Raw genomic sequence first — 57,671 nt, forward strand, 5'->3', positions numbered from 1 at the left:
TGTAAATGTCACATTATTGTCACATTTTGAGCTAAGCTCAGTATAGTGTTTAGCGGAATCCTTTTTAACTTTTTCACTATTTAAAAATTGAATAGTCGCATTATTGTCACATTTCATTCCTCAACATTGAAAAAACAATATCCAATATTTTATTTTTAAAATTTTGATGGGTTTTTGACGGATTTTATTTTAGTTATGAGTTATGAGTTACGAGTTATGGGATGTCCTTAGACTTATCGAATAACATTTAACTTTTCCCTATTTAAAATTTGAAACTTCACTATTTGAGCTGTACAAATATAATTATAAATGAAAAAGATTAAAAGAAATTCATCCCTATTAGCAGGTATAGGGAAAATTTTATAATTATATCCTAATTCTTTTCTTGTTATGTTTGCTATATGCTCAATATCGAAAACAAGCTCACTCTTGCCGCGGAAGAGGTAGCTCTTAAAAATTTCGAAAGCGCGATTGAATATATCGACGAAATTCTTGAAATTCATCCTGCCAATAAAGATACTCTATGGCAGAGAATCCTAATTCCTTACAGGTATTACCTTGATATAATTTGTCACGATTTTAAGATAGAAGAGCAAATAGCTTCAAGTGAAGGCTACGATATTGATTATGATCTCACTCCAAACGCAAAAAAAATTGCAGACCTGCGAAATCAAAGTCTCTACTACGCAAAAACATATTTTCAGATATCGAATGAAAAAGAACGCAACGAGCTATTCATAAAAATTGATAAAGTTAGAATGATGCGTTTGTTTAGAAATGACCTGAACTATCTGCTTGAACTTGACGGAATTGCATTCGGCGCAAATGCTTATGTGAGCAAGTTAATCGTTGAGTATTGTAATAAAGTTTATCTGAATGACCTTAAGCATAAGTACGAAATTCCGCAGGGGATTATTGATATGAAAGCAGCTGCTGAGGCAAATCTTAAACAGGCAAATGCAGCAATGTTTCTGGAAGTGAATGAAAACTTTATGGATACGAAAATCTGGATGGAAAAAATTTTAGCTGAAGACGAAGAAGAGAAGAAAAAAAAGAAAAAAGCTGAGGATAAGAAATTAAATAAGCCTAGATTAAATCCCATTTATGTTTTTTCATTTCTGATTATTCTTGTAATTGTAATGTTCATAATCTTATATAAAATTCTTCAGAACTATACATGATATTCCGTAAAGCAATACGTGAAGACCTTCCCTCAATTATTGAAATGCTTGCAAATGATTTTCTCGGAGCAACCAGAGAAAAATTTGAACTGCCACTGCCACAATCTTATTACGATTTTTTTGAACTTATAAATTCAGATTCATATCAGGAACTGACTGTTGCTGAAATCGATGGTGAAGTTATCGGTACAATGCAATTAACATTTCTGCCAAACTTAAACTTCGGCGGAAGTATGCGGCTTCAGATTGAAAGTGTGAGAGTAAGAGATTCTTTAACAGGGAAGGGAATAGGAACGAAGATGATGGAGTACGCAATTGAAAAAGCTAAAGAAAAAAAATGCAGAATTGTTCAGCTCACAACAGATAAACGCCGGAAAGACGCTCACCGCTTTTATGAAAAGCTTGGCTTTACAGCTTCACATGAAGGAATGAAACTGCATTTATATTAATTTACAGATCGTACTTCACACCTGCCAAAACTGAAAATGCATTGAAGCCTTCAGGATGGTCACTCCAATCTCTATCATCTTTTGATAATGATTTTTGCAAATCATATTTCATATCGAAGTTTAATCTTTTTCCAAGTTTTATATTAAATCCTACTCCGATGTTAAGACCAAATCTGATTGTATAATATTTATGATAATTTGAAGTATAGACAATCCCGCCGGAGTAAGTGGTTGTAGCGGAATAATTATCTACAAAACTTCCTTCCTGATTTAAACCTGCCTGAAGATAAGGATTTACTTTGCTGTGTTTGCTTCCGGCATAATATCTCCCTCCGAATGAAAAAACAATTCTGTTTGTATATGGTTCATTAAAAGTCTGGTTGGATGAAGGATAATAGCCCATTAAATCATAGAAAGAAGTCTGAGTAAATTCATACAATCCTTTTATATAAATGGATAAATCACTGAACTTAAAATATTCAATTTCAGTGGCAACAGAATTTATAAAATAATTTTTTTCATACACGGGCTTTTTACCGATATATGTGCCGGTATAAAATCCTATAGTGAAATAGTTCTTATCATATCTTTTATGCCGATGAGTATATTCACCGGAATCTTCATTCCGGTCCTGTGCAAATAAGCTAAAGTTTGTTAATATTAAAACAAATAAAAATAATTTTTTCATATGGGTTTTATAAATTATATTTTAAACCAATTAGTGCTGAATATCCGGGTTTATGGTAGTTGTCTTTTCCAACGTATTGATAAACATCAGCCTGCATATCAACGGAGATTTTTTTATTTAGTTTTATTTTTCCTCCCACTCCAAAATCGAGTGAAAGATATTCATCAAAATAAGCTTTGCTTTTGTAAATTGAGTAACTTCCTATGCCGTCATTTAATTTGTACGAATAATCTCCCATATAAGAAGTTTCATGACTAAGGCCGCCTTGAAAATAAGGTGAAACATTGCCATCAGTTAAATAATACCTTGCACCAAAATTAAATAAAAAAGAAAATGTATTAGGTTCCTTTACGTCAGTAAAGGTAAAATACTCTGCCTCCTGGTAGTAAAAAAGTTGTTTAATATCATGGGAGACAAATTCATATAGACCTTTTATATAAAATCCCCAGTTTTTTGTTTTCCGATATTCAATTTCACCTGAGATTGAGTTAACCGGTCCCAGAGTTACATTAAAAGAATTGCTGACATGGCCTCCGCCATATAACCCTATTGAAAAATAGTCTCTTGAATGGTTTATTTCCTTTGTATCATTAACGTCCCGGTCCTGGGCAAATAAAGTGAAACTTACTATAGAAAATAATAATAAGAATAGGGGTTTCATAGATTTATTTTAGTTTTCTTCAAGATAATCAATATATTATATAAAATCTATTTTGAATAATTCATCTTTGAATAGTATTAATTTTATAAATTAATTATTTTAAAATATGCCGGATACTTTTATATATGGATTGATAGGAGCAGGGATTGCATTCCTTTTCTTAGTGCTTGTAAAATTATTTTCAGGAAGAGAAAAAAAATCAAAAGTATACTCTATCCCCAGAGATCAGCAGATATTTGCTCAGTCAACGGAGATATACGACTCTTCACTTGAAACAAAAAAGCATATCCGCTCAGCCGCTAAAAATATTAAGATGGTGGGGGAGATAGTTCCAATGATAGAATCAGGTAATAAAATTGATGCGATAAAATATGTTCAGCAGAAAGAACAACTGAGCCTGCATGATGCAAAAGCATTTGTAGATGAAGCTGAAGAAATAATGCACAGAATGCCGAGCTTGTTTAAATTCTCTTCCAATGGAGAAGAGAAAAAAGAAGTATTTGAAAACAATCTCTCTCAGCTTGAAACAAAAATGAAAGTACTTATTGAAAATGGCAATCTCATTACTGCAATCAAGTTATACAGGGAATCGTCAGGTGTCGGACTTGCAGAAGCAAAAGAGTACTGCGAAGAATTTGCCCGAAGAAACAATATTAAGATTTAATCCTCTCTGAATATTTAATCAAACATTTACCGTTTTAAATTGAAACTCCGCCTTGTAATTGATAACTTGCAAGACTTCAAATTTATTTTTTCCAGTCAATACCGGATTAATTAATTGTCAAAAGAAAATACATATAAATCAGTTCTTGAAGTTGATAAAGAGATATTAGAGAATATCACCGGACTTATACATGATAAGTCAGATGGTGCGCTTCGTAATATCGTCGCCGACTTATATGATTTTGACATTGCAGTTATCATTGAAAATCTGGAAGAAGATGATGACGCATTCTATCTCTTCTCTTTGCTGGACCATGAAACTGCAAGTAATGTTCTGCTTGAGCTATCCGATGAAAGAAAAGATGAGATTGTAGAGCGGCTTGAAGGCAAAAAGCTTAGCTCCATCGTAAGCGAGATGTATTCCGATGATGCTGCTGACTTTGTAAGCGAGCTTGATGATAAAGAGAAGCATGAAGTTCTTCAGAACTTAGACTCGATTGATAAAGAAGATTCACAGGAAGTACGTGAGCTGCTTCAGTATGATGAGAATACTGCCGGCGGTATTATGGCTAAGGAGTTTGTTGTCATTCACTGCAACAGAACAGTAGCCGAGGCAATAGAAGAGATACAGCAGCAGGCTGATGAAGTTGACCAGCTTTATAACGTTTGGGTTGTTGAAGATGATAATAAACTTGTGGGAATAATTTCTCTCAAGAGAATTATTATCCTGATGAAAGAACCGGATAAAATTATTAACGATGTAATGAATCCCGATGTTATATCTGTCCGCGCCGATGTTGACCAGCAGGAAGTTGCGAATATTTTCAGAAGCTATGATCTTGTGTCATTGCCCGTAGTTGATTTGCACGGAAGAGTAATTGGTAAAATTAGCTCTGACGATATCATGGACGTTATGGAAGAAGAATACTCTGAAGACGTTGCAAAGATGGTTGGTTCCGATTCTGAAGAGCTTGAAAAAAAATCTCCGTTCCAGATTGCGAAGTTAAGGCTGCCGTGGGTATTGATTACACTCGGTATAGAATTCATAGGCGGATTTGTAATCGCTTCTTACGATGAAACACTTCGCAAAGTAATATTACTCGCATCATTTATGCCCGTTATCTCAGCAATAGCAGGGAACACCGGACTGCAATCCGCGGCTATAGTTGTGCGCGCACTTGATACAGGCTTGATAAGTTTAGACAGATGGTTTGAACCGGTTAAAAGACAATTGCAGACTACTACCATAATAGGATTTGTTGTCGGAATAATTGTTGCATGCATCGGTTATATGTGGGAAGATACGAATAAATTTCTGTTCGGTCTTACTGTCGGGATTTCAATGTTTATATCAATTAATCTATCCGGAGTAGTCGGAACAATTTTTCCTTTCTTATCTAAAAAAATGGGATTCGATCCCGCAATAACTTCAGGTCCGTTTGAAACAGCATTTCAGGATGTGATTGGTGTTTCAATATTTCTTACACTTGCTACATATCTTTTAACCCATTTATAACTCTGATTAATTTTAATATCAATTATTGATTGAAGATTTTAAAAATAGGTTACGATATTTAGAAGCCCCCGATAAAGCAAATCAGATCTTCCTTCTTATACTCAGCATTTTAAGTTTGTTCATTCTTCCTATCATGGGAAAATTTATAATGATTGCTGTAAATTTTCTGCTGGGAATCGTTATAGTATATTGCGTAAGCATTTACGAAAAGAAGGATGACTTCGCAAAGAAGAAGCCCGGAGTTGCCCGCTTTATAAGATTTTTTTATCCGATATTGATGGTGCTGTTCTGTTTTAAACAGGTTTATTATCTGATGTTGTACTCAAGTCCCGTGCTGTATGATAGCTACCTTGCAAATATTGACAGAGCGATTTTCGGAGTTGATCCGACTACAATGTCTCTCCACTTTAATCACCCGTGGTTCACTGAGTTCATACAAATAATATACGGTATTTTTTATCTGATGCCTGTAATTTTCGCAATGGAGTTATACCTGTGGCACAGATATGAAGAGTTGAAGTATGCTATGTTCGTAGTATTCGTTGGCTTTTATCTTTCGTTCCTGGGTTACTTGCTAGTGCCTGCAATTGGACCAAGATTTACAATTCATGATTTTAATTCTATTAACACTGAGCTTCCGGGAATATTTTTTGCAAAGCTGCTAAGGCAGGTGATTGATTTCGGTGAGTCGATTCCGGTGGGAGTATCGAATCCTGAGGCTTTTGCTCAGCGTGATGCGTTTCCTTCGGGACATACAATTATGATTGTGCTAATTACTTATCTCTCAAGAAAAATCCGTTCAAATACTTTTTATTTTTATCTGCCTTATGCATGTCTCATGATTTTTTCAACTGTATATCTCCGTTATCATTACGTTGCAGATTTGCTCGGAGCAGTACCCTTCATTCTTGTAACAATTCTCATCGCCCACTTTGTTTATAAAAATAAAAATATAAACTTTAGAAGTATTTAGCCATAATTTCATCAGTAAGTTTGTATCCGCTTTCAGTCAGTTTAAATTCTTTTTCTAATATAATTCCTAATCGGTTTCTTTGTAAATCATTTATTGAATGCTCATAGTCTTCGTAAAAATTTGTATTGAAGAATTTTTTATACCGTTCAAAATTTACTCCCGTGCTTCTTAAAGCCAGCATAATAAATTCCATCTTCATCATTTTTTCATCAAGATTAATTTCATTTTCAATCGGGAGCTTTCCATCCTGTAAATATATATTGTATTTTATTATATCGCGGAAATTATTCCATCTCTTGCCATTATGAAGTGAGTGCGCAGAGGGACCGAAGCCAATGTAATTTTCATAGTTCCAGTATTTCAGATTATGTTTAGATTCATAACCCGGTTTTGCATAGTTAGATACTTCGTAATGATTGAAGCCATGCTTTATCAGAAATTCCGATACATATGAATATAAATCTGATTCAACGGAATCTTCATTCTGCTTCACTAAATTTTTCTGAAGCAAAGTAAATAGCTTAGTTTGCTCTTCGAAGATTAAAGTATATGCAGATACGTGCGGAATATTCAGCTCAATAACTTTATTAAGCGAGTATTCAAGGTTTTCTTTTGTCTGATTAGGCAGGGAATATATTATATCGCAGCTGACATTATCAAAAACTTTTCTGCATTCACGAATTACGCTCTCAGCCTGCTCAGCCGTATGCATTCTTGTTAAGAACTTTAACTCTTCATCTATAAATGACTGCACTCCGAAGCTGAAACGGTTTATTCCTGCTTCTTTATATTTCTGAAAATCTGCTTCAAAAAAATCTTCGGGATTTGCCTCAATTGTAACTTCGGAATTTTCCGATACAATGAAATTATATTTTAACGTATCAATTATTTCTTTTAACCTTTCCGGCGGGAGCAGGGAAGGCGTACCTCCTCCGAAAAAAATAGTATCGTATTTTTCTTCTTTATATAATTGCGCAGTGAGTTCAATTTCTTTTAACAAATTTGTAACAAATTTATCAACGATGTTTAAATTCGTTACAAGATAAAAGTCACAGTAAGTGCATTTGCGTCTGCAGAAGGGAATATGTATATAAAGTCCTGACAATTTTATTTTAAAGTTTAATCATAATATTTATTTTAAAATGCAAAGGATATAAAAAAAGCTATGCGCATTTCTACGAATAGCTTTATAGGGTACCTTTATTAAACAAGAACCTGTTATTGTTTTTCAGTCAGTCCATTCAATTGCACTCTTGGTTTTTTCTTCGGAAATATCAACGAGAAAATTACAGATAAAGCTAAAATTCCTGCGATAACTATAAGTGAAATCTCTGTTGCGATAACACCTTTATCCAATAACATTTTAGTGCCGACAAATGAAAGAATAACTGCCAGTCCGTAATTCAAGTAATGGAATAAGTGCATTATTCCGGCTAATGCAAAATATAAAGCGCGCAAACCTAATATTGCAAACACGTTTGAAGTATATACAATAAAAGGGTCATTTGAAATTGAAAGAATAGCAGGGATAGAGTCAACCGCAAAAATCAAATCAGTTGTTTCAATAAGAACTAATACAGCGAATAAAGGTGTCGCATATTTCACCTTATCTTTCTTTACGAAAAATTTATCGCCTACAAATCCCGGAGTCATTCTAAAAAATTTTTTAGTCAGCTTCAGAACAGGATTATCTTCAGGGTGCATTTCCTTATCTTTCTGAACCGCAATTTTTATCCCTGTAAAAATTAAGAATGCGCCGAAGACATAGACTATCCATTCAAATTTATTAATCAAAGCAACGCCGGCAAAAATAAATACAACACGCATAATTAATGCTCCAAGAATTCCCCAGAACAATACTTTGTGCTGATACTCGCTTGGAACTTTGAAGTATCCGAAAAGCAAAACAAACACAAATACATTATCAACGCTAAGTGATTTTTCAATAAGATAACCCGTCAGAAATTTCATAGTTACATCTGTGTGGTCATAAGCTCCCTGATAAATCCAGCCCATCCAGAGCATTAAAGCAAAAATTAATGCAAATGCTATCCATACACCGCTCCATATAAGTGCTTCTTTTATCTCAACTTTATGTGATTTTTTGTGAAATACTCCTAAATCCAATGCGAGCATTCCAACTACAAATATATTAAAAAGAATCCAGTGAAAACCTGTATCCAATATATCTCCATTTAATTTTGGTATTATTTAAAGCAACAAAGAAGAGGAAGGATTGGTTCAAATTTATGAAGAAAAATTTTCGCGGGTTTTTATAAAAAAAACTCTGATTTCATTAAATAATAAAATCAGAGTTTTCGAAAAATTAAAATTCTAAAATCTTACCTTATAAGATTTCCGATTCTGCCCCATCTTATTGAACCGAGCAGATCAAAGAAATGTGAGAACGGTATATTTGCATCCCATGACCAGTATAGCATAAACGCCTGTCCTACGATATTCTGTTCAGGCATAAATCCCCAGAAGCGGCTATCGAGAGAGTTGTTTCTGTTATCACCCATCATGAACAAATAATTTCTTTCAACTGTGTATTCGTTGTTAGGAAGATTTACTCCGTCAGAAGAAATCACTCCGCCCGGATTCAGTTGTATTCTATGTCCTTCTTTCAAAGCAAACATTCTCCACTGGTCGAAATTTTTATCGTTAAGAGCAATCTTATCGCCTTTCTTAGGTACACGAATCGGTCCATAGTTGTCTTCAGTCCATGGAGCGCCTTTAGGAAAAATTCTTGCATTCCTTGTATCAAGTCCGCGCTGGACTTTATCAAATTGCGAGTTAGGCGGATTCGGGAAAATAGCTCCGTTTACATAAAGCTGCTTATCAACAACATGAATTGTATCGCCGGGTAAGCCGACACATCTTTTGATGTAATTTACAACCTCTTTTGATTCGAGTTCATCTTTGTCTCCTGGGAAATCAAATACAATTATATCACCTCTTTCAGGATCTTTAAAGCCGGGGAGTTTCCAGTAGGGAATTCTTATATCTGTGAAAGGAACATTTCGCGGAGTCGTTGCTCCGTAAGTAAACTTTGTTACAAGAAGAAAATCGCCGACAAGCAGTGTGTTTTCCATAGAGCCTGTGGGGATCCGGTATGCTTCGAACAAAAATATTTTTATGATGAATGCTACAATTGCTGCGTAAACTAATGCATCAAAAAACTCTTTTGGTTTATTCTTCTTTACTTTATTTTTATCTGTTTTTGTGGTCTTTTTTATTAATGCCATTAAGCGTGTTTTTCGAATTATGAGTTAAGAATTATGAATTATGAGTTCCACGTGAAGTGAGAATGATGGATGAAATAATTTTTCTTAATTCGAGAGTATCAAAAATTAAACTCTCGTACTGTTCATTTGTAATAAACTCTGTTTTATATAACAATTCCAACCAGTAAGATGTTTCATCAACTTCTTTTAAAGCTACAGATAGCTTATGGATGAAATCAGGTTTGGATTCAGCGCTTTGAGATTCACGTACATTTGCACCAATTGAGGTTACACATCTTAAAATCTGCTTTGACATCACATATTCTCTTTTCATTTCCAATAAAAATTTATATAAATTGACAATTCTTATCGCGAAATCAAAACTCTTAGTTACTACGATACTTTCTTTCATACGGTTTCATTCATAATTCATAATTTATAATTCATAATTCCCTTAGTCATCCAGAGATAGCACTGCATGGAATGCTTCCTGCGGGATTTCCACTGAGCCAACCTGCTTCATTCTCTTCTTTCCTTCTTTTTGTTTTTCAAGAAGCTTTCTTTTTCTTGAAATATCACCGCCGTAACATTTTGCAATAACGTTTTTTCTCATTGCAGAAATTGTTTCTCTTGCAACAATCTTTGCGCCGATGGCTGCCTGAATGGCAACTTCATACATCTGTCTCGGAATAAGCTTTCTCAGTTTTGAACATAATCTCTTACCCCAGTCATGAGCTTTGGAACGGTGAACAACGGTTGATAGAGCATCAACGGGGTCTCCGTTTAATAAAATATCAAGCTTTACTAAGTCAGATTTTCTGTAATCTTTTAATTCATAATCGAACGATGCGTAACCGCGTGAGTATGATTTTAATTTATCGTAGAAATCATAAACAATTTCACTCAGAGGTAATTCAAAATGCAGATCAACTCTTTTTGCATCTACATAATGGCTGTTCACAAATACACCGCGTCTCTCATTTGCAAGCTTCATTAAGTTGCCCATGTATTCAGTAGGAGTAATAATGTTTGCAGAAATATACGGCTCTTCTATGTAATCAATTAACTGCGGCTCGGGCATTGAAGAAGGATTATCAACAATGAGAACGTCTCCGTTTGTTTTGTAAATTTTATATTCTACGTTAGGAACGGTTGTAACAATGTTCAAATTATATTCGCGTTCAAGGCGTTCCTGAACAATCTCCATATGGAGCATTCCGAGAAATCCGCATCTGAAACCAAAGCCGAGCGCCAACGAACTTTCGGGGACGAAGGATAAAGCTGCGTCATTCAGTTTCAGTTTTGATAGCGAATCTCTCAATACTTCAAAATCATCTGCAGCAGAAGGATAAATTCCGCTGAATACCATAGGGAGAACTTCTTTATATCCCGGTAATGGTTCTGTTATAGGGTCTTCGGCATTAAAAATTGTATCACCGACTTTCGATTCGTTCACGTCTTTAATACCGGCAATTAAATATCCAACCTGTCCTGATTCCAGTTCTTTAGTCCGTACCTTATCCATCTTTAATATCCCTACTTCTTCAGCAACGAACTCTTTATTATTAAAGTAAAATCTTATTTTCTGTCCTTCTCTAAGTACTCCGTCAAAAACTCTTAAATAAATAATTACGCCTCTGTAGATATCAAACTTCGAATCAAATATAAGCGCTCGTAACGGCTTTTCGTTATTGATTGGAGCAGGAGGAATTCTTGATACGATTGCTTCAAGAATATCTTCAGTTCCAATATCTGCTTTGGCAGATGCTAAAATTATGTCTTCCTTTTTGCAGCCGATTAAATCAACAATCTGTTCCGAAACAACATCAGGCATTGCGTTTGGAAGGTCGATTTTATTGATGACGGGGATAATCTCAAGACCGTTATCTATTGCAAGATAAAGATTGCTGATTGTCTGTGCTTCAATGCCCTGAGTAGAATCCACAACAAGCAATGCGCCTTCGCATGCGGCAAGAGAGCGGGAGACTTCATAAGAGAAGTCAACGTGTCCCGGAGTATCAATTAAATTAAAAATGAAATCTTCGCCTGATTTTGATTTATACTTCATCTGAATTGCATGAAGTTTAATCGTAATACCGCGCTCCTGTTCAAGTTCCATATCGTCAAGTATCTGCTTGACCATATCGCGCTCGGCAACAGTTTTGGTTTTTTCAAGTAAGCGGTCAGCTAAAGTGGATTTGCCGTGGTCTATGTGGGCAATAATGCAAAAATTTCTTATTCGTGATGTGCTCAATTATGGCAATAGTTAAAATTTTGTGAATATATGTTCTTCTATTCTATGTCCCAAACCCCTGTTTGGGACAATAATCTCTATACCACTTTCCGAAACAGGGGTTTCGAAAAGAGAAGTAAAAGTATATGTTAATTTCCCTGATGTTTGGCAAAAGGGTTGTATAAAAAAAAAGTGGATTCTAAATTAAGGTCCTACAAATGTAAATGCATTAACCCTTATTTAGATTCCACTCCGGAAGTAAAGAACAAGAAAAAATTAACCTTCGGTTTTTCTTGATGCTCTTGTATCCTGAATTTCTTTACGGATATCGGAAGCAACCTTCTTTAATTCGTTTAAACTCTTTCTTAATCTGGTTCCTGCGGCATTTTGACCTTTAGAATAGAACTTCTCTATGTCAGTCTTCATGTCGTCAAGCTTTTTTTGCAGATCACTGAATTTTTCCATGTGGAGGTTTCCTTGTTTAGATTTTTGGTTAATTTAGCAAAAATTATAAAATTACGTTAAAAAGTCAATTGTAAATTAATTGGAATCAATGAATACTTGTAGTTCTGATGTAGGGGATTGAAAATATTATGTTCACGCCCCATGCGATAAAAGCTAATCCGAAAATCATTAAAAGCGCAATAATTGTGTAATTTTGCCATGTTTTTAGCTTGAAATCTCTGAAGATTCCCCATACTCCGTTGAGCCCGTGATACATACCTAATATCAGAAAACTGATATCAATAATTCTGTACCATGAGTAAGACATTCTGTTAAGTACTGCCTGATATGTGTGCCCGGAATCAGGATTGTAGTGCATTAAGATATAGTGGCCAATCATAAGTATTACAAGCGCAACGCCTGTTACCCTCTGGATTACCCAGCTTTTAGAACCTGATGTTTTTGAACTTTGATACTTGAACATTTAAAATTTTTTTTCGAGTTATTTAGTTAATAAGCCGATTTCGTAAGAAAACATTAATACACCCATCATGACAAATAATAATACACCTACAATCCATGACCATACATATAATGATTTCTGATATTTTGCGCCGTCAGCCCAGTCTACTAAAACTATTCTTATTCCGTTAAGCGAGTGGAATAATACAAATGCAAATAAAAGCCACTCTAAGAACATAAAGAATGGAGTTGTAAAATTTTTCATCTTATCCGTGAATGCAGCTTCTCCCTGTGTTAGCGGGCTAAGCGAGTATATGTGCAGAAATAAGTATCCGATTAATGCTATTCCTGTGATTCTGTGTAAAATCCAGGCCCAGCTTCCGGAATCTTTTTTATATGAAAGATTTTCCTTTACCCATCCTCTTTGATCAAAAGTTTTGATTTTAGAGTAATTATTTTGAGACATTAAATGAAGGTAGGTTTGAAATAATATTTAAAATTAGTGATTTTGTTCGTTATTTACAATTAAGTTTGATAGTATTTTGAAAATTTAATAAATAGAATTATTTGATTTTAGTGTTTTATATTATCCTCAATTTTACCAAATTTCAACTTTTATAACCCCAAGCTCAATGCATAAACATAAAGCGATTGAAGCGCTGAAGACTTTCACACCTGATGAATTCAAAAGGTTTGAAAAATTTATTAAGTCTCCATATTTCAACACTGCAAAAGATACGGTAAAACTGTTTGATATAATTAAAACGTTTTATCCTGCATTCGATAGTCCCGCTTTGAAAATAGAGAGAGTCTCAAAAAAATTAAAAACTAAGGGCAGGGCAACAAAAGAGGCGCGAATAAGAAATATTCTGACTGCTCTATTCCAACTGACAAAAAAATTCCTTTCAACTGAGTACTATACTACTTCCGAGCACCATATGAAATTCGCAGAGGTTCACAAGCTGTATCACAAAAAACTTACCAATGCTTATAAAAAGGAAGTAACAAATTATTTTGAAAAGTACAAAGATATTCAGAGTCCTTCAGATTCCAATATGTTTGAAATTTTCCAAACTGCCAATCTTTACCTTATGGATTTAATGAATAAGGCGCTTCCATATAAAGATTCTGCTATGTTCAGCTTCCAATCGGAAGTGGCAGCCTTGATTGCATTGGATATAATAATCTCTAATGCAAAAGTTGCTCCAATGGCAAAATTTTCATCCAATCTTCAGTATGCTGATATATGCGGGGAGATATTCAAGCTGTTCGATTTTGAAAAATTTATTGAAAGGAGTAAAAAGATTTCTCCTAAGGTTTATGATATAATAAATCCCGAATATTACCTGATGAAAATTTCTATGAACAAAGATTTTGAGGACAGCTATAAAAAAATAACTGACAATTTCTTTAAAAGAAAAAATCATAGATTTACTTCTTATACAACAATTTTTACAATTAACAGTATAAACACAATTGTAAATCTAGCGAGGTATAATACACCTTACGATAAAGCTCCTGCCATTGCAAAAAAAGCAATTCCTTTAATGGAATTTTTTCTGAAGAATAAACTCTATAAGCCAATATCGCCTGATTTACCTTTAATAAATTTTATCGGATTTTTAAATAATGCTTCTCTGGCAAAGGATTATGACTGGATGAAGCAATTCATTGAAAATCATTCCGGTGAGTTAAATATACAGGATAAAGATTTTACTATAGGTCTTGGCTTAGGAATGTATAACACCTATACAGGAAATTTCAGAGAAGCACTTTCTCTTCTATCAAAGTTAAGCGGCGGCTCGACGTTTCTTGTAAACTTTGCAAAATTTCATATGATATTATGCCACTATGGACTGGGTAATTATGAAACAGCTTTATCAATGGCAGATGCCTATGTAAAATTTCTTGAACGCAAATACGAAACAAGCGAAAGACCTGATATAATTGAAATGAAATTTTTCAAAAAATTTTTGAAAATAGTGCAGGGAAATTCTTTATCGGGATTAAGGGATCTTGAAGGCGAAGTGAAAAGAACTTTAAAAGGCAGCTCATACATATTAAATTACATCAGCAAGCTTAAGAAAAACAATAAAACTAATTAAATTTTATGCAGCAAAATTTCCGCAAAGGCAGCATTGGAGCAATTCTTGATGAATATGAAATTGCATTGGCAGATTTAAAGAAAACAATAAGAAAAATTTCAGATGCAGATCTGATTAAAATTGTCGATTCTAAAACAAGAAATCCTGCTTGCAAATCAATTCAGACAATTTTATCTCATGTTGTAATCTGTGGATATTTTTATCCAACGAGAATATTGCAGCATAAATTTCCTGACAAAAAGTTTGACCTTCCTGAAATAGTTTACCTGAACAAAGTTTCAGAATATATAAAAGCTCTTGATGAAATGTTTAAGTTTAATGTAGAAGCATTATCTAAAATAAAAGAAAGGGAAATGCTTCAGGCAGATGCTGATAAACATATAAAAACTAACTGGGGAAGTTATGATTATGAACAGATAATGGAGCATGCTATAGTTCATATCTACAGACATAGAAGGCAGATTAGACAATTTTTATTAAAACTACATCAAGGCTAAATATTTTTTTCCCGTGAGCATGCACAAAAATAAATCATCAAAAGCTTAAAATAAATCTATCCGAGTTATACAATGATATATTAGTTTATCATATTTGTTATATCGCATACCGCAGGATTTCTATCTTCAAACACTGTTATCGTATTTCTTATTTCATCGACTATATCTAAATCAATTTCTGTGGTTAATAAAGTCTCGTCTTTGTCGTTTCCCTGTACAAGAACTTTTCCCCATGGATCTATAATCATAGAGTTTCCAAAGTAAGTTACTGAGCCGTTTGAGCCGAAGTCTTCATCTCCCACCTGGTTAATCGCTGCGACAAACATTTGATTTTCAATTGCTCTTGCTTTGGTAAGAGTTTGCCAGTGTTCCAGTCGTGGATATGGCCAGGCGGCAGGATGAATCTGAAGTTTTACTCCATTGATTGCATAAGTCTGAAACATTCCGGGAAATCGTAAATCGTAACAGACAGAAAGTCCTGTTTTACCCCAGGGAGTATTTGTTACTGCAAGTTTATTTCCCGCTGCAAGATGTTCATTTTCTTTCATGTAACTGAAGAGGTGTATTTTTCTGTATGTAGCTGCACGTTCACCGTTTGAATCAAATAAAATTGAAGTGTTACAGATTTTTCCTTCTTCGTTTAATTCAGGAACAGAACCGTTAATCCAGATTTTATATTTTTTAGCGTAACATGATAATGTGTTTATGTAGCTTTCAAAATTATTTTTATCTGAGTTGAGAAAATCCCAGTTGAATCCCGTGATGAACATTTCAGGAAAGCATATTAGCTCAATATTTTGTGATGAAGCATCTGACATAAATTTTTCTGCTTTTTGTAAGTTTTCTAATGATTTGGAATTAATGACTTTGAACTGTGCCAGTGCTATTTTTAGTTTCATATTTTATATTTGAAATCAATTTAAAGAAATTTGTAAAATGTAACAGCAGAGAAAATTAAGAAACTATTAAGAATTTATAGCTGTAAATATTACATTTTCACTTAAAATTAATAAAGCTATTTTGCTTAAAATAAAAAGAAAAATGTCCCTTATACCTTCACATATAAAAAGTTTAAGACCTTACGTTCCGGGCAGAACTATTGAAGAAATACAGAAAGAATTTAATCTCGAAAAAGTTTATAAGCTTGCGTCCAATGAAAATCCTTTGGGACCATCACCAAATGCAGTTGCTGCAATGATAAAGTGTATGGAAGATGTGCACCGATATCAGGATGTCGGAGCAATTGAACTGCGAACACTCATTGCTAAAAAATATGATTTGCATATTGATAACGTTGCAGTCGGCAGCGGAAGTGAGGGGATTATCTCTTACATTTTAAGATGTTTCCTTCAGGATGATGACGAGCTGTTAACATCGGCCGGGACGTTCATAGGATTTCAGGTACTGGCAAAATCAAGCGGCAAGAAGTTTACCGAAGTTCCTATGAAGAAAGGATATAAATTTGATCTTGATACGATACTAAATGCAATAAATGAAAAGACAAAAATAATTTATTTATGTAATCCTAATAATCCTACAGGTACAATATTCACGAGAAAAGAATTTGAAAGTTTTGTTGATAAAGTCCCTGATGATATAATTGTAATTTTAGATGAAGCGTATTTTGAATTCGCTCAGGATAAACCTGAATATCCTGATTCACTTCATTACAGACACGATAATGTAATCACACTCAGAACATTTTCAAAAGTTTACGGTATTGCTGCAGTCCGCATAGGTTACGGCTTTGGACAAAAGGATTTTATTGAAAGCATAATGAAAGTAAAGATGCCGTTTGAGCCTTCACTTCCTGCGCAAGTAGGTGCAGTGGCATCAATCGAAGATGAAAATTTTCTTGCGAAGTCGCTTTCAGTAAATAAAGAAGGATATAAATTAATTACGGAAGAGTTTACAAAAATGGGACTGAACTGGATTCCTTCATATGCAAATTTTGTAATGATAGATTTCGGTGACGAAAATAAAGTTGCGCAAATAAATGAGAGCATGCTCAGAGAAGGGATTATTATACGCCCGCTTAAACCGTTTGGTTTAGGTCATTGTCTTAGAATTACTGTAGGACTTGAAGAAGAAAATCTTGCAATGCTTAAAGCATTAAAAAAATATATTTAGCCATGAAAACACTTATCCAGTTTTTTTTCCTTCTTTTTTTATTTATCAATTCATTAGCATTTGGACAAGAGCTTCAGGTAGATTCTGCCTTTTATAAAGAGCAAGGGATTATAAATAAATATGCTTATATGCTGGATTTGAAATATCCCAAATTCAATTTTGGTCCTGATGCTTTAATGGGAGTCCGCGGAATTGCAAGTGATATGAATACTTACATTGATACTCTGGAAAAAAGCTGGGTGAAAGGATTTAAAGAGAATCTGAATTTATTTACATATGATACTGCGTTCAATGATATGACTTCGGAACTGGTAACTGATTACAAAACCTCCTATGCTATGAATTCGTTTGTGAGCATTGAATTATCCTGTTATGAATTTATTGCAGGCACTGCTCATCCGAATTATTTTACTCAGACATATAATTTTGATTTTAATGCATGTGTATTAAGTTTTGCAGATCTATTTAAAGAGAATTCTGTGAATAAAGACGGATACTTAAAATTTGTTTCTGAATATTGTAAAAAGAGTTTGATTGAACAGCAGGAGAAAAACGGAATGACAGGAATGGAAGATATGATAAGTGACGGTACTGCTCCCAAGCCGGATAACTATAAAAATTTTGTTGTCGATGAAAAGGGGATTACCATTATTTTCAATCCATATCAGGCAGGACCTTATGCAGTTGGTGAACAGAGAGTTTTTATTCCCAAAATTGATATATCAGGATATGTAAATTCCGGCGGTCCATTATCATTCTGGTGGAAATAAGGTGAGTGTGGTTATTCATATAAGTTCAGTCATTACCAATGGAAGTAAAGTTCTCATGGTTAAGGAAGGCAAGCAGGTAAGTTACGGTTTATATAATTTCCCGGGCGGACATCTTGAGCCGAATGAAAATATTCTGGAGGGAGCTTATCGTGAAATAAAAGAGGAAACATCGGTTGAAGCAAAGATAGATTACTTAATAAATATTCTTGTTACAAAAGGTGAAACAACATATATCAATTTTGTTTTTCATGCTGAATATATAAACGGAGAAGCAATACCACAGGAAGGTGAAATTCTCGAATGCAGATGGATTGAAATAAATGATTTGATAAACGGATTTGATGGTGAGTTACTAAATAAAGAAAAGAAAATGAAAGTCCTTAGAGATTATCTTGAAGGTAAAAGAACTGAACTTGAAGTTCTTGTAAACTACTAAGCTACCTTCTCTACTAATAAAACTGATTTTAATTTTTCCAGTTGCTCTTTTGTCCCCAGAGCAATGATGTTCATTTTTTCCTGAACGATTGTACCAAGGTCGGGATTTACATGAAACTTACCATCTTCAGATTTTAATCCGATTATCGTCGCTCCCGTTTGTTTCTTTACTGAAATATCTTTTATAGTTTTATTTTTATATTCGGGTTTTATATCTCCATGCTGAAATTCTTCGAATGAAAAAGATACTCCCGCCTGTCCAGTAATTAAAGCAATAAATTCCATTATGTCGGGTTTGGTTACAAGTGTAGCCATATGTGTGCCGCCTATTCTTTCCGGCATAATTACATTGTTTGCTCCTGCGCGTTTTAATTTTGATTCGGATGATTCATCCGATGCGCGGCTGATGATAGTTATATCTGGATTCATTTCGCGCGCAGTTAATACAACGTAAACGTTATCAGGGTCAGTCGGTAAAGTTGTTATCAGTGCCTTGGCATCTTTTATTTTCGCTTTTATCAGCACGTCATCATTTGTTGCATCTCCGTCTATGAATAAATAACTTTTCAATTCTTTTATGTATTCAAGTCTCTCTTCGTTGCTTTCGATAATTATAAATGAACGGTTCTCCTTCACAAGCTCTTCGCATACCTGTTTGCCGTTTCTTCCGAATCCGCAGACAATTACGTGATTCTTCAGATCATTTATTTGCTTATTCATGGTATAGTTCTTTAAAAGTTTTATTATTTCTCCGTCAACAAGAAAAGATGTGATGGTTGAAATCCCGTATAATACAGTTCCGACAGATGATATTAAAAGCAACGATGTAAATACTCTGCCGATGGGGGAGAGTGCATGTACTTCCTGAAATCCCGTTGTAGTAATAGTTATTGTAGTCATGTAGAACGAGTCAAGCAAAGAATAATTCTCGATGAGTATGAATCCAATTACACCGATCAAAAAATTAATAGCTATAAGAAAAATAGCAAGCAGGACTCGTTTGAAATAAAAAAATTTAAGGCGGGAGTTTCGTCGCAAACGGTTGAATGAAAAAATCTTATTGAGTACAGAGTTAACCATACATATTGGGGTATGGTTAAAAATAAAAATTTATATTGTTATTTGAACGTAAGAAATTTTTACATTATGATTGTTCAGAGCTGAAATAAGGAAGAAATTTTTTATGAAGCATCTTTAAATGATCATCCATAGCTCTTTTATATTTACAAGGGTCTAAGTCACCAACTTTATTTATAGGCATTAAATGAATATGTAAATGCTCTTCACCGAAGCCTTCGACTGCAAGTCCTATTTTCTTTGCCTTAGTTACAGCTTTTAAATTTTTAGAAAGCTTTTTGGCAAGCTTCATTATTTCAGTGTAATCCGGTTCTTCTAAATCAAAAATATATTCAGAATGTTTCTTCGGAATAATCATAAAATGCCCTTCCTGAATAGGGCTTATATCAAGAAAAGCAAAAAATTTTTCATCTTCGTATAGCTTGTATGAATTTAATTCGCCTTTGGCAATTCTACAGAACTTACAATTTTCCATAATTTTTTCTTCTTCCTTTAAAATATGAAATGATATCGGCAATTTAAATCCAATGTTCATTTTTAAAAATTATATTTAATGTATGAAAGAACTAATTGTATTTGATCTTGACGGAACACTTGCAGAAAGTAAATTTCCAATAGATTCTGAAATGGCAAAATTATTAAGGGAGCTATTAACTGTTTTGAAAGTGGCTATAATTTCAGGAGGGGCTTTTGAGCAGTTTGAAAAACAGTTCCTTGCAAATCTTCACGCAGATGAAAATCTCAAAAATCTTTTCCTTCTACCTACCTGCGGTACAAAGTTTTATAAATATGAATCCGGATGGCAAAAATTATACTCGGAGGATTTTACAGAAGAAGAAAAAAAGAAGATTACCGATGCGTTAACTAAAGTCGCTTCTTCAGAAGTTAAGATTGAAAAAACATGGGGAGAGCAGATTGAAGACAGAGGAAGCCAGATAACATTTTCAGCTTTAGGTCAGCATGCGCCTAACGATGAGAAAAGTAAATGGGACCCGGATTTTTCTAAAAGGAAAAAAATGCAGGCAGAACTTGGCAAAATTATTCCCGAGTTTTCAGTCCGCTTAGGCGGAATGACTTCAGTAGATGTAACAAAACCCGGAATTGATAAAGCTTACGGGATAAATAAACTCAAAGAAATTTTAAATATTCCAATAGATAAAATGATTTTTGTGGGAGATGCTATTTTTCCGGGAGGGAATGATTATCCTGCCAAAGAAGCAGGTGTGCTATCAATTCAGGTTAAAGGTCCGGCAGAAACAAAGCTGGTAATAACATCTGTTATTGCGGCTTTTTAGCATTAAATTACAGTTGCGATTTTCTTCTTCCTTTAAAGTAAAAAACGATATTTGTAAATTATTTGTTCTAATATTGAAATCCAATAATTTAATACAATAAAAATATATCATGCAAGAATTTGACGTAACTGTTATCGGCAGCGGACCCGGCGGCTACACAGCGGCTATAAGAGCTTCGCAGCTTGGTTTTAAAACTGCCATTGTTGAAAGAGACAGACTCGGCGGAGTATGCCTAAACTGGGGATGTATCCCTACAAAGGCATTACTGAAAAGCGCTGAATTGCAAAATAAAATCGGTCACTTAAAAGAATACGGACTTAATGTTGAAAACTCAAGCTTCGATTTTCCTGCAATCATCCAGAGATCACGAGGGGTTGCTGATACATCTGAAAAAGGTGTGAAGTATTTAATGAAGAAGAACAAGATAACTGTACTTGAAGGCTCGGCAAAGTTTAATAAAGATAAGACGATTACAATAACAAATAAAGAAGGCAAGAGCGAACAGATAAAATCCAAACATACAATTATCGCAACAGGCGCAAGAGCAAGAAGCTTAGGTGATTTAAAGTTCGATGAAGAAAAAGTAATGTCATCAACCGGAGCGATGATTACAAAAACACTACCTAAGAGCATGACTATCGTTGGCAGCGGTGCAATCGGCTGCGAGTTTGCTTACTTCTACAGAAGCTTCGGAACAGAAGTAACTATTATTGAAATGATGCCGACAATTTTACCTGTTGAAGATAAAGAAATTTCAGATGTTGTTGCAAGAGAGTTTAAGAAAAGCGGTATAAAAATATTTACTGAGACAAAAACGGAATCAGTAACCGTAAAAGGCGATAAAGTTATTACAAAGATTTCAGGCAAAGCTAATGAAGAGATTGAATCAGATGTAGTATTGGTTGCAATCGGTATTCAGGGAAATGTTGAAAATCTCGGACTTGAAGACATTGGCGTAAAACTGTTTAAAGGCAGAATCAATACTGATTCTAACTACAAAACAAACGTTGAAGGAATTTATTCCATAGGTGATGTTTCATGTATTAATGAAACAATGAAACCTGCTCTTGCTCACGTTGCTTCATCTGAAGCAGTTAACTGCGTAGAAAAAATCAAAGGATTACATGCGCCTGATATAAATTATGATAACGTTCCCGGAAATACATACTGTGTTCCATCAGTCGGTTCTGTAGGTATGACTGAAGCAAAGGCAAAAGAAGCTGGATATGAAGTTAAGATAGGTAAGTTCCCATTCTCTGCAAACGGAAAATCACGCGCAGCAGGAGAGACAGTCGGTATGGTTAAACTGGTTTTCGATGCAAAGTACGATGAGCTTTTAGGGGCGCATATTGTCGGTAACGAAGCGACTGAATTGATTGCTGAGCTTGTTATGGTAAAATCATTAGAAGGAACAGGAGAATCAATTATCAGAACAATTCATGCTCACCCAAGCTTAAGTGAATCAGTGCTTGAAGCAGCAGGCGTTGCATACGGCGAAGCTATTAATATTTAATTAATAAATAAAATTTATTTACGGCATCTTGTTTATGGCAGGATGCCGTTTTTTATTAGATATAAATTTTTCCTATGAAAAAAACAGATTTCAACTCTTTACTTTCATACGATTTAGATTCCCGCCTTAACAGAATAAACACAGATAAGCTTGAGCAGCACATATTAGATTTGTTTTACAAAACAGCGTTGACTGTTCCTGCATATAAAAAATTCTTAGCAGAAAATAATGTTGGTGTTTCTTCAATACAAACTTTAGAAGATTTTCAGAAGATTCCGTTTGTAACAAAAGAAAATTACATAAAGAAATATCCAATAGCTGAAACCTGCAGATACGGAGATATGGCAAATCTCGATTTTATTTCTGTATCATCGGGTTCAACAGGTGTGCCGACTTTCTGGATGAGAGATGCAGAAGATGAAATAAACATTTCTGAAAGGTTCGAACAGGTATTAACTGAGTGTTTTGTCCCACAGGCAAAATCAAATCTTTGCGTTATCTGTTTTCCTTTAGGAACCTGGGTTGGAGGATTATTTACAACTAATTGCGTAAGATTTTTATCAATGAAGGGATATAGAGTAACGATTATAGCTCCAGGAAATAATAAGGATGAAATTTTAAGAGTTGTGAGTGAACTAGGAAAGAAATTTGAACGGGTTATTTTATTCGGCTACCCGCCGTTTTTGAAAGATGTAGTAGATACGGGAATTTCAAAAGGTATGGACTGGAAGCAATTTGATAATAAATTAGTGATGGCTGGTGAAGTGATTTCCGAAGAATGGCGTACATTGATGAGCGAAAGGTTAGGAATTAAAGATGAACTTACTTCGTTTTCATCGTTATATGGAACGGCTGATGCCGGCGTGCTTGCAAATGAAACTCCGCTTACCATAAAAATAAGAAAGTTCTTTTCAAAACATCCGGAACTGACAAAACGTGTCTTTGGTCAGTCACGTTTGTCAAGCTTATGTCAGTATGACCCGTATAGCAGATATTTTGAGCAGCATGAGAACACTCTGCTTTTTACGGGAGATAACGGAATTCCTCTGATAAGATACCATATAAATGATGACGGTGGAATTTATTCTTTTGATGAAATGATTTCAATTTTAAATGAGAACGGCTTCGATGTTTTAGCTGAAATGGAAAAAGATTATCCGGATTTGAAAATCCGAAATATGCCGTTTGTGTACGTTTTTGGCAGAAGTATGTTCACTTTATCGTATTTTGGAGCTAATATTTATCCCGAAAATATCTCAATAGGGCTGCAGTCAAACGAAGTAAAAGACATAGTCACAGGCAAGTATGTGATGCAGATTTTGGAAGATGAAGATAAAAATATGAGGTTCAGAATTACTGTAGAACTGGTTCAGGAACTTGAACCGGATGAGGAAAAAAGGGAGTTAATCGGAAGGTCTATCTTGGCATCGATATTGCATATAAACAGTGAGTACAAAAACTATGTGCCGGCGGAATACCAGGTGCCGTTCATAGTTTTAAAAAAAGCAGGGGATAAAGAGTACTTCCCGGTTGGAGTAAAACACAGATATGTACGATAAATTATGAACTTTAAAACTACATAATACGTATATAATTATAACGGGTAATATAATTGATTTAAGGGTTTTATATTACTATTTTTCAAACAAGGTTCAATGCTTATTTTAGATTTTTATCTGAAACAGGCAGTGAGCGAAAACTTAATTTAAGGAGAAATACAATGGAAGACAACAAAATGGCTAAAGGTTTAATGGTAGGTTTCTTGGCCGGAAGCGCAATCGGAGCAGCAATTGCTCTGCTATATGCACCAAAAAGCGGTAAAGAATTAAGAGCTGACATTAAAATCAAAAAAGATGAATTAATCGACGATGCTTCGGAATACTGGGAAGTAACCAGAACCAAAGCAAATGATTATATGAATGAAGCTAAAGTAAAAGCACAGGATGTTATTTCACAAGCAAAGCAAAGAGCAAGCTCATTGATTGACGATGCAAATCAGATTCTCAACGATGCAAAACAAAAGGCAACTACAACTTTGGAATCAACAAAGGAAAAAATTTCCAATGAAACACAGCATCTTAAAGATGCAGTCAAAGCCGGAGTTGACGCTTACAAAGACGAAAAAACAAAACAACAGCAAGCTTAAAATCATTTCATAATTAATCCGCCTGTTTATACGGGCGGATTAAATATTTCACTTCACAATGGCAGATACATTCATAATAATATCAGTAATTCTTCAGATTTTAACCATAGGTGTTTTAATAGGATTTGTTGCAGTCCTTATAAAGCTTATAAAAGCGCTGGCAGATAAAATTGAAAATCTTTCAGATGACGTACTTGATTTAAAGAAAAAATCTGAACCATTAATAGAAAACACTGCAAAGTTTTTGAACACTGCGAACAGAATAGCTGACTCAGTGGACAAAAACATGGATACTATTACTAACACACTTGATACGGTTAAAGATACTCTTACAGCAACTGCAGATACAGTAAAAGTAACTGTTACTCATATTACTGATTTAGTCGAAGACGTGCGCGAAAAAGTTGCTCCCCCTGTACTTGAAACTGTGGCATCATACAACGGGATTGTAAAAGGTATTAAAGTATTTTTTGATGCTATAAAACACAGGACCGGCAGCAAAAGCAGCAGCAAAGAAACTCATGACGATGAATACAATATTGATTACGATGAAAGTTATCTGAAGAAACAAAGAAAAACATACAACCAGTCAACTTCCGAATACTCTGAGCTTGATAACATCAATGCTGAACTTAACGAGCTAAGAAGAAAAATTCAAATGGAAGATTAATATTTCCCGGAATTATGAAAAGACTCTTTTCATCTGTTCCTGTAGAAATAATTATCTTCGCCATCCAATATTCAATTTTTCAAATTATAGCCGGTTTAAATTATCCTATTTTCAGGGATGAATTTTATTATTTAGATTGTGCAAAGCACTTATCATTCGGTTATGTTGACCATCCCGCCTTTTCAGTCCTGATACTTAAAATATGGATTACAATTTTTGGTGATTCACAATTATCGATACGAATAATTCCTGCACTGCTTGGAGCTTCACTGTTTGTTATTTCTGCTTTAATTAATAAAGAAGTGGGAGGTAATAAATATTCTTTGTATTTAAGCTGCATTTGTATTCTGTATATTCCGACCAATCTTGCGAACTGCGGATATTACTCTATGAACTCATGGGAAATAGTCATATGGACATTATTGTTTTATATATTAATCAGGTTAATAAACTCAAATGATAAGAAACTTTGGATTTACTTCGGAATTATTGCAGGGATAGGTTTTAATAATAAAATCGGAATTCTGATTCTTCTTGCTTCAATTTTAATTTCATTACTTTTTACAAAAGAAAGAGAATATTTAAAATCAAAATACTTCTGGATTGGAGCAGTAATAATATTTTTATCATTAATACCTTATGCACTTTGGAATTACTTCAATGATTTTGCTACTCAGCAGTTTATCTCAAACGCAGCCAAGTACAAGAATGCAGATTTCTCTTTAGCTGCCTTTATAAAATCACAAATCACAGATTACGGTCCGATAAATTTTATAATATGGCTTACCGCGCTCGTTTCACTTTTATTCTTATCAATGAAAAAATACAGAGTGATTGCATTCATCTTTCTTATTTGCTTTATAATGTTTTCTTTGAATAAAGCGAAGCCTTATTATCTTGAGGGACTTTATCCTGTTCTTATAACAATCGGTTCTGTAGTTACAATCAAATTATTTGAAAGAAAGAATCTTCATAAATTTAAAATTATTTTACCCGTAATAATATTTTTTCTTGGATTGATAATAATTCCTTTAGTAACTCCCGTATTAAGTCCCGATAATTTTATAGCATATCAGAATAAGCTTGGAGTAAAACCGGGCGAATCTGAAAAACATGAGCAGGGGATTTTACCTCAATTCTTTGCAGACAGATTCGGATGGACTGAGATGACTGCAAAAGTTACTGCAGCTTATAATTCTCTTCCCGAAAGTGAAAGAAAATTTACAGGTATTTACGCACAGAACTACGGTGAAGCCGGAGCTATTAATTACTACGGGAGAAAATATAATCTCCCTGAAGTTTTATGCGGGCATAATAATCATTATTTATGGGGAGCAGAACGAAATGATTCTATAAACACTTTGATAATTATCGGCGGAGAATTAGAAGACCACCTAAGTATATTTGAGGAAGTTTCTAAGGTTGATTCGACATCAAATAAATACTCAATGCCGTATGAAAATAACTTACCGATTTATATAGCAAGAAAACCGAAGGTAAGACTAAAAGATATTTGGAAAGATACTAAGCATTATATTTAAGAAATAACTCCTTTCATTATTCCCTTATCCAAAGCCCAAGCAAAAATAAGGCTGCAACAGCCGCCAGAATACCGGCAATTATCATGTAACCAATAAAAGGTTGATGCTTCTTTTCAAATCTTTCCTGGTATTTAATTCCGTTATCCTGAATATCTGCGAGAAACTCTTTCGCTTTTTCAAAGTCTTCTTCCTTTACAAGAAGCTCAAACTGAGTGTACTCAAGCCCTGCAAGGTTTTCTCCTTTCGGAATAAAAGGAATTTGGTTTTTTTCCAAAATAGATTTTGCAATTACAAACGTGCCTGAGTTTTTAGAATTGAAGGCGCTTACCATATAAAAAAATTAAATTCTTATAACTATCTTTCCCACCTGTTCACCGCTATCCATTCTTAAAAAAGCATCAGCTCCGTTTTCTATTGAATATTCACTATCAATTATCGGAACAATTTTATTTTTCTCTATAAAATTAAGCATGTCGGAAAAATCTTTATCTGAACCCATAGTAGTTCCGAAGATCTTTAACTGCTTCCAGAATACTTTTCTTATTTCAAAATTTTTTACTGCTAATAATGTTGCTCCGTAAGAAACAATTGTTCCGCCCTCTGTACAGATATCCAGACATTTGGCCAGTGTATCACCGCCTGCTCCGTCAATTACAACATTTATCTTAGGGTGTATTTCCTTGAATCTTTTTTCCCAGCCGTCATCGTGATAATTTATTCCGCCGATTGCCCCATGCTTTATAGCGAATTCTATTTTTTCATTCGAGCCCGATGTTACAAATACATTTGCTCCCGCTGCTACTGAATATTGTAATGCGAATGCTGCAACTCCGCCTCCAATTCCTGTAATAAGAACATTATCACCTTTGGAAATATTTCCCTTTACAAAACATGCTCTGTATGCTGTTAGCCCTGCAAGAGGTATAGCTGATGCTTCTTTTAAATCTAAATGCTGCGGTTTTTTATATATATTTTTCCCCGGAACACAGACATATTCTGCTAAAGTGCCGTTATCGGGAAGGCCGAGTATTCTGAAGTTTTTATTTTGGAAGTCCTGATTGTCGCCCCAATCAATAGTAGGATTAATAATTACTTCGCCGCCTTCTTTAACATTTCCTCCCATACCCTTTGCAACAACTCCGGCTCCATCGGAGCCAAGAACAACGGGAGTTTTGATTCCCGCATACATACCTTTTGTAATCCACAAGTCCCGGTGATTTAGAGAAGCATAATTTAATTTTATTATTACTTCATTTTCTTTCGGAACAGGTGCATAAATTTCTTTTACTACTAAATTATTTTTTAATTCTTTTATATCGCCAATTTTTTCAAGAACGAGTGCTTTCATTTCACATCCAGTGTGATTGAAATAGGGCAGTGATCACTTCCATAAACTTCGGAATGAATCTGCGCATCTGTTACATGTTTTACCAAATCATCGCTAACCATAAAATAATCTATTCTCCAGCCTACATTTCTGTCACGGGCTTTTGTAAACTGATCCCAGTAAGTATATTGCTCGGGCTCCTGATTGAATGTTCTGAAAATATCAGTGTATCCCAGACCTATTACTCTGTCAATCCATTCGCGTTCGATAGGCATAAATCCGGATGTCTTTACATTTTCCTTAGGGCGCGCCAAATCAATTTCTTTATGTGCGGTATTGAAATCGCCTGTGACTATAACTCCTTTTCGTTCCTTGTAATTTTTTTGCAGATAGAAAAAAAGCGCATCATAAAAATCTAATTTATATTTTACTCTTTCCGGTCCTCTGCCGCCGTTCGGGAAATAAACATTTGCCAGCACAAATTTTTTGTATTCGGTAAGAATTACTCTGCCTTCAGTATCAAAAACTGAGTGGGAAAAGCCGAGTTTTACATCTATTGGTTCCTGCAGGCAATAAGTTGCTACGCTTGAGTAGCCTTTTTTTTCTGCTGAGAACCAGTAAGACTTATACTTTCCGATATTTTTTATTTCGTCTGCAAGCTGGTCGGGCTGTGCTTTGGTTTCCTGCAGGCAGATAATATCACCCTTGCATTTTCCAAACCAATCCATGAAGCCTTTGTTCTGGATAGCTCTGATTCCGTTCACATTCCAGGAATATATTTTCATATTTTTCTGATTTTGATAAAAAGTATTATTAACAATTTTTGTTTGATTTAACTCAGTTCAGAAATACTTTTTGTTCACAAAAATAATCATATAAATCAGTTCATTCAACTGTCTTTGGTGTTATTTTGAAAAATTAATTCAGGTGTTTGTGCGTAACTATGTGATAGAAAATGCAATTATATTTACGGATAAATTTTTGTATTTTATAAAGTATTCTATATTCATCAAACTACAGTAAAGTAATCCTAAAAATTTGATAGAAAGCAAATTTCTTTCCGTATCTGATCTGACATTAATGATTAAAGGTGTTCTGGAAAATAAATTTCTTGAAATCATTTTCACGGGCGAAATTTCCAATTTTAAAAGGCATTTCAGCTCAGGACATCTTTACTTTACTTTAAAGGACGATAAATCTCAGATTCCTGCAAAGATGTGGAAGACAAATGCAATGAGACTGCCTTTCGAGCCTAAGGATGGAATGAAGGTTTTGATTAACGGAAGTCTTGATGTATATGTTCCGCATGGAAGCTATTCTGTGACGGTAAGAGAGATGGAGCACTTTGGTCTTGGTGAACTCTTAGTAAAACTTGAGCGATTAAAATTAAAACTTTCAGCAGAAGGGTTATTTGATGCGGAAAGGAAAAAACCTTTACCAGAGTTTCCACGTAGAATAGGTATTATCACTTCTGAAACAGGAGCGGTTATACAGGATTTTAAAAAAGTCGCTGCTAAACGTTATCCTATCGTTGAGATTTTGCTTTTTCATGCAAATGTTCAGGGACAGGGTTCAGTTGATAGCATTTGCAAAGCAGTTACACAAGCTAACAGGGAAGAGTATGACCTAGATGTAATAGTTATTGCAAGAGGCGGAGGTTCCATAGAAGATTTATGGACGTTCAACGAAGAATCCTGTGTAAGGGCAATAGCGGATTCAAGACTTCCTGTAGTTTCTGCAATAGGACATGAGACTGATACTACGCTTGCAGATTATGCAGCAGACTTAAGAGCTCCGACACCTTCAGCAGCTGCAGAATTAATTTTACCGGACAGAAAAGATTTGCTTGAGAGATTATCACAAGCAGAAGGCATGATAAAAACGAATGTTCTCGGAAGAATGCAGAGTATAAGGGCAGTTGTAGAGAGCTTTTCAAAGAGTTATATTTTTAATAGAACAAAAGATTTAATTAACGATTATAAAATACGGTTGGACGATTTAAGCTCAGAACTTCTTGAGAATGTAAATATGAAATTTTTAAACCATAAAAACGTTATAGATAACTACGAAAAAATCCTGAACAGCGTATCACCAGAAAGCACTCTTAAGCGTGGTTTTGCCATTATTGAAAAAGATGATAAGGTGATTTCACGAAGCAAGAAATTATCTCAAGGAGATAATGTAGTAATTAAATTTTATGACGATACAAAGAAAGCAGTAATAAATTAATCCCATGGCGAAAACTAAAGAAGATAACACATCATTTGAATATTCATTCAAGAAACTTCAGGGTATAATGGAAGCTTTAGAAGACGGTTCAGAGGAAACTTCGCTGGACGAGCTTATAAAGCACTACCAGGAAGGTCTGCAGTTAATTAAAACATGCAGAGATAAACTGAATGAAGCAGAGTTAAAAATAGAAAAAATTAATTCAGAAAGTAAGTAAGATTGTAAGAAGTAATAGTAAGCAAAAAACTAAAACTAAAAATAACGTGGAAGAATTCGATATTGAAACGACGAAATTTTTAAAGCACATAAATTATCCTAAGGATTTAAAAAATCTGAATCTCATGGATTTAAGAGTTTTGTGTGATGAATTGCGTGAATATTTAATGGATACGATTTCTAAAATCGGGGGACACTTAGGGGCATCACTTGGAGTGGTAGAACTCACACTGGCGCTTCATTATGTTTTCAATACACCGGATGATAAGCTCCTGTGGGATGTAGGCCATCAGGGATACATTCATAAAATATTAACCGGACGCAGGGAAGCATTAAAATCTATAAGGCAAAAGGACGGTATCAGCGGATTTCTAAAAAGAAGCGAAAGTGAATATGATGTTTTCGGAGCAGGACATGCTACGACATCCATTTCAGCAGCGCTCGGAATAGCAACTGCAAGAGATTTTCAGAAGAAGAATTATAAGGTTTGCGCAATAATCGGTGACGGTTCAATGACGGGCGGCATGGCATACGAAGCAATGAATAACATCGGTCTTCTTAAAAAAGATATAATAGTTGTATTGAACGATAATAAAATGTCTATTGCTCCTAACGTATGGTCAATACAGAATTATTTTAATGACATAGTAATAAACGAATCGTATAATAAATTCAGAAGTAAGGTCTGGGATATGACAGGCAAGCTTGATAAGAGGACATCAGACAGATTAAGAAGGGTCGCTGCGAAAGTTGAAGGCGGATTGAAAAGCGTTATCACACCGGGAATGTTGTTTGAGTCACTTGGCTTCAGATATTTCGGACCTATAAACGGCCATAACGTTGTAAATCTTGTGAAGACATTGGAAGAAGTTAAAAAAATGTCCGGACCGATTTTACTTCACGTTATAACTGAAAAAGGCAAAGGACCATCTTATTCAAGCGCACACTTCCAAAAGCTGCATGCTTTAACTCCATTTGATAAAGCAACGGGAAAAGAACATAAGAAGGCAACAGTTCCGTCTTACACAAGTATATTTGGTAACGCATTAGTTGAGCTTGCAAAGAAAGATGAAAAAATTATCGGAGTGAACGCAGCAATGCCCGATGGTACAGGTTTGAGCAAATTACAGGAAACAATTCCTGAAAGATATTTTGACGTTGGTATTGCCGAGCAGCATGGAGTTACTTTCTGTGCAGGACTTGCTACCGAAGGATTTACACCTGTAGCTGCAATATATTCTACATTTTTGCAAAGAGCTTTCGACCAGATTATTCACGATGTAGCTATTCAAAAATTGCCGGTTGTTTTTGTAATGGATAGAGGCGGACTTGTGGGTGCAGACGGACCAACACATCATGGAGCATTCGATTTAACTTATATGAGATTGATTCCCGGAATGGTACTAATGGCACCTAAAGATGAAAACGAATTACGCAACATGTTGTACACAGCTACACTCTATAAAAAAGGACCAATTGCTTTAAGATACCCGAGAGGAAATGCACTAGGAGTTGAAGTAGGTGAGTTCACACAGTTAGAAATCGGTAAAGGTGAAATTGTAAAAGACGGAAAAGATATTGCAATACTTGCAATCGGTAATATGGTTGACCATTCATTAAAAGCAGCAAAGCTTCTTGAAGAATACAGCATTAATGCTGAAGTTGTAAACATGAGATTTGTAAAACCGCTCGACAGAGAATTATTGTATGACGTGTTTACAAGATTTAAAAAAGTAATTACAATAGAAGATAATACCATCATAGGCGGATTCGGAAGCGCAATATCAGAATTCATGGCACAGAATAATTTCAAGAATGATATTTTAATACATGGTATTCCTGACAGGTTTATCGAGCATGGAAAACCTGAAGAGCTCTATGAAGAATTGAAAATGGATGCTAAAGGAATTGCAGAAGTTACAAGAGAGTTTTACATAAAGAACCAGGAATTAAAATTTGTTTAATTAATATTGCCATAAAATTTTATTAAGGACTTGATAAAAAAAATAATCCCATATTGTTTTATTCTTATACTTGTAGTTTCATTTTCTTCATGTAAAGATAACAGTGTTGATACAACAACACCTTCTTATGATTTGAAATTTGAAAGGGACGGATTGCTGGATAGCATTGTCGGCGATTGCAGTACAGTGCTTACACGGGTAATTCCGCTGGATTCAATAGACTTTCGAGGAGTATCAAAATTGAAAATGCAATATAACGCACACACTGATGCAGATATTTCTTTTCTGAGATTTTTTTACATTAATGCTGATACAGCAGTAAATTTTGTTTCACTTGAAGGAACTGACGCAATTTCCAATATGAATTCAGTTGAAGTTGATGTTCCACAAACAAAACAATATTTCTATTTAAGAATGGCGCTTCGCTCGTCAGTTTGTACAGGAGATATTTTCCATATAAAATTAAGAGATCTGAAAATATATACAAGATGATTGAATTAAATAACCTGATAATAAATAATCCGCAGGAAACTGCCGTTCGGAATTTCAACAAAGAATCGAACGACAAAAAAGTTTACATTGAAACATTCGGATGCCAGATGAATTTTTCAGATACTGAAATAGTTTTATCAGTACTAAGTAAGTCCGGCTATAATGAGACTTCAGATATAGATGACTCAGATGTAATACTTATCAATACATGCGCAATCCGCGATAACGCAGAGCAGAGAGTTTATAAAAGATTGGATGACTTAAAGAAATATAAGAAGAGTAATCCGAATATGATTATCGGAATTCTCGGTTGTATGGCTGAAAGACTTCGAACAGATTTGCTTGATAAAAAGAAAATGGTTGATTTAATTGTCGGTCCCGATGAATACAGAAAAGTCCCGCATCTAATAGACAGTGCAATGGAATCAGGTGAGAAAGGAAGCGCAGTAAAACTTTCTAAAACCGAAACTTACGATGATATTGTACCAATAAGAAAAGAAGGTATCAGCGCATGGCTTACTATTATAAGAGGGTGCGATAAGTTCTGCACATTCTGCGTCGTTCCGTTTACAAGAGGAAGAGAGCGAAGCAGAAATTATAAAAATATTGTAGATGAAGCGAAGATGTTATTTGACAGCGGAGTGAGAGATGTAACTTTGCTCGGACAAAATGTAAATTCATATGATTATGAAGGAATGGATTTTCCCGATTTGTTGAAAACAGTTGCGAAGGCAGTTCCTGATATGAGAATACGTTACTCTACTTCTCATCCATACGATTGCGATACAAAACTTCTTGAAACAATGGCTGAGTTTGATAACATTTGCAACTATCTTCATTTGCCTGTACAATCGGGTTCTGATAGAATATTAAAAATGATGAACAGATTATATTCTGTTGACCATTACATGAAAGTTATGCAGAAGGCAAAAGACTTGATGCCGGGTATCGGTCTATCGACGGATATTATTTCATGCTTTCCTTCAGAAACTGAAGAAGACCATAAAATGACCATAGATTTAATTAAGGAAGTAAGATACGACGGCGCTTACACTTTTATTTATTCTCCTAGAGAAAATACAAAAGCATATAGACTGCCTGACAGATTAAGTGATGAAGTAAAAAAACAAAGAATGGATGAACTTATATTTGTGCAAAGAGAGATTTCTACTGAGATACACAGGTCACTGATAGGAAAAGAAATGGAAGTGCTTATAGAAAGCTATAGCAAGAAATCAAATGAGCAATTTATGGGAAGGACGGATTGCAATAAATCTGTTATTCTTCCTAAAGATGTAACATTTGTAAATGAAAGCGGCGACTTGATAAAAATGAAGGAATTGAAAATAGGCGATAAAGTAAAAGTCAAAATTGTCAAAGCTAACTCAGCTACATTATTCAGTGAACACATAGTAAATTGACAGCACTAGCAAAACTATTAGGTTTTATAGTAAGGTTGTTCCCTTTAAGTTTAGTCCAAAGAGCAGGTGTAATCTTTGGACTTTTTCTTTTTTATATAATTCCCGTCCGCAAAAAAGTAGCGCTGTATAATTTAAATCTGGCGTTCCCTGAAAAAGATAATGTTTGGTACAAATCCGTTCTTAAAGATTGCTACATAAATCTCGGCATAAATATATTTGAACTCTTTTATCTCCCGAAAATAAATAAAAAAATGAGTGATGAACTTATTAAAGTTAATAATGCCGAGATATTTGAAGAGGGAATGAATAAAGGAAAAGGAATTATTCTTATGAGCGCGCATTTTTCCAACTGGGAAATGTTTGCATATGCCTTTCCGTATTTTGGTTTACAGAATTTAAATATAGTTGCAAAGACTCAGGCAAGTGAAGGACTTAACAAATATATAATGGAACTGCGGCAATCATCAGGCAATTCGATAATAAATTTAGGCCTTGGAATAAAAGAAGCTTTCACAAAAATAAAAGAAGGCGAGATAGTAAGTTTTCTTATTGATCAGTCAGCGCATAGCCAGTATGCAGAATATATAAAGCTGTTTGGTATCAGTGTTCCAGCTTTTCCGGGAGCGGTGAAGATAGCTTTAAGGACAGGCTGCGAGTTAGTTTTTGCTTATGGAATCAGGAAAAATTTCAAGTATGAAATCTTTGTAGAAAAAATAAATACCACTGCTTACGATAGCAAAAAAGATGAAGATGTAAATGCGCTTGTGCAGTTAGTTAATAAAAAACTTGAAGAAGTTATAAGGAAATATCCCGGGCAATGGCTGTGGTTTCATAAGAGATTCAAAGATGCAAGGTTTGATTAATTTAATTTTATGAGTAAAAGAGTATTAATAATACAGACAGCATTTCTTGGTGATGTAATTCTTACACTGCCAATGGTTCAGGTTTTAAAAAAACAAAACCCTGACTGGTCAATTGATTTTCTCTGCATTCCTGCTACTTCAATTCTATTTAAACATAATCCTTTAATAAATAAATTAATTGTTTACGATAAACGAGGCAGTGATTCATTTTCAAGAATTAAACAAGAGGTAAAAAGTAATTACGATATTGTTATTTCTCCTCACCGTTCTGCTCGTTCAAGTTTAATTTCGTATTTTAGCAAGGCTAAGAAAAGAATTACATTTGATAAATCTTCTTTAAGTTTTTTATATTCTGATAAAGTAAAATATTTAACAGGAATTCATGAAATACAAAGAAATCTTTCTTTGCTTAAACCGCTAGGGATTACAGAGGAAAGTATAGTTAAGCCTGAGTTGTATTTAAGCCATGACGAAGAAAACAGAGTTGATAAATTATTGAACGACGAAAATATAAATAGTGGAGTTGATTTAATTGCTTTAGCTCCCGGTACAGTCTGGTACACAAAAAAATATCCTGTGGAAAATTTTGCTAAAGTTTTAAATCTTTTAAAAAATACTAATTCAAAAGTATTTTTAATTGGAGGAGAAGCTGATAAGGAACTTGGAGATTATCTTGTTACTAATTCTAATAACGAAAATATTATTAACACGATAGGGAAGTTAAATGTTCTGGAATCAGCTGAATTAATACGAAGATGCAGAGTGCTGCTAACAAATGATTCCGCACCTTTGCACCTTGCAAATTCAGTAGGTACAAAGGTTGTCTCATTGTTTGGAGCAACAATTCCTCAGTTTGGGTTTTTTCCGTATGGAAAAGATGATATAATATTGGAAACGGAAGGATTGAAATGCAGACCGTGTTCGATTCACGGAGGAGACAAATGTCCAATCGGCACGTTTATCTGTATGTACAATATTAAAGAGCAGACTGTTTACGAATTACTTATTCCTAAAACTTAAGCAAGATATTCAGCAAGCTTTTCATTTATCTGGATTACACTCATCGCTTCTTCTTTTTTATTCATCTCATCTAAAATTTCTTTCAATATTTTTTTCGCTTCTTCTTTTTTAGAATCTTTCAAAAATCCGTCAAACACTGATTCGCCATCCATTGCGCGGTTTATCTCAGCTTCCTTATTGTGCTCATTAAGCTCAGTATATATTATTAATTTAAACTTCTTGTTGAAATCTTTCTGTCTGTAAATTTCAAACATCGACTTTGCTGAAACTGCTGCCATTATTATTTCCTTAAAATTCTTTTAACGTACTTTCCGAGAAGATCGAATTCGATATTCACAATATCTTTTTCTCTCAGAAATTTAAAATTGGTGTGGTTAAATGTATGGGGTATTATTGAAATTCTTATAGTAGTATTTTTATTTCCTTCTTTTACAATTTCTGCTATAGTTAAGCTCACTCCGTTTATTGCTATAGAGCCTTTATAAATTACATTGTCCGAAAATTTGTTTGAGAATTTTATAAAAAACTCCCAGCTGTCTTCGTTCTCAATGACTTTATCTACTAAACCGATTGTATCCACATGTCCCGAAACAATATGACCGTCAAGCTTTGAATTCATAGTCATGCTTTTTTCAAGATTTATATACGAACCTGTTTCTAATTTTCCTAAATTAGTTTTGCTCAAAGATTCTGCAATTGTTGTAAACTCAAAGTTATCTTTCGAGTAACTTTCCACTGTCATGCACGCGCCGTTAACGGAAATACTATCACCGGTTTTTACACCTTGCAAAAAAATATCATGTACTTCAACTCTGAATTTTTTTGAATCTCCTTTATTATCTGAAGAAAGTATTCTGCCTGTATCCTGTATTATTCCTGTAAACATTATTTTTTATAATAGAGTAAAATATCGTTATCTAAATTTTTTTGATACTCAAATTTTAAGTCCTTTGCCTTGTCTAAATTTTTGATTCTGAAACCATTGAAAGCCTGCAATCCGCTGCCTAGAATTTTAGGCGCTATAAAAAAATAAGCGTCATCGAACAAATCTTCCTCTAAAAATTGAGAAAATATATGAGCGCCTCCTTCAACTAAAACACTATTAATTTTCTGCTCATAGAGATTCTTTAATATCTTCTTAACGGTGATTTTATTTTTGATGTGAATAACATTTCTCGATTTATCTTTTTCATTTGATACAATGAACGTTTTAGAATGATTTTCATCAGAGAAAAGTTTTAAATCCTTTGGAAGTTTCAGATTGCTATCAATGACAATTCTATAAGGATGCCTGCCTTCGATTTCTCTTACAGTTAAATCAGGGTCATCGCACTTTGCCGTATTTTTACCTATGAGAACTGCATCGTACTCGCTTCGTAACTGATGAACAATTTTTCTCGAAGCCTTATTTGTTATGTACTTTGATTTATTGTTATGCAGTGCTATAACTCCGTCAATGCTCTGCGCAATTTTCAACGTTACATACGGTCTGTTTTCAGTGACGTATTTTATGAAAAATTTATTCAGCTCTTTGCATTCATCCTCTAAAATTCCGATTGTTACTTTTATTCCTGTATCTTTTAATTTTTTTATACCGAGTCCGTTAACTTCTTTGTATGGATCCTGCATTCCTATATAAACTTCAGAAATTTTTTCTTTGATAATTAAATCAGCGCAAGGCGGGCGTTTTCCCGTGTGTGAACACGGTTCAAGATTTACATAGAGCTTTGCGCCCTCTACTGAAAAACCTTTCTTCTTCGCATCTTCAATTGCATTGGCTTCAGCATGCGGTTCACCGTATTTTTTATGCCATCCTTCACCGATAATTGCATCATCTTTTATTATTATACATCCGACTAAAGGATTTGGCGAAACATATCCGGCGCCCCGTTTTGCAAGAGCAATACATCCGAGCATTATTTTTTCATCAACTGTCATTAAATTACTTTCTCTGTTTTAATTTATTTGTTACACTATCAGGTAAGTTTCTATAGTATATATAAGTAGCACTTTCAAATTTAACTACATTATAGCCACTTTTGATTGCCCGCTTATAAAAATCAAAATCAGCCGAGTACTTATCTTTGAAGCCTTTTAAATTTATGAAGACATCTCTTTTGCCAAATAATGTTGCTCCGATGATACAATCATTAATATGAATCAGCTTTTTCTTATTCCGCGCATCAGGCAGGTACATATCTTTTTCTTTACCGATTAACTCAGCAGGGGAGTGCAGCAAATCAACCGATTTATTCTTATTCATAAAATCTACCCTTAACTTCAAATGTTCTTTATTGTACTCATCATCTGAATCCAGCAGCGTTATATATTTCCCTGTTGCCATTAGAAATCCGGTATTAACAGACAGCGGATTTTTTCTGTTGGAGTGCCTTATGTATTTAAAGTTAGAATACTTTTTGATGTAAGAAAAAATTATTTTTTCAGAATTGTCATCACTGCCGTCATCTACGATTATTACTTCATAATTTTTAAACGACTGCTTCAAAATTGATTTAATTGCTCTGGGTAAATACTTTTTTCTGTTGTAAGTAGTAAGTATTATTGAAACAGTATATTTATTTTTTTCAATCTGCATTAACTCTTAATTAACCTTTACCCATTGTTTCGGGTCAAGCGCGCGGCTCCATCTCCATAATTCAAAATGAAATGACTGACCGTTCTCATTATCCGATGTATAAGCAATAACATTACCCGCTTTGATAACATCTCCGGGCTTCACTTTCATATTTTCAATAACTCCATAAACTGATTTTATTCCTTCGCCATGATTGATGAAAATCATATTGCCGTACATCGGAATAAAGACAATTGATTCGACAGTCCCGCTTGCAATTGCTTTTACTTCAGAGCCTTTGGCTATTGATACATCTATGCCGGTATTATAAGTATAAATCCTGTGATTGAAGTCAAATCCCAAACCGAAATCTTTCAATATATATGTGCTTAGCACAGGTACAATTAGTTTACCTTTAAGTGAGGAAACAGGCTGGCCGTCATAGGTAACATTCTGGTCAAGTGTAACATATCTGTCAAACGATTTATCGGCAAGCTGGTTCTCAATAAGCCTGATATTTTTTGCTACAAAATCTTTTCTTCGTTCAAGTTCATCAACTCTGTACTTTAATGACTTAACTTTATTTTCAAATTGAATTTTCTTTTCCATTAAGGACTGCTTATCCTCAGACTTTCCTTCGATTACTTTCATCTTCTGGGCATAAGAAAGTGTCATAATTCGTTTCGCTTCCTGTAACACTTTCTGCTCTTTGCGGATTTTTTCAATCTCAGATTTTCTTATTTTAGTTGCTTTCTCAAGATATGCAAGTCTAACATAAAAATCATTCAGCGATTTTGAACTGAACAGAAGTTCACTTTCATAATTTTCCCCGTTTTTATATAGCCATATTACTCTTGCGCCGAACTTTGCTTTAATCTTTAACAACTTATCATTCACTTTTTTAAGCTGTTCATCCATTAAAATCAAAGCACGTTCCTCTTTTAAGGTATCAGGCTGGACCTTCTTCAGCAGATCTGCAACAGCTGATACTTGAAAAGTATAGTTTTTTAATTGTTCAGAGTTTAAAGTAATTGCGCTTTTAGTATCAAGAATATCTTTTTCAATTTTGGCAAGTTCCTGTTTGTAAATTTCCAGCTGATTCGATTTATCGGTTCTGAAGTCAAAATCCACCAGACCGTAAAATAGAAAAAGTGAGAAACTCAATAATAAAATTTTATAATTTAATATTCTCTTATATGTGTATATTTTAATCAAAAATAAACCCCGTGATAATGAAAAAATTTTACAAACAAATTTTAATTTTACTTCCTTTTGTATTTCTGTTCAGTTCGTGTGTTGATATAACCAGAAATATAAAACTGAACAAAGACGGTTCAGGTTCAGAAACTATGAACATAAACATTTCATCTCAATTTTTTCAAATGATGAAAGGACTTGCTGCCTTAGATACCACTAAAAAAATTGATGTATATCAGGACTCTACTATAATTTCTGAAATAAAAAAGAACTTCAAAGGAAACGATTTAATAGAACTTAAAGACTTAACATCTGCAAACACACCTGACTCCGGCAAGAATTTAAAAGTTGACTATGACTTCAAAGACATAAAGGCAATTGCAGTTTCAATGGATGACGATGAGGCATCAAAGAGTAAATCAAGCATTTATATGAAAGAGCAGGGTGACATTATAAAATTTTATTACGAGATGGCTAATCAGGATTCAGAAAATGATAATTCAATGAGCGAACTTAATGGGCAAATGTTTGAAGGAAGACAGTTTATTCTTTCAATCGAATTTCCTTATGATGTAATTTCATCCAATGCAACTACCCAAGAAGGAAGAAAATTAACATGGGTGCGACCTATGAATGTTATTTCAAAAGCAGGCAGCAAAGAAATTTTTGAAGCCGAACTGAGAAAATAATTACCACTCTATAACTTTTGCTGACTTGGGGTATTTAATTTTATATCCTAAATATCCCTTGTTCAGTTCCTTCTTACTGTAATCAAGAAATACATATTCATTCATTGCTGCTCTTGAAATTTTAATCTTGTTCGGGAAATAGTATCCGTCTTCCTCAGAAAAATTTGTATACTCTACCGTTAGCTTTTCTTTTCCGTTTTTATCGTAAACATTGTATTGCTTTATATACCTTTTTAATGGATGAATAAAATATTTTTTAGTTTCATCCTGTGTTTTTTGGATCAAGACTAAATTGTCTTCACTTTTGCTAAGGGTAAAATTCTGTGAGTTCGTATCTGCAAAATTATATGAGCCGGAAAATCCGTTTATGAAATCATCAAAATCCAAAGCTATTCTCAACACAGCTTTTATATTTGTTCCTGTTGATGGCGCTATGATAACACGGTTATCCTGAATATTATAATAAGTGAATCTGCTTCTCTCCAAAAGTATTGCTGCAATGCTTACTCCAAATGGGCCTTCAAGCTTTATATATAGACTATCCGGTTTGACAATGCTTAACGTAAATGATCCCGAATTACTCATATCAGGTGAATCAATTGAAATTACACCTTCGCCTTTCATTGATTTCAATTTTTCAGAATTTTTATTAACTGAAGAAATAATATCTCCAATGGAATAATCATTTTCATTAATTGAACTTCCGCCGGAAGTACAGGAATACAAAAAAGCCAATGGCACCACAAGCAGATACAACAATATTTTTTTATTTATTACACTCACTTAAAAATCTCTCCAGTAAATTTTTTGATGCGGCTTTTTCAAAATTTAAAAATCTTTCGGGGTGGTATTGAACAGCAATCATAAAGTTCTTATTTAATTTATCTGCATATTCAATTGCTTCTATTACTCCGTCGGGTGATTTTGCTGAAATCATAAGACCTTCTCCAAGCCTGTCCGCAGATTGATGATGTGAACTGGTAACTTCGGCTGTATCTTCTTTTATTATTTCTTTAAGCAGTGTATCATTAAAAATTCTTATCTCGTGAATTCTGTCTTCCGTCTCCGAAATTTTTCTGTGATTTACATTTCTTATCTCTTCCAGATCAAAAATAAGACTGCCTCTGAAAAATACATTTATTAATTGCAGCCCTCTGCAGATTCCAAGAATAGGTTTCTTCTGCCTGATAGCTTTTTCAATCAGCTTCATTTCAAATCCATCGCGCTCAGGGATGTATGTTCCTTTTGTTTCGGGAGTGTCCCAGTCACAGTAAATTTCGGGGTAAATATCCACTCCGCCGGAAAGAATTAGCCCCGCGCAATCATCAAATTTTTGTAAATCCTTTTCATGATTTTCGTAATCAAGTACTTCATAGTTTACTTCAAAGTGGTCAAGCCACTTTGTATATCTTTCAAACTTAGATTCAGATTTTGAAATTCCTATTTTCATTATAAAATTATTTCTTTAATTCTGTTTTCAAAAATATCTTTTCCCTTTTTAAACTGAACGTCTATCTTAAGGCAAACGATTCTGTATTTCTTAAATAACTCTTTCATACATTGCAGTTTTACGAAATCTTTTTCAGTAGTAACAATTACTTTTTCCTTATCAATTCCCGTAAAAAGTTTTTCGAGTTCTTCCTCTTTAAATATATGATGGTCGGGAAATTCAAACTTTCTTAAAATATTTAATTTATCCGTATTAATAAGTGAATAAAAAGAGTGGGGATTTGCAATTCCGCATAAAGTATAAACAGCATTATCTAATTGAACCTGTGCGCCGCTCAGGTCAAAATAACCTTTGTTTATATATTTTATAGAAATCAAATCGTTTGTTTCTATTATTTGAGATTTATTATTCCTAATGACAATGGAAGCTCTTTTAAGACCTGAACTTGTTTCTCTCAGATTTCCGGCAGGAAGCAAAATTTTATCCTGTAATGTTTGAGGATGTTCAATTAATACTATGTCTATATCGCGAAACAAGTCCCTATGCTGAAACCCGTCGTCAATAATTATCACATCCGGCTTATATTTTTCAGAAGTGATTTTTGAAGTAGAATATTTTTTCCCGCCTGAAGCAAGAATAAAATTATCTGAAATATTTTTTAATCTGGTGAAGATAAGAAAGGGCTCATCGCCAAGATTTTTTATAGCTGGAGATTGCTCTTTTCCGGTTATAAAATAAATTTCGTCAACATTTTCCTTTTTATAGCCTCCTGAAACTATGGCAACTTTTAAATTTCTCTTCAATAGAAATTCTGCCAAAAAAATTGTGAACGGCGTTTTTCCTGTCCCGCCTGTTTTTATATTACCGATAGAAACAACAGGAACATTCAGCTTTACCTGCTTTATTATTTTCCAATCATAGAGTTTATTCCTTACCAGAACAATAAGCAGAAAAATTAAACTAAACGGTAATAAAAATAATCGCAGGTAATTCAAAGTTCAGATGCTAATTGTTTTTTAAATTCAGTAAGTCTTGCTTCATCAAGATACTCATCGTATTTATATTCTTTGCCAAATTTTACATTACATTTTGAAAACGGATAGGGGATTTCAAATTTATCCCAGCTCTTTAATATTTTTTTTGAAGAGTAATTAATCTTTACAGGTATAACCGGAATTTTACATTCATGAGAAACTATGAGTGCGCCGTTTTTAATTTCTTTCAATGGTCCGCGCGGACCATCAGGTGTAATCACAATATTGTATCCGTCCTTAGCTACTTCAAATAAATCGTTCAATGCTTCCTTTCCGCCTTTTGAACTAGAGCCGCGGCTTACTTTGTAATTCCACTTTTTTAAAAGTGTAGATAATATTTCTCCGTCTTTACTCTGAGAAACCAATGCGCATGATTTTTTATTCTTAAATAAACTCCAGCCCAGCAACATTTGTGAATGCCAGAAAATAAATACTGCCTGTTTGTTTAAAGCACTTTCATTGGTAATTTCAACTCTCAGGGTACTGACTAAAACTCTTATTAAAAAAGGTAAAACACTATATTCTAAAAAACTCTTCAATCTTACTTCAAATAGGTTGAAATTATTTCTGCGGCATTCTGTGAAGCATTTTTATCTGTCAGTATTTTTTTCATTTCTTTGAAATCGTTCTTCATTTGCTCGGCATATTTTTTATCAGTTAAAATCTTTTTTGCTTCATTAAAAATATTTTCAGAAGTCATATTTTCCTGTATAAATTCTTTTACGGCTTTGCGTTTCAGTAGTATATTTACCATTGCAAAGTTATCTATCCTTACAAGATTTTTACCTATTAGGTAATTCATTTTACCTGCTTTGTATCCGGATATAAATGGAGTTTCAAGCAATGCGCATTCCATTGAAGATGTCCCGATTTTTGTGATGACCAAATCAGAATCCAGAATAGTTCTATACAACGCTTCACTTGAATTATTGAGAATGAAATTAAAATTCTCTATGCCTTTGAATTTTTTATAAAACTCCATCGGGAAATTCTCCGAACAAATCACATTAACTTTGCTGCTGAATTCTTTAATTAATTTGTTACCTGTCTCAATGAAAACAGGAAAGATTCTGTCAATTTCTTCTTTTCGGCTTCCGGGCATTAAAGATATTATCTTTGTTCTGCCTTCGGTTTTTTTGTTTTCACTTAAATATTTATTTATACGATTATTCAGCGGATGACCTACAAATTCAGCTGCGACTCCTTCCTTCTCATACATTTCTTTTTCAAAAGGAAATATAACAAGCATTTTATCTATAAGCTTTTTAATTTTTTTTATCCTGCTGTAATGCCATGCCCAGATTTGCGGAGAGATATAATAAATAATTTTGCCGGTATAAAACACTCTGATTTTCTCTGCGAGCTTTAAATTGAATCCCGGAAAGTCCACAAGAATTACCAAGTCGGGTTCAAAACTCTTTATTTGCTTTACAGTATCATTTAAAACTCCGGTAATTTTTTTTAAATTCTTTATTACTTTGGTAAATCCTATAAAGTTAATTTCTTTAAAATTGTGAATAAGTTCTACACCGCTGTTTTCAAGTTCGTTTCCCCCAATACCTTTTAAAGAAACGTCCGGATAAATATTAGTCAATGCACGAATTACATTAGCCCCATGGAAATCTCCTGAGGATTCTCCTGCGACAATAAATATTTTTTTACTGGATGTGTTCAAAATTACCCTAAATTAGTTAAATAATTACTCTTTATCAGAATAAAAAAAAATCCATTAAAAGTATTACTATTAAGAATTTAGGACTCCAAAATACCATGTCACAAACGTCTGAAAATGTCAGTGTTATAAGACTAATTATAATTGAAAACAAATCGTTTTTAGTCTATTTTACAGAGTTAAACCTATTCCGACTCAACTATTTTTGCAAAATTCTGATTAATTCAGAATTTTGCCATATTTTATAATTTTTTTTCTAAAACATTACTTTTTTTATTTATCAATTTAACCAAACTCACTCTATGAGGAAATCTTTAGTATCTCTATTGGCGTGTATTGCTGTTTTGTTTCTCACGCTCACAGCAAACGCGCAAGTTGATGTCAGCGGAGCATTGGTAGGAAACGGTTCCTACACAACCCTTGGCGCAGCGTTCACTGCAATTAACGGCGGGGCTCAGACGTCAGCCGTAATAACCATCGGAATTTCCGGAAATACATCTGAAGGTTCAGCAACTGCAACTTTAAATGCAGGTGTATGGACATCAATAACTATCTCTCCTACAGGCGGGGCTTCCAGAACAATTACAGGAGCAACCACAGCGGGTAGTCCTATGATAGATTTTTCAGGTGCAGACAACGTCACGATTGACGGTCTGAACACCGGAGGCAACAGCTTAACTATTTCTAATACTACAGCATCTGCTACTTCAGTTACCAGTACTATCAGGTTTATTGGCGGTGCAACAAATAATACAATTACAAATTGCAGTTTGCAAGGTTCAGGAAATGCATCAGTTGCCACTAACGGTGCAGTGGTGTTCTTTTCTACAGATGCAGTTACAGCTAACGGAAACGATAACAACACAATTTCTAATTGTGATATCGGACCGGCAGGTGTTAACTTACCTACAAAATGTATTTTAGGTAACGGTTCAACTACAACCACAGCTATTGGTAACAGCGGAATAGTTATTAGCAATAATACTATTCACGATTATTTTTCTGCAACCGTAACCAGTGCCGGGGTAGCTACAAACGGCGGATGTAATAACTGGACAGTTACAGGAAATAAATTTTATCAGGGCGCAACCAGAACATGGACAACAGGCGCAGTACATAATGCAATTTTGATGGGTCCATCAACTGCAACTTCAGGGATGCAGGGAGCTATAATAACAAATAATATTATCGGTTATGCAACTAATTCTCAGACAGGTACATATACTTTAACAGGAAGCACAGGTATATTCAGAGCTATTCACCTTACTGCTATTACAAGCGGTACATTAAACAGAATTTCAAATAATACAATTGCTGCTATCAGCTTAACCGGTGTTACATCAAGCGGAACAAGCACAAGCACACCTTTTGCATGTATACTTGCAAACACAGGTCTTACAAATACTGATAGTAATACAATCGGAAGCCAGTCAGCAACAGGCTCAATAGTTTATTCAACAAATACAACTACAGCTACAGATGTTTATGGTTTCTACAACTTCGGTTCAAATGACTGGAATTGCAGAAATAATACAATCGGCGGGTTTACTGCAAATAATGCAGGCGCATCCGGAGCTTTTATATTTTACGGAATAAGATGTAATACAGGTGCCGCACTGGTATTCACTGCTTCCAATAATTTAATAGGTGGTACGGTTGCAAACTCTATTTCGAGTAACTCAACTTCTACTACTGCTCAGATGATTGGTATGCAGATAGCAACCGGTAACGGAAATCTATCAACTAACACAATCAGAAACATAACTGCAGCAGGCGGTACCGGAACAGGAACAGGAGCTTCCGTTATGGGTATTGCAACAAATGCCGCTACAAGCAGTAACCATACATTAACATCAAATTTAATTCATACCTTATCTAATACAAGTGCTGCAGGTGCAGTAACTGTAACAGGTATTATGTACGGTTCAACTACGGGAACAAATACAATAGAAAGGAATTTTATTCATTCTTTCAGTATTGTTTCATCCAGCGCATCAGCTACAATGAACGGTATATCCGTTAACTCGGGTACATCTACTTATAAGAATAATATGATCCGTCTTGGTATCGATGCTGCAGGAAGTTCAATTACTGCAGGTATCGTTATCAACGGTATTAACGAACAGGTAGCAGGTACAGATAATTTTTACAATAACAGTGTATATATCGGCGGTTCAGGTGTTGTTACAACAGCTGCAAATACTTATGCCTTTATAAGCACTATAACCACCAATACCAGAAATTTCAAAGATAATATTTTCTGGAATGCAAGAAGTAACGGAACCAGCACAGGTAAACACTATGGTATCAGAGTAGGCGGTACCGCAGCAAATCCTACAGGCTTAGCTTCCGATTATAACCTCGTATATGTTAATGGAACAGGTGGTGTGTTCGGATTTTTTAACTCTTTAGATGTTGCTAATTTATCAGCATGGAAAGTTGCAACAGGTCAGGACGGTTCAAGTATTGAAGGATATGATCCTCAGTTCCTAACACCGGCAGGAACTTCTTCTACGGTGGATTTACATATTAGCCCGACAAATCCTACAGTTATCGAAGGTTCAGGTATTGCTGTTGCCGGAGTAACAGATGATTTTGACGGACAGACAAGAAGCACATTAACACCAACAGATATGGGTGCCGATGCAGGTAACTTCGTAGCACAGGATGTTTCAGGTCCTGCAATATCTTATACACCATTGACTAATACAATAGTTGGAGCAAATCAAACACTGACTGCTACAATCACAGACGCTTCAGGCGTAGGTTCAGGTGCAGGTTTACCTACACTTTATTATAAACTTAATGCAGGAGCATACTCAGCTGTAACTGGAACTGATATCGGTTCAAATCAATACACATTCACTTTTGGTTCAGTAACATCTGCCCCGGGTGATGTAATTTCATATTACCTAGTTGCTCAGGATGCGGCAGGATCACCGAACTTCTCATGCTCTCCTTCATTAGGAGCTTCAGGATTTACAGCTAATCCACCGGCAGTTTCAACTCCTCCTACAACTCCAAATACATTTACAGCTGTAGGTTCAATTTCAGGAACTAAGACAGTAGGTTCAGCCGGAAGAGATTATGCAACTTTAAAAGCAGCTTTTGACGATATTAACACAAAAGTACTTACAGCAAATCTTATTCTTGATATTCAGGCAGAAGGTACCACTGAAACTGCAACGGCAGTATTAAACACAGTTTCAAATTATGGCGGCTCATTTACATTAACAATAAAACCAAACTCAACCGCAACAGTAACAGGTTCAATTCCAAGTGCTGCACTTATCAAATTGAACGGATCAGATAATGTAATTATAGATGGAAGTAACAGCGGCGGTACAGATAAGAGCCTAACAATTTCAAATACAAATACAACATCACCAACAGTCATATCCCTTGTAAGTTTAGGTACTGGCCAAGGTGCAACAAATAATACAATTAAAAATTGTATCATGAGCACTGGTGCAAGTACTGCAACCGGATACGGTATTGCAGTCGGCGGAAATACTCCCGGAACTTCAGGTGCAGATAATGATAATGTTACAATTCAAAATAATACAATAACAGTTGCCACTGTAAGCATTTATGTAGCAGGTACTGCTTCTGTAACTTCAGGCGGTGATGATAATTTAAACATTACCGGTAATAATCTGAATTCAAACACAACAATTCAGACACAGGCAATCCAGGTAGGAAATGCATTAACCAGCTCAATTTCTCTAAACACAATCAGTGTTACTACATCTGGTGCTTTTCAACCTGTCGGTATTTCACTTGAAACAGGTTTTGTATCATCAACTGTTACCAGAAATTTAATTACTAACATATTGGCAACCAATACAGGCGGTTACGGCGGCAGAGGTATTACCGTTGGAACAGGTACTGCTTCCAGCTCATTGACAATTGCCAATAACGTAATTTATGGAGTAAACGGTTCCAACTGGAATGCTTTCAGTAATTCATCTTCTGCGGGTATATGGATTGGAACAGTCGGAGGTTCAACAACTATTTCCACAACTGCAGGCGGTGTTTCGTTATACTATAATAGTGTGAGCATGACAGGAAGTATGGGTTCAGGTTCAACGACTGCTATTACTGCAGCGTTATATGTCGGTTCAGGTGCAAGTGCATTAGATATTAGAAATAATGTTTTAGCAAATACTCAGACCGGTACCAGTACTACACAAAAGAACTATGCTATTTATAGTGCAGCTGCAAATACAGCTTTCACTAATATAAACTACAATGATTATTATGTAGCTAATACATTTAACGCTGCATCGGCTATTCCGGGATTTTTAGGTTCGGACAGAACAAATCTCGCCGGAATACAAACAGGATTCGGTGGAAATGCAAACTCATTAGTAGTCGATCCTACATTCAGTAATGCAACCAATGACCTTAGAATTCTGGCAGGTTCACCTGTTTATCACGTTGGAACACCTGTAAGTGTTACGACTGACTACACAGGAGCAACCAGAGATGCATCAACTCCTACATTAGGCGCTTATGAAGCAACTTTAAATGGAGGTCCGGTAATTACATATACAGCATTAACAGGAACAAGTAACTTAAATTCCAGATCTCTCAACAGTGTCAGCATTACAGATGGTGACGGAGTTGCCGGCGGCGGAAACGCTCCAAGAGTTTACTGGAAAGTAAATGCAGCTGCATTCAGCTTGGCAAACAGCGCAGCAGGTGTTTATAACGGTTCCACATACGACTTCACAATCGGAACTTCCGGTTTATCAGTTGCAGATGTAGTTTCATATTTCGTTGTTGCTCAGGATAACCTTGGTGCAGTTAATTCTAATCCTGCAACAGGTTTAGTTGCTACAGATGTTAATACAATTACAACATATCCAACATCACCTAATACTTACACTATTGCAGCACCACCGCTTTCAGGTACCTATACAGTGGGAACCACTTTATTCAGACCTATCGGCGGAGGCAAGCTCGAATTTGAAACTCGTACAAGACAGGTTCAAAGAAGAGTTTTAGCGGACAACGATGCAGCGAAAGTAGATACTAAATCTAATCCAAATTCAGAAGCACTTAATAAACTTCCTGAATACAAAGAGAGTGATTATGTATTTACAACTGTAGAAGAAACATATCAGGTACCTATGGTTAACGGTGTAGAATACAAAGGAACCCTTTATCATGAATTCACTAAAGAAGAAAAATTACAGTTAGGTTTACCTGATGCAATGGTTGGGGACTTTGCTACATTAGCTTCAGCAGTTTCAGCTTTTAATTCAAGAGGTGTAAACGGAGCAACTGTATTTTCATTGACAGATGCATCTTATGCAGAAGGTAACATAGTTCTCAATAATGTAAGTGATGCGCCAACTACTGCAGTTAATACTTTGAAAATAAGACCTGCAGCAGGTGTAAGTGTATCTATTTCTTCTTCACAGGCATCACTTCCGATCATTAAATCTATCGGATTAAACTACTTTACGATAGACGGTAATCCATTCGGCGCAGAAGCACTGACAATTACAAACAGCAGTGCAACAGCACCTATTGGTATTCATATTGCTTCTTCAGGTACAACAACTATTACTCAGGACACTGTTAAAAATGTAACAGTAGTCGGAGGATTAAATTCAGGAACAACTACCACCGCAATTGGTATTACAATTTCTGACCAGGCAGCAGGCGGTTTCGGAAATGGTTACGGTAATGGAATTGTTGTTACAAACTGTACATTCCAGAAATCAATGTTTGGTGTTTTAAGCGTTGGCGGCTCGGCTGCAGGTACTAATAACATGACCAACATTTCATTTACAAATAATAACTTAGCAACATCCGGAGCAAATTGCATCGGTTTCTGTGGTATCGGTATGCAGGGAACAAACGGCGGATTGATTTCACAAAACACCATTGCAAACTTTGAAACAGTTTCTGCGCTTGACCACAGAGGAATCTGGCTCCCAACAGCTGCTAAAAATATAGTTGTTGAAAGAAATAACATTAACACCTTAGGATATACCGGAACCAGTGGTTATGGTAATTATGGAGTGCTTCTTACAACAGGTGAAACTGCTTCTAATAACATTGTAAGAAACAACGTTATTGCTGATTTATGGGGTGACGGATGGACGCACTTAACAGTACTTGGAGATAATACTCACGGTGTTTACGCTACAGGCACACAAACAGGTATCAAAATCTACAATAACTCAATCAGCCTTGGAAGAAATACACTAAACCAAACAGATGCTTTAACTACAGGTATCTGTCTAGCAACAGGTTCTACGGCTGATATAAGAAACAACTCAATTGTAAACAATGCAGGATTATCTGCAGCAACAGGATACGGCTCAACTTGTATTTATTTACAATCTGCTGCATCTCAGTTAGAAAATTCTAACTATAATAATTTATATGATAATGCAACAGGTTCAGGCGTTAAATTAGCCGGAAAAATTGCAACAACTAACTACACTACATTAGCTCTTTATAAAGCAGCTACTTCGTTAGATTCATACTCATTATCGGGTGACCCTGCTTATACATCTTCAACAAATCTATTACCTGATGTAAATAATGCTAATTGCTGGTTATTAAGCGGTAATGGTCTTCCGGGATTAGTAACAAACGACTATAACGGAACAGCCAGAAGCGTAACAGTAGCAGGCGGAGCAGTTGATATTGGTGCGTACGAGTTCGTTCCGGTAGCAGCAGCACCATCAGTAGCAGGAAGCCCTGCAGCTCCTCCGGTAGGCGGCGGTACACAAACATTTACCTCTAACGGTAAATTACTTGCGCAAATTGATTGGGGTGCCACAGGAACAAATCCATCAGCTATTACATTTACATTCTACCCTGGAACAAATCCTCCGGGATCAACAGGTTTCAATGTTGGTAACGGTTACTGGGTTATCACTGTTCCTGACGGTACAGGATTCACATACGATTTAACTTTATATTATGATCCGGCTCAATTAGGTACTATTCCTGCTGATACAAACGTTGTAATCTGTAAATCTGAAGATGGCGGCGGTGTTTATGCTCCGTTCCTCGTTTATGGTACGAACCCGGGGGAATACGAACGTAATTCAGCACAGCACAAAATCATCATTCATGGATTGTCATCATTCTCAACATTCGGTTTAGGTGATAACAATGCACCTTTACCTGTTGAACTTGCTTCATTCACAGCAAACATTGACAGAAGAAATGTAAACCTTAATTGGTCTACAGTTTCTGAACTGAATAATGCAGGTTTTGATATTGAAAGAAAGATTTCAACTTCACAAACATGGACAAAAGTCGGTAACGTAGCCGGTAACGGTACATCAGCTACTACTCATAGCTATAGCTTCATTGATAGAAACATTGAGTCAGGAAAATACAACTACAGATTGAAACAAATCGATAATAACGGAAACTTCAATTATCATCAGTTATCTTCACTTGTAGATGTAGGTATTCCAACTAAATTTGATATTAGCCAAAACTATCCGAATCCGTTTAATCCAACAACAAAGATTAATTACGATTTGCCATTCGATAGCAAGGTTTCTATCATGCTATATGATATGACAGGAAGACAAGTTGCTACAATTATTAACGCAACTCAGTCAGCAGGTTATCATACAGTTCAGTTCAATGCTTCAAATTTAGCAAGTGGTACATACTTCTACAATATTATTGCAGAAGGCGGTAATGCTTCTAAATTCATTACAACAAAGAAAATGGTACTTGTAAAATAAGATCTAATATTTAAGTAGTATTTTTAAAGCCCGTCCTGATTTTTTATCGGGGCGGGTTTTTTATTTTATACTCAATAAATTATTGAAAAAACGCATAGCGAAACTTACGCCCCCTCGTAAGATTTGCACTAAACCAATGAATAAACAGTAATATATCAGGCTTTTTCGCATTAATAGTATTGTTAAAACAGTAATATACTCTTATCTTTTCTTTATTCTTTTCTGTAACCTTCAATTTCTGCAAATATTTCACAAATATTGATTTTTGTCACGTTCTATTTTTTGTATGATTTGTATATATAGTTTGTAAACTTCGTTTCCATTCATTATTTGCAATATCTTATATTTTGAGGACAATTATTAGTAGTTTCAGCCTATTACTACTACAAATCTCTTAAAAAATCCATGTCACAATTCAAATAAGAAATTGGCATTTCCTTCCATTTATAATATTGTATTGTTATTGCAATTATTCTATTTTAAACCACTTATTACTAAAATTGGCGTAGATATATTCATTATCCAAACCCCATTGGATTCTTGTTTTTATCTAATCTTTATAAAAATAAAATTTCATACAAAAAAAGTTTATTAAACGTAAATTTAACCTCTACCTCCTATGAGAAAACTTACCCTGTTTGTTCTCTTTCTCATGTCATTTGTATTAATGACATCGTATTTGGCAAATGCGCAAAGTACAGCTAACTATACTTTGACTACAAATACAAACGGTTCACTGGCTGCCGATATGAACGGTAACACAGTTGATATGACAACCGGCGCGACTTCTTTGCTTGCCGCCGGTACAGACGATACTTCATCGCCATTAACCAGCATCGGCTTTGATTTCTTTTTTATGGCTTCAAGATATACTCAGTTTTCAATCAGTGATAACGGTATTATCACGATGGGCACAACAACAACTACCGGTCAATACGTGATAGGAGGTAACTCTACTCCTGTTCTTGCTCCATTTGCCAATGATATGAGAGTTGGTACAGACGGAATTGTAAGATATAAAGTTGTTGGCTCAGCTCCTAACAGAACTCTTGTTATCGAGTGGAGTAATACTATGATAAGATATTTAAGCACTGCTGCTGCAGGTACTGCAACTTTCCAGGCAAGATTATATGAATCGACCGGAGTTATAGAATATATTTACGGCACGATGACGACAAATAGTGCTGCAACCAATGTCTATTACGTAGGGTTCTCTAATAATACGACTGCTCTGAATATTATGACTCTGAATACCAACACGAATGCTACTAATACAACCATTACTCAGACTTCAAATTCCTACTCAGCAAGTTCAACAATTACAGATTTGAATTCTGCTTCAAACGGAAGCAGAAAATACTACAGATTTACTCCTCCCGTTCGTACAGCTCCAACAAGTTTAAGCTTTACTTCTGTAGGTTCAAGCAGCATGACATTAAACTGGACAGATAATGCAACAGGAGAAAACGGTTACGTAATTTATAACTCAACTGACGGCGGTACTACATACAACTTTGTTCAAACTGCCGCTGCCAATGCAGTTACTGCAAATGTTACCGGACTTACGCTGAGCACAACTTACCAATGGAAAGTATTTGCTTACAGTGAAGGGGGATTCAGTACTGCTCTTACTGGTACACAGGCAACATCTGGACCGGTTACTAAAACAGCTTCAACAGGCGGTTGGAATACACCTGGTACTTGGACACCTTCGGGAGTGCCATCTTCGACTGATAATGTAGTCATTCCTGATGGGGTAACTGTTACAATTGATGCTACCGGTTTGGTATGTTATAATTTAACAGTTGGCGGCGGGACATCCGGGGTTCTTCAATATCAGGCAACTCCAACTGCAGGCTTACTTGTCTCGCAAACTGTTACTGTAAATGCAGGCGCTACATTCACCGCAGGATCAGGTTCATTGACAACAGCTACTTTAGGTATAGGAACAAATGCAACAACTGCTACTACAGGAAGCCTTACGAATAACGGTACTTTCGATATGAATACAACAGCCGGAGTAATTACAACTTTCTTCGGAAATCAAAATGGTACAATTTCAGGATCAGGAGGTACAACAGATTTTTATACCATCACTTTAAATAAAGGTACAACTCAAACCGGAGCTATTCTAGATGTTACATCTGTTATAACAATGCGCGCAATTGCTGCAAGTGCATTAGGAATTACTATGACTGCAGGAACTCTAAAAATTTCAAGTGCTACAACTATTACCCCATGGGGAGGCTCACAAACTATTATAGGTTTGAACTCACGATTGTGGTTAAACAATGCATCTTGCAGTATTTTAGCGGGATCTGCAGGTGCACCTACTATTAACGGAGAGCTTAGAATTGATAACGGTACTTTTACCTATGGTTCAGGAAATAACACAATGACTTTTGGAACTTCCGGTGTATTAAATATGTCAGGCGGGACTTTAAACATGAATGGAGCTGTAGCTTGGAATGCTGCTTCTACTTCTCAGTTACTGATGTCGGGCGGAAATTTTAATATAGATATAAATGCAACAAATGCATTGACAACTGGTACTGCAGCATTGACGATTAACTCTACAATGACTGTTGTCTGGTCAGGCGGAACGATTACCATAGTAGATCCTCACAGCGCGGCAGGTGGTACAGCTTTTTCCGGAACTACAGGCGGAACCAAAACTATAACCGGGGGTACTTTACAAATAGGGGACGGGACATCTACTACTTCTGGTGGTACTTTATCGAACACATCAGGATTTGGACTAACAAGCACAATGTCACTATGGAATTTAAGTATCAATAACAGAACTGATGGATCAACATCAAGAATGGCTAGATTATTAAGCGACATAACTGTATTAAATAGCATAACAATCCAAAGTAATGCATATCTTTTCGTCGGCTCGGCTACAACAACTCGAGTTTTAACACTTACAGGAAATACTTTTACTAATAGTGGTACTTTAGCTGGTGATATTCCCGGAGGTACAACACAATTCTTAGGAACTCTTGCACTTTCGCCCACTTCAGGAACTATTGCCTTATCGGGTGCAGGCAAGTTTGCTGCACTGAGTACTATTCAGAATTCAGGCGATGTAACCCTTTCACAAACTGATACATTTGTTGTAAACAGAATAAATCTTTTTAGAGGTTTATTTACCAGGGTTTCTAATTTTAAAATTGGCAGACCTACTTCAATCGCAATTATACAGGTTGGTGGAAATGGTGGTGTTGCTGATGGAGGAAGTTTTGATGCAGTTCCAACAATTGTAACAACTGCAGGCAGCCCTTCATATTTCTATTCTACATCTACAGCGAATCCTGTTGTTATGGGTAATTATAATGAAATGGCGGCAGGTGACGTTTCAATAACTCAATTTTTATTGAATAATACAAATGGTTTAACTGTTAACAGAAATGTAACCCTTGTTAGGTTTCTTTCTATGACTGCCGGAAATTTCAATTTTGGTACATATAATTTAACTATGGGGAGTTCGACCAATATTGATACAATACTCTATACTGCAGGTTTATTGAATTTTACAACCGGAACCATTTCCAGATATTTTCCAACTACAGGGCTTCCTACAACCATGGGAACATTAGCAGCAGCCGGCACAAATAAAGGATTTTATCCAATAGCTTACAATGGTAATAACAGAAATTTCTCTTTATCATTCAGTGTCCAAAACGCTCTATCCACGGGTGGTTATATAACTGTTTCGCATAGTAATAACTCCGGAACAACTTCAATTAGCTCTTATACAGATGCAGCTGTTAGTGTTGATACACGGTCTAATGCTTCGTGGACAGTTACTCAAAGCGGATGTGTGTTAACGGGTACAATAAATTCAAGAATACAAGGCTCGGGAGGTTTGTTCTTAGTAAATACACTTGCAAACCTTAGAATGGTGAACAGCACTTTAGCAGCTTTTGCAACATCATCAAATGGTACAAATACAGTAACAGACCCGCAGGTAAACCGAACAGGTATGAACCTGACTAATTTAGTATCTACCTTTTATTTCGGAGGAAATTCTGCAGATATTGGTTCAGTTATATCATGGGTAGGGACTACAGGAAACTGGAGTGACCCGACAAACTGGAGCAGTAATCCTTCGCTGCCCACTTCTACAGATAACGTTTCAATTGCACCCGGTTCAGCCGGAACTATCACTGTTGACGGAAATTATGCAGTCAATAGTCTTACCTGTGGAACGAATGCAACTATTTCACTTGGAGTGAATACTTTAACAGTAAATGGCTCATTAACACAATCTGCAGGAGTAATAACACTTGGCTCCGGAACATTAAATGTAAAAGGAAACTTTACTAAATCCAGCGGAACTTTTACACAGGGAACAGGAACATTATCTTTAACAGGAACGGCTGCTTCGCAGACAATTACATTTGGCGGTTCACAATCGTTATATAACCTTACTATGTCAGGCGGAAGCTCAGGCGGCTTCTCAAAAATATTTACAGTATCTCAAACTTTGACAGTAGGTAATAATTATACAGTTGAAACTACAGCAAAGCTTGCTCTTACTGCAGCAACTTCAACAACTCATAACATTGCAGGAAATCTGGTTTATTCAGGCGCAACGGGCGGATCAAATATAGGAAGTTTGACTCTTAATATGACGGGAAGCGGTAAAACAATTGACGGTTCTGTAACAGATAATTTCAGCACAGGAATAAATAGTATTTCATCAGCTAATCAGGAAAACAGATTTGATACGAAGTATCAGTTTGTAAAAAATGACGAATCTGAAAATGCAATACAGATTATACAAAGAGAAAATCTGGCTTTTGATTATACAACAAGAAGTCAAAATGATGCAGGCATACAGCCTTCATTTGATCTTGATAGAAAAGATATAACAAGCAAAGAAGAAGTTCAAATAGTTAAAAATGGCGGTGATAAAGAATCAGTTATTAAAAATGAAGAAGGAAAAGAAGTTAAGACAATTGACGATGTGAAACCGCGCCACACATATTATTATACTTACGAAAGAATGAAAAGCGTGGTCGACAGAATTTTTGAAGCGCAAAGACCAAATGAAAGAATTATTATAATTCTCGAAGACGCAACGCTGATTAAAAATCCGGATGAA

The 57,671-nt window shown here is 35.1% G+C and carries 52 protein-coding genes (1 of these 52 only partly in view); 26 read left to right on the top strand and 26 right to left on the bottom strand.

What is annotated here, in order from left to right:
- Positions 1 to 401 precede the first annotated feature (401 nt).
- Together JST55_00560 and JST55_00565 are read left to right on the top strand one after the other, a co-directional pair.
- On the top strand, positions 402 to 1,181 hold the full coding sequence (locus JST55_00560) for a hypothetical protein (GenBank protein ID MBS1491965.1): 780 nt from the start codon (positions 402 to 404) through the stop codon (positions 1,179 to 1,181).
- Positions 1,178 to 1,630, top strand: coding sequence for a GNAT family N-acetyltransferase (locus tag JST55_00565; protein MBS1491966.1), 453 nt, complete (start codon positions 1,178 to 1,180; stop codon positions 1,628 to 1,630). Before JST55_00560 ends, JST55_00565 begins: the two co-directional genes overlap by 4 nt.
- A 1-nt stretch (position 1,631) precedes the next feature.
- Here the strand turns inward: JST55_00565 and JST55_00570 are convergent, their stop codons facing one another.
- Complete coding sequence (locus tag JST55_00570; GenBank protein MBS1491967.1) at positions 1,632 to 2,318, bottom strand: hypothetical protein; 687 nt, start codon at positions 2,316 to 2,318, stop codon at positions 1,632 to 1,634.
- Between the two features lie 7 nt (positions 2,319 to 2,325).
- Positions 2,326 to 2,979 (bottom strand): hypothetical protein, encoded by a 654-nt coding sequence (locus JST55_00575; GenBank protein ID MBS1491968.1) that lies wholly within the window; start codon positions 2,977 to 2,979, stop codon positions 2,326 to 2,328.
- A gap of 106 nt (positions 2,980 to 3,085) precedes the next feature.
- Between JST55_00575 and JST55_00580 the strand changes: the two genes are divergently transcribed.
- The 3 genes from JST55_00580 (at position 3,086) to JST55_00590 (ending at position 6,131) form a co-directional block, all read left to right on the top strand.
- Positions 3,086 to 3,643 carry a hypothetical protein gene (locus JST55_00580; protein ID MBS1491969.1) on the top strand — a complete coding sequence of 186 codons (558 nt, stop codon included), beginning with the start codon at positions 3,086 to 3,088 and terminating at the stop codon, positions 3,641 to 3,643.
- Positions 3,644 to 3,757: 114 nt separating this feature from the next.
- Positions 3,758 to 5,158, top strand: a complete 1,401-nt coding sequence (mgtE, locus tag JST55_00585; GenBank protein ID MBS1491970.1) for a magnesium transporter — start codon at positions 3,758 to 3,760, stop codon at positions 5,156 to 5,158.
- A gap of 25 nt (positions 5,159 to 5,183) precedes the next feature.
- Positions 5,184 to 6,131: a phosphatase PAP2 family protein gene (locus tag JST55_00590; GenBank protein ID MBS1491971.1), complete on the top strand. Its 948-nt coding sequence runs from the start codon at positions 5,184 to 5,186 to the stop codon at positions 6,129 to 6,131.
- On the opposite strand, the gene hemW is transcribed toward JST55_00590, so the two are convergent.
- The 8 genes from hemW to sdhC form a co-directional block, all read right to left on the bottom strand.
- Positions 6,118 to 7,236 (bottom strand): radical SAM family heme chaperone HemW, encoded by a 1,119-nt coding sequence (hemW, locus tag JST55_00595; protein MBS1491972.1) that lies wholly within the window; start codon positions 7,234 to 7,236, stop codon positions 6,118 to 6,120. The two genes, JST55_00590 and hemW, sit on opposite strands and share 14 nt — an antisense overlap.
- A 113-nt stretch (positions 7,237 to 7,349) precedes the next feature.
- Positions 7,350 to 8,318, bottom strand: a complete 969-nt coding sequence (locus JST55_00600; GenBank protein ID MBS1491973.1) for a TerC family protein — start codon at positions 8,316 to 8,318, stop codon at positions 7,350 to 7,352.
- Between the two features lie 155 nt (positions 8,319 to 8,473).
- Positions 8,474 to 9,379, bottom strand: a complete 906-nt coding sequence (gene lepB / locus JST55_00605; protein MBS1491974.1) for a signal peptidase I — start codon at positions 9,377 to 9,379, stop codon at positions 8,474 to 8,476.
- A gap of 31 nt (positions 9,380 to 9,410) precedes the next feature.
- The gene (locus JST55_00610; GenBank protein MBS1491975.1) at positions 9,411 to 9,770 is read right to left on the bottom strand and encodes a four helix bundle protein; all 360 of its coding nucleotides are present in this window, start codon (positions 9,768 to 9,770) and stop codon (positions 9,411 to 9,413) included.
- Between the two features lie 42 nt (positions 9,771 to 9,812).
- Positions 9,813 to 11,612: an elongation factor 4 gene (gene lepA, locus JST55_00615; protein ID MBS1491976.1), complete on the bottom strand. Its 1,800-nt coding sequence runs from the start codon at positions 11,610 to 11,612 to the stop codon at positions 9,813 to 9,815.
- Between the two features lie 255 nt (positions 11,613 to 11,867).
- The gene (locus tag JST55_00620) at positions 11,868 to 12,056 is read right to left on the bottom strand and encodes a histone H1 (GenBank protein MBS1491977.1); all 189 of its coding nucleotides are present in this window, start codon (positions 12,054 to 12,056) and stop codon (positions 11,868 to 11,870) included.
- Between the two features lie 85 nt (positions 12,057 to 12,141).
- Positions 12,142 to 12,519: a succinate dehydrogenase, hydrophobic membrane anchor protein gene (gene sdhD, locus JST55_00625; protein MBS1491978.1), complete on the bottom strand. Its 378-nt coding sequence runs from the start codon at positions 12,517 to 12,519 to the stop codon at positions 12,142 to 12,144.
- An 18-nt stretch (positions 12,520 to 12,537) separates the two neighbouring features.
- Positions 12,538 to 12,963 (bottom strand): succinate dehydrogenase, cytochrome b556 subunit, encoded by a 426-nt coding sequence (sdhC, locus tag JST55_00630; GenBank protein MBS1491979.1) that lies wholly within the window; start codon positions 12,961 to 12,963, stop codon positions 12,538 to 12,540.
- A 166-nt stretch (positions 12,964 to 13,129) separates the two neighbouring features.
- Between sdhC and JST55_00635 the strand changes: the two genes are divergently transcribed.
- Both JST55_00635 and JST55_00640 read left to right on the top strand, forming a co-directional pair.
- Complete coding sequence (locus tag JST55_00635) at positions 13,130 to 14,602, top strand: hypothetical protein (protein MBS1491980.1); 1,473 nt, start codon at positions 13,130 to 13,132, stop codon at positions 14,600 to 14,602.
- A 5-nt stretch (positions 14,603 to 14,607) separates the two neighbouring features.
- Positions 14,608 to 15,099, top strand: coding sequence for a DinB family protein (locus JST55_00640; protein ID MBS1491981.1), 492 nt, complete (start codon positions 14,608 to 14,610; stop codon positions 15,097 to 15,099).
- Positions 15,100 to 15,179: 80 nt separating this feature from the next.
- Here the strand turns inward: JST55_00640 and JST55_00645 are convergent, their stop codons facing one another.
- The gene (locus JST55_00645; GenBank protein ID MBS1491982.1) at positions 15,180 to 15,998 is read right to left on the bottom strand and encodes a carbon-nitrogen family hydrolase; all 819 of its coding nucleotides are present in this window, start codon (positions 15,996 to 15,998) and stop codon (positions 15,180 to 15,182) included.
- A 142-nt stretch (positions 15,999 to 16,140) separates the two neighbouring features.
- On the opposite strand from JST55_00645, the gene JST55_00650 reads away from it, so the two are divergent.
- From JST55_00650 to JST55_00660, 3 genes are read left to right on the top strand one after another with little or no spacing between them, the layout of a single operon-like run.
- Positions 16,141 to 17,229 (top strand): histidinol-phosphate transaminase, encoded by a 1,089-nt coding sequence (locus JST55_00650; GenBank protein MBS1491983.1) that lies wholly within the window; start codon positions 16,141 to 16,143, stop codon positions 17,227 to 17,229.
- A 2-nt stretch (positions 17,230 to 17,231) separates the two neighbouring features.
- Positions 17,232 to 17,999 (top strand): DUF3298 domain-containing protein, encoded by a 768-nt coding sequence (locus tag JST55_00655; protein ID MBS1491984.1) that lies wholly within the window; start codon positions 17,232 to 17,234, stop codon positions 17,997 to 17,999.
- Position 18,000: 1 nt separating this feature from the next.
- Entirely contained in the window at positions 18,001 to 18,435 is a 435-nt protein-coding gene (locus tag JST55_00660) for an NUDIX domain-containing protein (protein ID MBS1491985.1), read from the top strand.
- On the opposite strand, the gene JST55_00665 is transcribed toward JST55_00660, so the two are convergent.
- Positions 18,432 to 19,394 carry a potassium channel protein gene (locus tag JST55_00665; GenBank protein MBS1491986.1) on the bottom strand — a complete coding sequence of 321 codons (963 nt, stop codon included), beginning with the start codon at positions 19,392 to 19,394 and terminating at the stop codon, positions 18,432 to 18,434. The genes JST55_00660 and JST55_00665 overlap by 4 nt on opposite strands.
- Before the next feature lie 184 nt (positions 19,395 to 19,578).
- Positions 19,579 to 20,046: an HIT family protein gene (locus JST55_00670; GenBank protein MBS1491987.1), complete on the bottom strand. Its 468-nt coding sequence runs from the start codon at positions 20,044 to 20,046 to the stop codon at positions 19,579 to 19,581.
- A 22-nt stretch (positions 20,047 to 20,068) separates the two neighbouring features.
- Between JST55_00670 and JST55_00675 the strand changes: the two genes are divergently transcribed.
- The 6 genes from JST55_00675 to JST55_00700 all read left to right on the top strand — a co-directional run bounded on the left by JST55_00675 (position 20,069) and on the right by JST55_00700 (position 26,676).
- Positions 20,069 to 20,806, top strand: coding sequence for an HAD-IIB family hydrolase (locus JST55_00675; protein ID MBS1491988.1), 738 nt, complete (start codon positions 20,069 to 20,071; stop codon positions 20,804 to 20,806).
- Positions 20,807 to 20,915: 109 nt separating this feature from the next.
- A complete protein-coding gene (gene lpdA, locus JST55_00680; GenBank protein ID MBS1491989.1) occupies positions 20,916 to 22,319 on the top strand; it encodes a dihydrolipoyl dehydrogenase in 1,404 nt (467 codons plus the stop codon).
- Between the two features lie 74 nt (positions 22,320 to 22,393).
- Positions 22,394 to 23,878 carry a phenylacetate--CoA ligase family protein gene (locus tag JST55_00685; protein MBS1491990.1) on the top strand — a complete coding sequence of 495 codons (1,485 nt, stop codon included), beginning with the start codon at positions 22,394 to 22,396 and terminating at the stop codon, positions 23,876 to 23,878.
- Between the two features lie 161 nt (positions 23,879 to 24,039).
- Entirely contained in the window at positions 24,040 to 24,465 is a 426-nt protein-coding gene (locus JST55_00690; protein MBS1491991.1) for a YtxH domain-containing protein, read from the top strand.
- A gap of 58 nt (positions 24,466 to 24,523) precedes the next feature.
- Complete coding sequence (locus JST55_00695) at positions 24,524 to 25,135, top strand: DUF948 domain-containing protein (protein MBS1491992.1); 612 nt, start codon at positions 24,524 to 24,526, stop codon at positions 25,133 to 25,135.
- A gap of 14 nt (positions 25,136 to 25,149) precedes the next feature.
- Complete coding sequence (locus JST55_00700; GenBank protein ID MBS1491993.1) at positions 25,150 to 26,676, top strand: glycosyltransferase family 39 protein; 1,527 nt, start codon at positions 25,150 to 25,152, stop codon at positions 26,674 to 26,676.
- Positions 26,677 to 26,692: 16 nt separating this feature from the next.
- On the opposite strand, the gene JST55_00705 is transcribed toward JST55_00700, so the two are convergent.
- The 3 genes from JST55_00705 to xth are packed head-to-tail and all read right to left on the bottom strand — an operon-like array spanning position 26,693 to position 28,788.
- Positions 26,693 to 27,007: a DUF2007 domain-containing protein gene (locus JST55_00705; GenBank protein ID MBS1491994.1), complete on the bottom strand. Its 315-nt coding sequence runs from the start codon at positions 27,005 to 27,007 to the stop codon at positions 26,693 to 26,695.
- A 9-nt stretch (positions 27,008 to 27,016) separates the two neighbouring features.
- Entirely contained in the window at positions 27,017 to 28,024 is a 1,008-nt protein-coding gene (locus JST55_00710; GenBank protein ID MBS1491995.1) for a zinc-binding dehydrogenase, read from the bottom strand.
- Positions 28,021 to 28,788 (bottom strand): exodeoxyribonuclease III, encoded by a 768-nt coding sequence (gene xth / locus JST55_00715; GenBank protein MBS1491996.1) that lies wholly within the window; start codon positions 28,786 to 28,788, stop codon positions 28,021 to 28,023. The genes JST55_00710 and xth overlap by 4 nt, the downstream gene beginning before the upstream one ends.
- 253 nt (positions 28,789 to 29,041) lie before the next feature.
- Here xth and xseA point away from each other — a divergent pair, with 253 nt between their 5' ends.
- The 7 genes from xseA to JST55_00750 are packed head-to-tail and all read left to right on the top strand — an operon-like array spanning position 29,042 to position 36,208.
- Complete coding sequence (gene xseA, locus JST55_00720; protein ID MBS1491997.1) at positions 29,042 to 30,232, top strand: exodeoxyribonuclease VII large subunit; 1,191 nt, start codon at positions 29,042 to 29,044, stop codon at positions 30,230 to 30,232.
- 4 nt (positions 30,233 to 30,236) lie between these two features.
- The gene (xseB, locus tag JST55_00725) at positions 30,237 to 30,449 is read left to right on the top strand and encodes an exodeoxyribonuclease VII small subunit (protein ID MBS1491998.1); all 213 of its coding nucleotides are present in this window, start codon (positions 30,237 to 30,239) and stop codon (positions 30,447 to 30,449) included.
- A gap of 46 nt (positions 30,450 to 30,495) precedes the next feature.
- Entirely contained in the window at positions 30,496 to 32,412 is a 1,917-nt protein-coding gene (locus JST55_00730) for a 1-deoxy-D-xylulose-5-phosphate synthase (protein MBS1491999.1), read from the top strand.
- A 30-nt stretch (positions 32,413 to 32,442) separates the two neighbouring features.
- Positions 32,443 to 32,904, top strand: a complete 462-nt coding sequence (locus JST55_00735) for a hypothetical protein (protein ID MBS1492000.1) — start codon at positions 32,443 to 32,445, stop codon at positions 32,902 to 32,904.
- Positions 32,901 to 34,325, top strand: coding sequence for a tRNA (N6-isopentenyl adenosine(37)-C2)-methylthiotransferase MiaB (gene miaB, locus JST55_00740; protein ID MBS1492001.1), 1,425 nt, complete (start codon positions 32,901 to 32,903; stop codon positions 34,323 to 34,325). Before JST55_00735 ends, miaB begins: the two co-directional genes overlap by 4 nt.
- Positions 34,322 to 35,188: a hypothetical protein gene (locus JST55_00745; GenBank protein ID MBS1492002.1), complete on the top strand. Its 867-nt coding sequence runs from the start codon at positions 34,322 to 34,324 to the stop codon at positions 35,186 to 35,188. Before miaB ends, JST55_00745 begins: the two co-directional genes overlap by 4 nt.
- Before the next feature lie 9 nt (positions 35,189 to 35,197).
- Complete coding sequence (locus tag JST55_00750) at positions 35,198 to 36,208, top strand: glycosyltransferase family 9 protein (protein MBS1492003.1); 1,011 nt, start codon at positions 35,198 to 35,200, stop codon at positions 36,206 to 36,208.
- On the opposite strand, the gene JST55_00755 is transcribed toward JST55_00750, so the two are convergent.
- From JST55_00755 to JST55_00775, 5 genes are read right to left on the bottom strand one after another with little or no spacing between them, the layout of a single operon-like run.
- On the bottom strand, positions 36,205 to 36,486 hold the full coding sequence (locus JST55_00755; GenBank protein MBS1492004.1) for a hypothetical protein: 282 nt from the start codon (positions 36,484 to 36,486) through the stop codon (positions 36,205 to 36,207). The genes JST55_00750 and JST55_00755 overlap by 4 nt on opposite strands.
- Before the next feature lie 2 nt (positions 36,487 to 36,488).
- Positions 36,489 to 37,094, bottom strand: coding sequence for a riboflavin synthase (locus JST55_00760; GenBank protein MBS1492005.1), 606 nt, complete (start codon positions 37,092 to 37,094; stop codon positions 36,489 to 36,491).
- Positions 37,094 to 38,146, bottom strand: a complete 1,053-nt coding sequence (gene ribD / locus JST55_00765) for a bifunctional diaminohydroxyphosphoribosylaminopyrimidine deaminase/5-amino-6-(5-phosphoribosylamino)uracil reductase RibD (protein ID MBS1492006.1) — start codon at positions 38,144 to 38,146, stop codon at positions 37,094 to 37,096. The genes JST55_00760 and ribD overlap by 1 nt, the downstream gene beginning before the upstream one ends.
- 4 nt (positions 38,147 to 38,150) lie before the next feature.
- Complete coding sequence (locus JST55_00770) at positions 38,151 to 38,804, bottom strand: glycosyltransferase family 2 protein (protein MBS1492007.1); 654 nt, start codon at positions 38,802 to 38,804, stop codon at positions 38,151 to 38,153.
- Between the two features lie 6 nt (positions 38,805 to 38,810).
- Positions 38,811 to 39,947: a peptidoglycan DD-metalloendopeptidase family protein gene (locus tag JST55_00775; GenBank protein MBS1492008.1), complete on the bottom strand. Its 1,137-nt coding sequence runs from the start codon at positions 39,945 to 39,947 to the stop codon at positions 38,811 to 38,813.
- A 68-nt stretch (positions 39,948 to 40,015) separates the two neighbouring features.
- Between JST55_00775 and JST55_00780 the strand changes: the two genes are divergently transcribed.
- Entirely contained in the window at positions 40,016 to 40,669 is a 654-nt protein-coding gene (locus JST55_00780; GenBank protein MBS1492009.1) for a hypothetical protein, read from the top strand.
- On the opposite strand, the gene JST55_00785 is transcribed toward JST55_00780, so the two are convergent.
- The 5 genes from JST55_00785 to lpxB are packed head-to-tail and all read right to left on the bottom strand — an operon-like array spanning position 40,670 to position 44,828.
- Positions 40,670 to 41,452, bottom strand: a complete 783-nt coding sequence (locus JST55_00785) for a DUF4292 domain-containing protein (protein ID MBS1492010.1) — start codon at positions 41,450 to 41,452, stop codon at positions 40,670 to 40,672.
- Positions 41,436 to 42,119 carry a gamma-glutamyl-gamma-aminobutyrate hydrolase family protein gene (locus JST55_00790; GenBank protein MBS1492011.1) on the bottom strand — a complete coding sequence of 228 codons (684 nt, stop codon included), beginning with the start codon at positions 42,117 to 42,119 and terminating at the stop codon, positions 41,436 to 41,438. Before JST55_00790 ends, JST55_00785 begins: the two co-directional genes overlap by 17 nt.
- Positions 42,119 to 43,114 carry a tetraacyldisaccharide 4'-kinase gene (gene lpxK, locus JST55_00795; protein MBS1492012.1) on the bottom strand — a complete coding sequence of 332 codons (996 nt, stop codon included), beginning with the start codon at positions 43,112 to 43,114 and terminating at the stop codon, positions 42,119 to 42,121. Before lpxK ends, JST55_00790 begins: the two co-directional genes overlap by 1 nt.
- Complete coding sequence (locus tag JST55_00800; GenBank protein MBS1492013.1) at positions 43,111 to 43,692, bottom strand: lysophospholipid acyltransferase family protein; 582 nt, start codon at positions 43,690 to 43,692, stop codon at positions 43,111 to 43,113. The genes lpxK and JST55_00800 overlap by 4 nt, the downstream gene beginning before the upstream one ends.
- Positions 43,693 to 43,694: 2 nt before the next feature.
- Positions 43,695 to 44,828 (bottom strand): lipid-A-disaccharide synthase, encoded by a 1,134-nt coding sequence (lpxB, locus tag JST55_00805; protein ID MBS1492014.1) that lies wholly within the window; start codon positions 44,826 to 44,828, stop codon positions 43,695 to 43,697.
- Between the two features lie 299 nt (positions 44,829 to 45,127).
- Between lpxB and JST55_00810 the strand changes: the two genes are divergently transcribed.
- Positions 45,128 to 52,558 carry a T9SS type A sorting domain-containing protein gene (locus tag JST55_00810; protein MBS1492015.1) on the top strand — a complete coding sequence of 2,477 codons (7,431 nt, stop codon included), beginning with the start codon at positions 45,128 to 45,130 and terminating at the stop codon, positions 52,556 to 52,558.
- Positions 52,559 to 53,177: 619 nt separating this feature from the next.
- Positions 53,178 to 57,671, top strand: the 5' portion of a protein-coding gene (locus JST55_00815; GenBank protein MBS1492016.1) for a T9SS type A sorting domain-containing protein. 2,745 nt of this gene lie beyond the right edge of the window; the window shows 4,494 of its 7,239 coding nt (coding positions 1-4,494); it begins with the start codon at positions 53,178 to 53,180; the stop codon falls past the right edge of the window.

Source organism: Bacteroidota bacterium (assembly GCA_018266835.1).
GTDB lineage: Bacteria > Bacteroidota > Ignavibacteria > Tepidaquicellales > Tepidaquicellaceae > JAFDZO01.

What these genes read in the sequence shown, in the direction of transcription:
- JST55_00560 (MBS1491965.1), top strand. Translation starts at nt 402, where the DNA reads ATGCTCAATATCGAAAACAAGCTCACTCTTGCCGCGGAAGAGGTAGCT.
- JST55_00565 (MBS1491966.1), top strand. Translation starts at nt 1,178, where the DNA reads ATGATATTCCGTAAAGCAATACGTGAAGACCTTCCCTCAATTATTGAA.
- JST55_00570 (MBS1491967.1), bottom strand. Translation starts at nt 2,318, where the DNA reads ATGAAAAAATTATTTTTATTTGTTTTAATATTAACAAACTTTAGCTTA.
- JST55_00575 (MBS1491968.1), bottom strand. Translation starts at nt 2,979, where the DNA reads ATGAAACCCCTATTCTTATTATTATTTTCTATAGTAAGTTTCACTTTA.
- JST55_00580 (MBS1491969.1), top strand. Translation starts at nt 3,086, where the DNA reads ATGCCGGATACTTTTATATATGGATTGATAGGAGCAGGGATTGCATTC.
- lepB (MBS1491974.1), bottom strand. Translation starts at nt 9,379, where the DNA reads ATGGCATTAATAAAAAAGACCACAAAAACAGATAAAAATAAAGTAAAG.
- JST55_00610 (MBS1491975.1), bottom strand. Translation starts at nt 9,770, where the DNA reads ATGAAAGAAAGTATCGTAGTAACTAAGAGTTTTGATTTCGCGATAAGA.
- JST55_00620 (MBS1491977.1), bottom strand. Translation starts at nt 12,056, where the DNA reads ATGGAAAAATTCAGTGATCTGCAAAAAAAGCTTGACGACATGAAGACT.
- sdhD (MBS1491978.1), bottom strand. Translation starts at nt 12,519, where the DNA reads ATGTTCAAGTATCAAAGTTCAAAAACATCAGGTTCTAAAAGCTGGGTA.
- sdhC (MBS1491979.1), bottom strand. Translation starts at nt 12,963, where the DNA reads ATGTCTCAAAATAATTACTCTAAAATCAAAACTTTTGATCAAAGAGGA.
- JST55_00635 (MBS1491980.1), top strand. Translation starts at nt 13,130, where the DNA reads ATGCATAAACATAAAGCGATTGAAGCGCTGAAGACTTTCACACCTGAT.
- JST55_00640 (MBS1491981.1), top strand. Translation starts at nt 14,608, where the DNA reads ATGCAGCAAAATTTCCGCAAAGGCAGCATTGGAGCAATTCTTGATGAA.
- JST55_00645 (MBS1491982.1), bottom strand. Translation starts at nt 15,998, where the DNA reads ATGAAACTAAAAATAGCACTGGCACAGTTCAAAGTCATTAATTCCAAA.
- JST55_00650 (MBS1491983.1), top strand. Translation starts at nt 16,141, where the DNA reads ATGTCCCTTATACCTTCACATATAAAAAGTTTAAGACCTTACGTTCCG.
- JST55_00655 (MBS1491984.1), top strand. Translation starts at nt 17,232, where the DNA reads ATGAAAACACTTATCCAGTTTTTTTTCCTTCTTTTTTTATTTATCAAT.
- JST55_00670 (MBS1491987.1), bottom strand. Translation starts at nt 20,046, where the DNA reads ATGAACATTGGATTTAAATTGCCGATATCATTTCATATTTTAAAGGAA.
- JST55_00675 (MBS1491988.1), top strand. Translation starts at nt 20,069, where the DNA reads ATGAAAGAACTAATTGTATTTGATCTTGACGGAACACTTGCAGAAAGT.
- lpdA (MBS1491989.1), top strand. Translation starts at nt 20,916, where the DNA reads ATGCAAGAATTTGACGTAACTGTTATCGGCAGCGGACCCGGCGGCTAC.
- JST55_00685 (MBS1491990.1), top strand. Translation starts at nt 22,394, where the DNA reads ATGAAAAAAACAGATTTCAACTCTTTACTTTCATACGATTTAGATTCC.
- JST55_00690 (MBS1491991.1), top strand. Translation starts at nt 24,040, where the DNA reads ATGGAAGACAACAAAATGGCTAAAGGTTTAATGGTAGGTTTCTTGGCC.
- JST55_00695 (MBS1491992.1), top strand. Translation starts at nt 24,524, where the DNA reads ATGGCAGATACATTCATAATAATATCAGTAATTCTTCAGATTTTAACC.
- JST55_00700 (MBS1491993.1), top strand. Translation starts at nt 25,150, where the DNA reads ATGAAAAGACTCTTTTCATCTGTTCCTGTAGAAATAATTATCTTCGCC.
- JST55_00705 (MBS1491994.1), bottom strand. Translation starts at nt 27,007, where the DNA reads ATGGTAAGCGCCTTCAATTCTAAAAACTCAGGCACGTTTGTAATTGCA.
- JST55_00710 (MBS1491995.1), bottom strand. Translation starts at nt 28,024, where the DNA reads ATGAAAGCACTCGTTCTTGAAAAAATTGGCGATATAAAAGAATTAAAA.
- xth (MBS1491996.1), bottom strand. Translation starts at nt 28,788, where the DNA reads ATGAAAATATATTCCTGGAATGTGAACGGAATCAGAGCTATCCAGAAC.
- xseB (MBS1491998.1), top strand. Translation starts at nt 30,237, where the DNA reads ATGGCGAAAACTAAAGAAGATAACACATCATTTGAATATTCATTCAAG.
- miaB (MBS1492001.1), top strand. Translation starts at nt 32,901, where the DNA reads ATGATTGAATTAAATAACCTGATAATAAATAATCCGCAGGAAACTGCC.
- JST55_00750 (MBS1492003.1), top strand. Translation starts at nt 35,198, where the DNA reads ATGAGTAAAAGAGTATTAATAATACAGACAGCATTTCTTGGTGATGTA.
- JST55_00755 (MBS1492004.1), bottom strand. Translation starts at nt 36,486, where the DNA reads ATGGCAGCAGTTTCAGCAAAGTCGATGTTTGAAATTTACAGACAGAAA.
- JST55_00760 (MBS1492005.1), bottom strand. Translation starts at nt 37,094, where the DNA reads ATGTTTACAGGAATAATACAGGATACAGGCAGAATACTTTCTTCAGAT.
- ribD (MBS1492006.1), bottom strand. Translation starts at nt 38,146, where the DNA reads ATGACAGTTGATGAAAAAATAATGCTCGGATGTATTGCTCTTGCAAAA.
- JST55_00770 (MBS1492007.1), bottom strand. Translation starts at nt 38,804, where the DNA reads ATGCAGATTGAAAAAAATAAATATACTGTTTCAATAATACTTACTACT.
- JST55_00780 (MBS1492009.1), top strand. Translation starts at nt 40,016, where the DNA reads ATGAAAAAATTTTACAAACAAATTTTAATTTTACTTCCTTTTGTATTT.
- JST55_00790 (MBS1492011.1), bottom strand. Translation starts at nt 42,119, where the DNA reads ATGAAAATAGGAATTTCAAAATCTGAATCTAAGTTTGAAAGATATACA.
- JST55_00810 (MBS1492015.1), top strand. Translation starts at nt 45,128, where the DNA reads ATGAGGAAATCTTTAGTATCTCTATTGGCGTGTATTGCTGTTTTGTTT.